53 protein-coding genes, 1 tRNA gene and 1 riboswitch (2 of these 55 only partly in view) are annotated in these 56091 nt (G+C 72.2%); of the genes, 25 read left to right on the top strand and 29 right to left on the bottom strand.

Annotated elements, in window-relative coordinates; translation table 11 throughout:
• Both ACK8GG_RS09195 and serS read right to left on the bottom strand, forming a co-directional pair.
• Positions 1-1165, bottom strand: partial view of an alpha-amylase gene (locus ACK8GG_RS09195; protein WP_440354902.1) — the 5' portion only. The gene continues 275 nt to the left of window position 1, outside the view; only the first 1165 of its 1440 coding nucleotides appear in the window; it begins with the start codon at positions 1163-1165; its stop codon lies off the left edge, out of view.
• Between the two features lie 222 nt (positions 1166-1387).
• Complete coding sequence (gene serS / locus ACK8GG_RS09190) at positions 1388-2677, bottom strand: serine--tRNA ligase (RefSeq protein WP_440354901.1); 1290 nt, start codon at positions 2675-2677, stop codon at positions 1388-1390.
• Between the two features lie 319 nt (positions 2678-2996).
• Between serS and ACK8GG_RS09185 the strand changes: the two genes are divergently transcribed.
• Complete coding sequence (locus ACK8GG_RS09185; protein WP_440356052.1) at positions 2997-4439, top strand: M28 family peptidase; 1443 nt, start codon at positions 2997-2999, stop codon at positions 4437-4439.
• A 146-nt stretch (positions 4440-4585) separates the two neighbouring features.
• Here ACK8GG_RS09185 and ACK8GG_RS09180 read toward each other — a convergent pair whose 3' ends face one another.
• The 3 genes from ACK8GG_RS09180 to ACK8GG_RS09170 all read right to left on the bottom strand — a co-directional run bounded on the left by ACK8GG_RS09180 (position 4586) and on the right by ACK8GG_RS09170 (position 8267).
• Positions 4586-5665: a DNA polymerase III subunit beta family protein gene (locus ACK8GG_RS09180; RefSeq protein ID WP_440356092.1), complete on the bottom strand. Its 1080-nt coding sequence runs from the start codon at positions 5663-5665 to the stop codon at positions 4586-4588.
• Positions 5666-5711: 46 nt separating this feature from the next.
• Positions 5712-6905 carry a saccharopine dehydrogenase family protein gene (locus ACK8GG_RS09175; RefSeq protein ID WP_440356051.1) on the bottom strand — a complete coding sequence of 398 codons (1194 nt, stop codon included), beginning with the start codon at positions 6903-6905 and terminating at the stop codon, positions 5712-5714.
• A 192-nt stretch (positions 6906-7097) separates the two neighbouring features.
• Positions 7098-8267: an alcohol dehydrogenase catalytic domain-containing protein gene (locus tag ACK8GG_RS09170; RefSeq protein ID WP_440350587.1), complete on the bottom strand. Its 1170-nt coding sequence runs from the start codon at positions 8265-8267 to the stop codon at positions 7098-7100.
• A gap of 160 nt (positions 8268-8427) precedes the next feature.
• On the opposite strand from ACK8GG_RS09170, the gene ACK8GG_RS09165 reads away from it, so the two are divergent.
• Positions 8428-10974, top strand: a complete 2547-nt coding sequence (locus ACK8GG_RS09165; protein WP_440356050.1) for a LuxR C-terminal-related transcriptional regulator — start codon at positions 8428-8430, stop codon at positions 10972-10974.
• A 30-nt stretch (positions 10975-11004) separates the two neighbouring features.
• Here ACK8GG_RS09165 and ACK8GG_RS09160 read toward each other — a convergent pair whose 3' ends face one another.
• Positions 11005-11679 carry a BON domain-containing protein gene (locus ACK8GG_RS09160; protein WP_440350585.1) on the bottom strand — a complete coding sequence of 225 codons (675 nt, stop codon included), beginning with the start codon at positions 11677-11679 and terminating at the stop codon, positions 11005-11007.
• 234 nt (positions 11680-11913) lie between these two features.
• Here ACK8GG_RS09160 and ACK8GG_RS09155 point away from each other — a divergent pair, with 234 nt between their 5' ends.
• From ACK8GG_RS09155 to ACK8GG_RS09140, 4 genes are read left to right on the top strand one after another with little or no spacing between them, the layout of a single operon-like run.
• Positions 11914-12303 (top strand): TOBE domain-containing protein, encoded by a 390-nt coding sequence (locus ACK8GG_RS09155; protein ID WP_440350584.1) that lies wholly within the window; start codon positions 11914-11916, stop codon positions 12301-12303.
• Positions 12300-13052 carry a molybdate ABC transporter substrate-binding protein gene (gene modA, locus ACK8GG_RS09150; RefSeq protein ID WP_440350583.1) on the top strand — a complete coding sequence of 251 codons (753 nt, stop codon included), beginning with the start codon at positions 12300-12302 and terminating at the stop codon, positions 13050-13052. The genes ACK8GG_RS09155 and modA overlap by 4 nt, the downstream gene beginning before the upstream one ends.
• 50 nt (positions 13053-13102) lie before the next feature.
• Positions 13103-13927 (top strand): ABC transporter permease, encoded by an 825-nt coding sequence (locus ACK8GG_RS09145; RefSeq protein ID WP_440350760.1) that lies wholly within the window; start codon positions 13103-13105, stop codon positions 13925-13927.
• Positions 13924-15180, top strand: coding sequence for an ABC transporter ATP-binding protein (locus ACK8GG_RS09140; RefSeq protein ID WP_440356049.1), 1257 nt, complete (start codon positions 13924-13926; stop codon positions 15178-15180). The genes ACK8GG_RS09145 and ACK8GG_RS09140 overlap by 4 nt, the downstream gene beginning before the upstream one ends.
• Here the strand turns inward: ACK8GG_RS09140 and ACK8GG_RS09135 are convergent.
• The gene (locus ACK8GG_RS09135; RefSeq protein ID WP_440350581.1) at positions 15161-15577 is read right to left on the bottom strand and encodes a hypothetical protein; all 417 of its coding nucleotides are present in this window, start codon (positions 15575-15577) and stop codon (positions 15161-15163) included. The genes ACK8GG_RS09140 and ACK8GG_RS09135 overlap by 20 nt on opposite strands.
• A 326-nt stretch (positions 15578-15903) precedes the next feature.
• On the opposite strand from ACK8GG_RS09135, the gene ACK8GG_RS09130 reads away from it, so the two are divergent.
• Positions 15904-16263: an STAS domain-containing protein gene (locus ACK8GG_RS09130; RefSeq protein ID WP_440350580.1), complete on the top strand. Its 360-nt coding sequence runs from the start codon at positions 15904-15906 to the stop codon at positions 16261-16263.
• Positions 16264-16323: 60 nt separating this feature from the next.
• Here the strand turns inward: ACK8GG_RS09130 and surE are convergent, their stop codons facing one another.
• On the bottom strand, positions 16324-17178 hold the full coding sequence (gene surE, locus ACK8GG_RS09125; RefSeq protein WP_440356048.1) for a 5'/3'-nucleotidase SurE: 855 nt from the start codon (positions 17176-17178) through the stop codon (positions 16324-16326).
• A complete protein-coding gene (locus ACK8GG_RS09120; RefSeq protein WP_440350578.1) occupies positions 17178-18137 on the bottom strand; it encodes a 1-phosphofructokinase family hexose kinase in 960 nt (319 codons plus the stop codon). Before ACK8GG_RS09120 ends, surE begins: the two co-directional genes overlap by 1 nt.
• Positions 18138-18269: 132 nt before the next feature.
• Between ACK8GG_RS09120 and ACK8GG_RS09115 the strand changes: the two genes are divergently transcribed.
• A complete protein-coding gene (locus ACK8GG_RS09115; RefSeq protein ID WP_440356047.1) occupies positions 18270-18731 on the top strand; it encodes an SRPBCC family protein in 462 nt (153 codons plus the stop codon).
• On the opposite strand, the gene ACK8GG_RS09110 is transcribed toward ACK8GG_RS09115, so the two are convergent.
• From ACK8GG_RS09110 to ACK8GG_RS09100, 3 genes are all read right to left on the bottom strand, one after another.
• Positions 18725-19783 (bottom strand): coiled-coil domain-containing protein, encoded by a 1059-nt coding sequence (locus ACK8GG_RS09110; protein ID WP_440356046.1) that lies wholly within the window; start codon positions 19781-19783, stop codon positions 18725-18727. The two genes, ACK8GG_RS09115 and ACK8GG_RS09110, sit on opposite strands and share 7 nt — an antisense overlap.
• 3 nt (positions 19784-19786) lie before the next feature.
• Positions 19787-19915: riboswitch (cyclic di-AMP (ydaO/yuaA leader) on the bottom strand.
• A 93-nt stretch (positions 19916-20008) separates the two neighbouring features.
• Positions 20009-20923 carry a cation diffusion facilitator family transporter gene (locus ACK8GG_RS09105; RefSeq protein WP_440356045.1) on the bottom strand — a complete coding sequence of 305 codons (915 nt, stop codon included), beginning with the start codon at positions 20921-20923 and terminating at the stop codon, positions 20009-20011.
• 142 nt (positions 20924-21065) lie between these two features.
• Entirely contained in the window at positions 21066-23183 is a 2118-nt protein-coding gene (locus tag ACK8GG_RS09100; RefSeq protein ID WP_440356044.1) for a HelD family protein, read from the bottom strand.
• Positions 23184-23462: 279 nt separating this feature from the next.
• Here ACK8GG_RS09100 and ACK8GG_RS09095 point away from each other — a divergent pair, with 279 nt between their 5' ends.
• Positions 23463-24107 (top strand): carbonic anhydrase, encoded by a 645-nt coding sequence (locus ACK8GG_RS09095; protein WP_440356043.1) that lies wholly within the window; start codon positions 23463-23465, stop codon positions 24105-24107.
• Between the two features lie 73 nt (positions 24108-24180).
• On the opposite strand, the gene ACK8GG_RS09090 is transcribed toward ACK8GG_RS09095, so the two are convergent.
• Positions 24181-24510 carry a hypothetical protein gene (locus ACK8GG_RS09090; protein ID WP_440350572.1) on the bottom strand — a complete coding sequence of 110 codons (330 nt, stop codon included), beginning with the start codon at positions 24508-24510 and terminating at the stop codon, positions 24181-24183.
• A 329-nt stretch (positions 24511-24839) separates the two neighbouring features.
• Here ACK8GG_RS09090 and ACK8GG_RS09085 point away from each other — a divergent pair, with 329 nt between their 5' ends.
• Positions 24840-25331: a DUF3145 domain-containing protein gene (locus ACK8GG_RS09085; RefSeq protein ID WP_440350571.1), complete on the top strand. Its 492-nt coding sequence runs from the start codon at positions 24840-24842 to the stop codon at positions 25329-25331.
• A gap of 94 nt (positions 25332-25425) precedes the next feature.
• Complete coding sequence (locus ACK8GG_RS09080) at positions 25426-27117, top strand: glycoside hydrolase family 3 protein (protein ID WP_440356091.1); 1692 nt, start codon at positions 25426-25428, stop codon at positions 27115-27117.
• 172 nt (positions 27118-27289) lie between these two features.
• Here ACK8GG_RS09080 and ACK8GG_RS09075 read toward each other — a convergent pair whose 3' ends face one another.
• The 6 genes from ACK8GG_RS09075 to ACK8GG_RS09050 all read right to left on the bottom strand — a co-directional run bounded on the left by ACK8GG_RS09075 (position 27290) and on the right by ACK8GG_RS09050 (position 33757).
• On the bottom strand, positions 27290-28705 hold the full coding sequence (locus ACK8GG_RS09075; protein ID WP_440350758.1) for an acyl-CoA carboxylase subunit beta: 1416 nt from the start codon (positions 28703-28705) through the stop codon (positions 27290-27292).
• A 31-nt stretch (positions 28706-28736) separates the two neighbouring features.
• Entirely contained in the window at positions 28737-29963 is a 1227-nt protein-coding gene (gene fabF / locus ACK8GG_RS09070) for a beta-ketoacyl-ACP synthase II (RefSeq protein ID WP_440350570.1), read from the bottom strand.
• A 1-nt stretch (position 29964) separates the two neighbouring features.
• Positions 29965-30204: an acyl carrier protein gene (locus ACK8GG_RS09065; protein ID WP_440350569.1), complete on the bottom strand. Its 240-nt coding sequence runs from the start codon at positions 30202-30204 to the stop codon at positions 29965-29967.
• Positions 30205-30292: 88 nt separating this feature from the next.
• Positions 30293-31237, bottom strand: coding sequence for a beta-ketoacyl-ACP synthase III (locus ACK8GG_RS09060; RefSeq protein WP_440356042.1), 945 nt, complete (start codon positions 31235-31237; stop codon positions 30293-30295).
• Positions 31234-32403, bottom strand: coding sequence for an acyltransferase domain-containing protein (locus ACK8GG_RS09055; RefSeq protein WP_440350567.1), 1170 nt, complete (start codon positions 32401-32403; stop codon positions 31234-31236). Before ACK8GG_RS09055 ends, ACK8GG_RS09060 begins: the two co-directional genes overlap by 4 nt.
• Positions 32404-32521: 118 nt before the next feature.
• The gene (locus ACK8GG_RS09050; RefSeq protein ID WP_440356041.1) at positions 32522-33757 is read right to left on the bottom strand and encodes a PucR family transcriptional regulator; all 1236 of its coding nucleotides are present in this window, start codon (positions 33755-33757) and stop codon (positions 32522-32524) included.
• Between the two features lie 242 nt (positions 33758-33999).
• Here ACK8GG_RS09050 and ACK8GG_RS09045 point away from each other — a divergent pair, with 242 nt between their 5' ends.
• Positions 34000-34290, top strand: coding sequence for a hypothetical protein (locus ACK8GG_RS09045; protein ID WP_440356040.1), 291 nt, complete (start codon positions 34000-34002; stop codon positions 34288-34290).
• 20 nt (positions 34291-34310) lie between these two features.
• Here the strand turns inward: ACK8GG_RS09045 and ACK8GG_RS09040 are convergent, their stop codons facing one another.
• From ACK8GG_RS09040 to ACK8GG_RS09025, 4 genes are all read right to left on the bottom strand, one after another.
• A complete protein-coding gene (locus tag ACK8GG_RS09040) occupies positions 34311-34949 on the bottom strand; it encodes a hypothetical protein (RefSeq protein ID WP_440356039.1) in 639 nt (212 codons plus the stop codon).
• 299 nt (positions 34950-35248) lie between these two features.
• Complete coding sequence (gltX, locus tag ACK8GG_RS09035) at positions 35249-36658, bottom strand: glutamate--tRNA ligase (RefSeq protein WP_440356038.1); 1410 nt, start codon at positions 36656-36658, stop codon at positions 35249-35251.
• A gap of 70 nt (positions 36659-36728) precedes the next feature.
• Positions 36729-38012, bottom strand: a complete 1284-nt coding sequence (locus ACK8GG_RS09030) for an MFS transporter (RefSeq protein WP_440356037.1) — start codon at positions 38010-38012, stop codon at positions 36729-36731.
• The gene (locus tag ACK8GG_RS09025) at positions 38009-39394 is read right to left on the bottom strand and encodes a GH1 family beta-glucosidase (protein WP_440350562.1); all 1386 of its coding nucleotides are present in this window, start codon (positions 39392-39394) and stop codon (positions 38009-38011) included. The genes ACK8GG_RS09030 and ACK8GG_RS09025 overlap by 4 nt, the downstream gene beginning before the upstream one ends.
• Before the next feature lie 132 nt (positions 39395-39526).
• Between ACK8GG_RS09025 and ACK8GG_RS09020 the strand changes: the two genes are divergently transcribed.
• A complete protein-coding gene (locus ACK8GG_RS09020) occupies positions 39527-39973 on the top strand; it encodes an SRPBCC family protein (RefSeq protein WP_440350756.1) in 447 nt (148 codons plus the stop codon).
• A 70-nt stretch (positions 39974-40043) separates the two neighbouring features.
• On the opposite strand, the gene aceE is transcribed toward ACK8GG_RS09020, so the two are convergent.
• Positions 40044-42788, bottom strand: coding sequence for a pyruvate dehydrogenase (acetyl-transferring), homodimeric type (gene aceE / locus ACK8GG_RS09015; protein WP_440350561.1), 2745 nt, complete (start codon positions 42786-42788; stop codon positions 40044-40046).
• Positions 42789-42953: 165 nt separating this feature from the next.
• Between aceE and ACK8GG_RS09010 the strand changes: the two genes are divergently transcribed.
• The 10 genes from ACK8GG_RS09010 (at position 42954) to ACK8GG_RS08965 (ending at position 49892) form a co-directional block, all read left to right on the top strand.
• Positions 42954-43316, top strand: a complete 363-nt coding sequence (locus ACK8GG_RS09010) for a hypothetical protein (protein ID WP_440356036.1) — start codon at positions 42954-42956, stop codon at positions 43314-43316.
• A 23-nt stretch (positions 43317-43339) separates the two neighbouring features.
• Positions 43340-43744 (top strand): YjbQ family protein, encoded by a 405-nt coding sequence (locus ACK8GG_RS09005; protein WP_440356035.1) that lies wholly within the window; start codon positions 43340-43342, stop codon positions 43742-43744.
• Between the two features lie 133 nt (positions 43745-43877).
• Positions 43878-46439, top strand: coding sequence for a transketolase C-terminal domain-containing protein (locus ACK8GG_RS09000; RefSeq protein ID WP_440356034.1), 2562 nt, complete (start codon positions 43878-43880; stop codon positions 46437-46439).
• Between the two features lie 113 nt (positions 46440-46552).
• Positions 46553-46987 carry a DUF3052 domain-containing protein gene (locus ACK8GG_RS08995; protein WP_440350557.1) on the top strand — a complete coding sequence of 145 codons (435 nt, stop codon included), beginning with the start codon at positions 46553-46555 and terminating at the stop codon, positions 46985-46987.
• An 81-nt stretch (positions 46988-47068) separates the two neighbouring features.
• Positions 47069-47533, top strand: coding sequence for a peroxiredoxin (locus ACK8GG_RS08990; protein ID WP_440354880.1), 465 nt, complete (start codon positions 47069-47071; stop codon positions 47531-47533).
• An 80-nt stretch (positions 47534-47613) separates the two neighbouring features.
• Positions 47614-47688 (top strand) — tRNA-Val (locus ACK8GG_RS08985).
• Between the two features lie 236 nt (positions 47689-47924).
• Complete coding sequence (locus ACK8GG_RS08980; RefSeq protein WP_440356033.1) at positions 47925-48095, top strand: S26 family signal peptidase; 171 nt, start codon at positions 47925-47927, stop codon at positions 48093-48095.
• A gap of 164 nt (positions 48096-48259) precedes the next feature.
• On the top strand, positions 48260-48688 hold the full coding sequence (locus ACK8GG_RS08975; protein WP_440356032.1) for a hypothetical protein: 429 nt from the start codon (positions 48260-48262) through the stop codon (positions 48686-48688).
• On the top strand, positions 48682-48915 hold the full coding sequence (locus ACK8GG_RS08970; protein ID WP_204944729.1) for a helix-turn-helix transcriptional regulator: 234 nt from the start codon (positions 48682-48684) through the stop codon (positions 48913-48915). The genes ACK8GG_RS08975 and ACK8GG_RS08970 overlap by 7 nt, the downstream gene beginning before the upstream one ends.
• Positions 48912-49892 carry an NAD(P)-dependent alcohol dehydrogenase gene (locus ACK8GG_RS08965; RefSeq protein WP_440356031.1) on the top strand — a complete coding sequence of 327 codons (981 nt, stop codon included), beginning with the start codon at positions 48912-48914 and terminating at the stop codon, positions 49890-49892. The genes ACK8GG_RS08970 and ACK8GG_RS08965 overlap by 4 nt, the downstream gene beginning before the upstream one ends.
• Positions 49893-50575: 683 nt before the next feature.
• On the opposite strand, the gene ACK8GG_RS08960 is transcribed toward ACK8GG_RS08965, so the two are convergent.
• Positions 50576-51136 carry an SMI1/KNR4 family protein gene (locus ACK8GG_RS08960; protein ID WP_440356030.1) on the bottom strand — a complete coding sequence of 187 codons (561 nt, stop codon included), beginning with the start codon at positions 51134-51136 and terminating at the stop codon, positions 50576-50578.
• Between the two features lie 99 nt (positions 51137-51235).
• Between ACK8GG_RS08960 and ACK8GG_RS08955 the strand changes: the two genes are divergently transcribed.
• Entirely contained in the window at positions 51236-52012 is a 777-nt protein-coding gene (locus ACK8GG_RS08955; RefSeq protein ID WP_440356029.1) for a class I SAM-dependent DNA methyltransferase, read from the top strand.
• Here ACK8GG_RS08955 and ACK8GG_RS08950 read toward each other — a convergent pair.
• Together ACK8GG_RS08950 and ACK8GG_RS08945 are read right to left on the bottom strand one after the other, a co-directional pair.
• Complete coding sequence (locus ACK8GG_RS08950; protein WP_440356028.1) at positions 51986-52504, bottom strand: VOC family protein; 519 nt, start codon at positions 52502-52504, stop codon at positions 51986-51988. The two genes, ACK8GG_RS08955 and ACK8GG_RS08950, sit on opposite strands and share 27 nt — an antisense overlap.
• Before the next feature lie 141 nt (positions 52505-52645).
• Positions 52646-53488, bottom strand: a complete 843-nt coding sequence (locus tag ACK8GG_RS08945) for a DUF1963 domain-containing protein (RefSeq protein WP_440356027.1) — start codon at positions 53486-53488, stop codon at positions 52646-52648.
• A 121-nt stretch (positions 53489-53609) separates the two neighbouring features.
• Between ACK8GG_RS08945 and ACK8GG_RS08940 the strand changes: the two genes are divergently transcribed.
• On the top strand, positions 53610-54704 hold the full coding sequence (locus ACK8GG_RS08940; RefSeq protein ID WP_440356026.1) for a hypothetical protein: 1095 nt from the start codon (positions 53610-53612) through the stop codon (positions 54702-54704).
• Here the strand turns inward: ACK8GG_RS08940 and ACK8GG_RS08935 are convergent, their stop codons facing one another.
• Positions 54705-55445 carry a hypothetical protein gene (locus ACK8GG_RS08935; RefSeq protein ID WP_440354869.1) on the bottom strand — a complete coding sequence of 247 codons (741 nt, stop codon included), beginning with the start codon at positions 55443-55445 and terminating at the stop codon, positions 54705-54707.
• Between the two features lie 173 nt (positions 55446-55618).
• Positions 55619-56091: the final stretch of an ABC-F family ATP-binding cassette domain-containing protein gene (locus ACK8GG_RS08930; protein WP_440356025.1), read on the bottom strand. Its footprint extends 1222 nt past the window's final position; only the last 473 of its 1695 coding nucleotides appear in the window; its start codon lies off the right edge, out of view; it ends in the stop codon at positions 55619-55621.

Below are 56091 nucleotides of genomic sequence, written 5' to 3'. Positions count from 1 at the left end.
ACGTTCCGGTGACGGCGTTGCGGAAGCCGACCATGTTGGCGATCACCTGCCAGCGGTGCTCGCAGCGCCAGCCGCCGGCGTAGCAGGTGCTGTTGCTGGTGCGGCCGTTCGCGTCCGAGGGCGGGCCCTGGTCGCGGCTGGTGTACTCGTAGCTGGACATCACGGTGGGTGAGCCGTACGGCCAGGCGAGCATGAAGGCGTTGGCCAGCGCGTAGATGCCGTTGTCGCGGTGGGTCAGCACGTGCCCGTCGCGCTGGGTGTCGTGGTTGTCGACGAAGACCGCGGCCGAGGTGCTGGGCAGATAGCCCCAGGCCGGGCCGAAGTTGTTCAGGTAGGCGAGCTTCTCGTTGCGGAAGACGCGGGCCAGGTCGTTGCCGTAGCGGAACTCGTGCACGTCGCCGTTGCCGGTGTACTCGGTCGGCAGGATGGGCTCCCCGGCGCCGTAGATCACCTCCTGCACGATGTACGCGGACCGGCTCAGCTTGGCCTTGATGGCGGCGATGTCGGCGGCCGGCATGTGTTTGCTCGCGTCGAGACGGAAGCCGTCCACCCCGAGGGAGAGCAGGTCGTTGAGGTAGCCGGCGATCCGGGTGCGGACGTACTCGCTGCCGGTTTTCAGGTCGGCGAGGTTGACCAGTTCACAGTTCTGCACCTCGTACCGGTCCCGGTAGTCGACGATGTCGTCACCGCCGTTGCGTCCACAGTGGTGAAAGTCCTGGTGCTGGTAGATGCCGGGATAGTCGTAGTGGCTGTAGGCCGAGCCGGCCCAACCGGTGCCGGGGTTCTCCTGCCCGGACATGTGGTTGATCACCGCATCGACGATCACCTTGACGCCGGCCGCGTGACAGGTGTCGATCATCGACTTGAACTGGGCGCGGGTGCCCTTGCGGGACTCGATCCGGTAGCTGACCGGCTGGTACGCCACCCACCACTGATTGCCGCGGACGTGCTCCTGCGGCGGGGAGACCTGGACGTAGCCGTAACCGCGGGGGCCGAGGAAGGTGGTGCACTCGCTTGCGACCGAGGGCCAGTTCCACTCGAAGAGGTTGGCGATCACGGTGCGGGCGCCGCCGGGGGCGGCGTTGGCGGCGGGTGTGGTGGCCGGGACGAGCAGGGCCACGATCAGGCTCGCCACGAGGGCGAGGCGTAGTCGGTGGTGACGCACGGGAGACTCCTGACGGCTGGCGGGGGAGCGGGGGGTGTGTGACGCGTCAGAGCCCAGCCGTCCGGGGTGTGCAAGCGCTTGCAAAACGGCTGAAAGTTGCCGAAACATTACCGACGTGTTTCAGCGACTGTCAATGGCTTCCCCCGCCCGCTGCCGCTGCCCAGCACGAAGCCGCCGACCGGTCCGAGGACCAGCCGGCGGCTGAAGTACGCGCTGAGGCTCCTACCGGCCGGGCGGGACGAGCCGGTCGGTGCCGATCTTGTCCTGGAGCACCTCGGGCACCAGCACCGAACCGTCGGCCTGCTGGTACTGCTCCAGGATCGCCGGGAAGAGGCGGCTGGTGGCCAGCGCCGAACCGTTGAGGGTGTGCACGAAGCGGGTCTGCTTGCTGCCCGGCTCCCGGTACCGGATGCTCGCCCGGCGCGCCTGGTAGTCACCGGCCCAGGAGACCGAGGAGACCTCCTTGTACTTGCCGGTGCTCGGCATGTACACCTCGATGTCCAGCGTCTTGCGCATCGAGGCGCTCGCGTCGCCGGCGGCCAGCAGGCTGCGCTGGAAGTGCAGCCCGAGCCCCTCGACCAGGCTCTCGGCGTGGCTGACCATCTCCTCCAGCGCCGCCTCGGCCTGCTCCGGCAGGGTGAACTGGAAGATCTCCACCTTGTTGAACTGGTGGCCGCGCACCGTGCCGCGCTCGTCGGAGTGCGTGCCGGCGCTCTCCCTGCGGTAGCAGGGGGTGTAGGCGAAGCGCTTCAGCGGCAGCTGGCGGGCGTCCATGATCTCGTCCTGGTACGCGCCCAGGATCGCCGTCTCCGAGGTGGGGAGCAGGAACTGCCCGCGCGGGGCGCTCTCCCGGTCCAGGTGGTAGACGTCGTCGTAGAACTTGGGGAACTGGCCGGCGGCGAAACCGGCCGAGTCCAGCAGCAGGTGCGGCGGGAGCAGGAAGTCGTAGCCGGCCTTGACGTGCTGCTCGACGAACCAGTTGACCAGCGCCCACTCCAGCCGGGCGCCCATGCCGGTGTACATCCAGAAGCCGGAGCCGCCGAGCTTGACGCCCCGGTCGTAGTCGACCAGGCCGAGCGCGCGGGAGAGCTCCACGTGGTCGCGGACCTTGTCGACCTGCGGCACGCTGCCGAAGGTGCGCACCACCCGGTTCGCTTCCTTGCCGCCGGGCACCACGTCGTCGCTGGGCAGGTTCGGCAGCTCGCTCATCGTGGCGCGCAGCCGGTCCTGCACCTGGCCCAGTTCGGCCTCCAGGTCCGCGAGCGGCTTGCGCTCGGGGTCGTCCTCGGCGCTCGGCGGTTCGACGCCGGCCCGCTTGGCCTCCGCGTACGCGCGGGCCTCGGCCTTGCGGCGCTGCCGTTCCGCGTCGATCTCGCCGATCAGGGTGCGGCGCTGCTGATCGAGCTCCTGGATCTCGTCCAGCGCGCGGGTGACCTCGGCCGGATCGAGCCTCTTGGCGAGTGCGACCGCTACCGCGTCGCGGTCCTTCCGGATCAACTCCATGTCGAGCATGACGCTCAGTACGCTCCCGTCCGGACGTGAGATAAGCCGACTCGATGCTACCGCCGCAGCAGCGGCCGACCCGGTCGGGTCGCACCCGTTCCCCCGTCGCCGGCCGTCAGCGCCACTGCGATCTGTCATCGGGAACCAGACGGCCGGGCAGGAAACGGACTTACCGCCTGCCGCAGGAGCGTTTGGGCCGCTCAAAGCCTTGATCACTTGCGGTGGCCCTGGAAGCATTCCCCCTGCCGTTCACTGCTCGTCCACATCGCGGAAACGAGTCGGGCGGCCTGTACAGGAGGCTATTGTGGACACCAATACCGTTTCCCCCGTGGAGACCTCGACCCCCTCGGACTCGGCGCTGAGCCGGCGCCGGATGCTCACGGTCGCCCTCGGTGGCGCCGCCGCGACCGTCGTTCTCCCCGCGCCCGCCTGGGCCGTCAACGACAAGCGTCCCGGCGCGCACGGCAAGCCGAAGCTCACCCCCGCCGACCGGAAGGTCGCCGGCAAGGTTTCCGCGGAGCGGGCCCTGAAGCACCTGAAGGTGCTCTCCGACGAGATCGGACCGCGCATCGGCGGCACCCGCTCCGAGCGGACCGCCGCCAACTACATCGCGCGGCAGTTGGAGAAGCTGGGCTACGACGTGGAGCTTCAGCCCTTCACCGTGGCCGACAAGTTCACCGGCCAGCTCTCCTCGCCGACCAAGCTGCCCCGCGACATCTGCTGGCAGGTCGGCGCGTCGGCCCACGCCGCGCTGGACACCACCGTCACCGGTGACGTCATCGACGTCGGCGCCGGCGCCGACGTCGACTACCCGGCCGATGCGGCCGGCAAGATCGTCCTGATCGACTACGTCGCGGGCCGTCGCGAGCAGCATGTCGCCACCGCGATCGCCCACGGCGCCGCCGCCGTCATCTTCCTCCCCGCCGACCGGGAGGAGCCGCGGCGCGCGCCGACGTTCAATCCGACCCTGCCGGGTTCGGCCGCCAACCCGGTCGCCATCCCGGTGCTCGGCGTGGCCCAGGTCCAGAAGCACCGGCTCCGGGCGCTGCTGGCCGCCGGTCGGTTCACCCTGACCGTCAGCACCGAGGCGCACCGCAACCTCACCTCGTACAACGTGATCGCGGAACTCCCCAAGAAGGGCAAGGGCAAGGGCAAGAAGGGCGACAAGCCCGCCGACCAGAGCCCGGTCGTCATGGTGACCGCCCACTACGACACCGTCATCGGCGCCCAGGGCGCCAACGACGACGGCTCCGGCACCGTGCTCTGCCTGGAGCTGGCCCGGGTGCTGCGGGACGTGCCGACCGACGCCACCTTCCGCTTCGCGCTCTGGGGCTCGGAGGAGCAGGGCCTGATCGGTTCCCGCTACTACGTGCGCAACCTGCCCCAGGAGGAGCGGGACCGGATCGTCGCCGTCTACCAGAACGACATGGTCGCCACCAGCTGGGACCCGGCCACCCGCTACTGGGTGCTCTCCTTCGACGGCGCGGCGAACGCGGCCACCGACGGGGTGACCGAGGCCGCCCGCCGTCTCGGGTACGAGCCGCGGATCTCCCCGGTGACCCAGCGCGGGTCCAGCGACCACCAGTCCTTCCAGGAGGTCGGCATCGCCAGCGCCAACTTCTCCTGGCGGGGCGAGGAGTCGCCGGCGATTCTGGAGCCGCCGTACCACACGCCGGAGGACACCATCGCCAAGAACATCAGCCTCGAGCGGCTGCAGGTGTCGCTGGAGCTGATCGGCTGCGCGGCGTACGCCACCGCCGGCAAGCGCTGATGCGCTAGCCGACGCTGCTCCACCACACGGCGCCCCGTGACCCGATCGGGTCACGGGGCGCCGTCGTACATCGGCTGTTAGACGCACGTGGGTAGAGGCACATCGGCCGGTGCAGGTACATCGGCCGGCGCAAGCAGGCCGGGCGGCTACGCCGGCAGCGGCTGATCCAGGCGGATCGGCATCAGCATCGAGAAGGCCCGCGTGTCGTCGGCGCGGCGGACCGCCAGCGGCCTGATCGGACCGTCCAGCTCCAGCATGAGCTGACCGTCGCCGCCGGCGGCGACCGCCTCCAGCAGGAACTCCGGATTCACCCCGACCGCGCTGCCGGCCCCGACCGTGCCGTTGTCGACGGCTGCCTCGGCCGGGCTGACGCCTACCGCACCCCGGTCGTCGACCGTGAGCGCCACCACCGGCGGCAGGCCCGCACCGTCGTCGCCGAGCGCCGCCCGGAGTCCGGCGGCGTCCACGGTGACGCGGTGCCGAGGGGTGGCCGGCAGGGCCTCGCGCAGCAGCCGGCGGTAGTCGGGGAACTCGGCGTCCGGGCAGTCGGCGGCGATCTCGGTGCCCGCGGCGCCCAGCGTCACCCGGCCGTCGGCCAGCAGCAGCGTGACCGTCTCCTCGCCCGCTTCGGCCAGCAGCGGTGCGATCCGGTCGACGAAACCGGTCGGCAGCAGGTGCCGGCCGCCCGGTCCGGTCACCCGGGCCGGGACCTCGGCGACGGCGAGCCGGTAGCGGTCGGTGGCGACCAGCCGGATCGCGTCCGGTTCGACGTCGACCAGCACACCGTTGATCATCGGAAGGTCCGGGTCGGCGCCGACGGCGAAGCGGACCGCCGCCAACGCGGCGGCGAACTCGTCTCGGGCAATGGTCAACCGGATCGTGGACATGTGCGGCTCCTCATTGGTGAGCAGGGACCGGAGCCAAGAGATCTCCTGCTTCGCGTCGGCCAGACCCTCCTCCAGTCGCCGCAGGTGCGCGGCGAGCAGGTCGGCGACCGTGCCGTTGTCGCCCCAGTGCCGTACGGCAGTGGCGATCTCCGGCAGCGGCATGCCGACCCGGCGCAGTCCGGCGACCAGCCGCGCCGGAGCGAGCTGATCGTGGGCGTACCAGCGGTAGCCGGTGTGCGGGTCGACCGCGACCGGCGCCAGGACCCCGGCGCCGTCGTAGAAGCGCAGGGCGCTGACCGTGAGCCCACTTGCCCGGGCCAGTTCCCCGATGCTGAGCATCTCCCTCTCCATGGGCATCACCCTGAGGTCTGCACCAGGTCGAGGGTCAAGCGGCCGGCTCGGCGACCCGGAAACGAATGCCCGCAGCGCTCAACCGGTCGATCAGCGCGTCCCCCATCGCCACCGCCGTGGTGACCTGGCCCGCGGTCGCCGGCAGCTCGTCGCTCGCCAGGCAGAGCGCCGATTCGGCGAGCATCTTGGCGGTCTCGGTGTAACCGGGATCCCCGCCGGAGACCTCGGTGAGCACCTGCCGCCCGCCGGCCGAGCCGAGGAAACGGACCTGGAACCACGACTTCTCCCGCTGCTGTTCCGACGGTCCGGCCCCGGAGGTGAGCCGGCCGCTGAGCCACCGCCGGGTCGGGCCGACCTGCGCCAGTGCGGCCAGCGCACCGAGACCGGCACCCGCACCCACCACCGTGGCAAGCCGTTTCACCGCCGCGTAGTGCCCGTAGCGGAAGTCCGGACCGTACCGGTCGCTCAGCAGCGCCGAGGCGCGAACGATCTGCGGGTCGACAGTGGGCAGCGGTACCCGCCACACCCCGAGCTGCGGCACCCGGGCCGGGCCCTGCGCCACGACCCGCACCCGACGCCCGGCCGGGTCCGGCTCGGCCGCCCGCCGGGCCCGCGCCGCCTCGCGCGCCTCGCGCTGCCGGGAGATCGCCGTCAGCGCCGAGTGGTACGTCCCCGCCGAGAACCTGCCACCGGCCCGCACGAAGCCGTCGACGCTGATCGGCACGTCGCCCGGCAGGTGCCGCAGGGTGTAGAGGACCCCGAGGTCGTAGGGGACCGAGTCGAAACCGCAGGCGTGGATCAGCCGGGCGCCGCTTTCGATCGCCTCCTCGTTGTGGCGTACGTAGCTGCGGTCGACGAACTCGGCCTCACCGGTCAGGTCGAGGTAGTCGGTGCCGGCGGCCGCGCAGGCGGCCACCAGCGGCCCGCCGTACGTCAGGTACGGGCCGACGGTGGTGACGACGATCCGGGCCGAGGAGGCGACCTCCCGCAGCGAGGCGGGATCGGTGACGTCGGCACTGAGCAACGGCAGCTCGGCCAGAGCGGGCCGGTCGGGGTGGGCTGCGGCGAGCCGTTCGCGCAGCGCGGTGAGCTTGTCCCGGTTGCGGCCGGCCAGTGCCCAGCGCAGGCCGGCCGGGGCGTGCCCGGCCAGATATTGCGCGGTCAGCGCACCGGTGAACCCGGTCGCGCCGAACAGGACGATGTCATAGCGACGTTCTGCGGCAGCCATCGCTGCAGTCTCGCAGTTTCCGCGGCGACCCGCCCACCGAGCCGCCCGGGCCGGCAACGCCGGTGGGTAGTCAGATAGTCAGGTACATCAGGGCCGTAGTACGGACACCGCCGGTGTTGTACACACTTCCTCGACTATTACTTCCAGCGCGCGAAACGCCGGGCCGTCCGACAGCGCGGGCGCGCATCCGTGTCACGGCGTGAAGACCGCGCGTACGCACTGGTCGGCCCGGTCGCGGAATAGCTCGTACCCCTTCGGGGCCTCCTCCAGCGGCATCCGGTGCGTCGCCAGCCGCTCGGCGCGGATCTCGTCGCGGGCCATCCGCTCCAGCAGCATCGGCACGTACCGCTGGCCGTGCTGCTGCGCGCTGCGCACAGTCAGGCTCTTGTGCATCACCGCGTCGAGCGGGAAACGCTCCACCGGCCTGGTGAACAACCCCAGCACGAAGACGTTGCCGCCCTTGCGGCAGGCGAGCACCGCCTGCTCCACTGGGCTCGGCCGCTCCGTGGAGAAGCGGATCTGCTTCTTGGCCCGGTCGTAGAGCAGCTGCGGACCGGAATTGTGCGGCTGCATCCCCACCGCCTCGATGCAGACGTCAGGTCCCCGCCCGCCGGTGCGTTCCCGCAGCTCACCGTGGACGTCGGTCTCGTGATAGTCGATGGTCTCCGCGCCGGCCCACTCGGTGGCCAGGTCCAGTCGGTACTGATAGCGGTCGATCACGATCACCCGTTCCGCGCCGAGCAGGCTCGCCGCCCGGGCCGCCGCCAGCCCCACCGCGCCGGCACCCCAGACCGCCACCACATCGCCGGCGCCCACCTGACTGCGCTCGGCGCCCATCCAGCCCGTCGAGACGGCATCGGCGGCGAAGAGCGCGCGGTCGTCGCTCACCCCCTCGGGTACGCCGAAGGCGTTCTGGTCGGCGAAGGGCACCCGTACGTACTCGGCGTGACTGCCCGCGAAGCCCCCCATCGCCTCGGGGAAGCCCAGGCAGCCGGAGGCGGCGCCACCCCAGGTGTCCTCGGCGGCCAGCGCGCCGGAGTTGCCGTTGTCGCAGCAGGCGGGGAGGTCGTGCTCGCAGAACCAGCACCGCCCGCAGGAGACGAAGGGGCAGGCCACGACCCGGTCACCGACGCGATGCCGGCGCACCTCCGGGCCGACCTCCACCACCTCGCCGACGAACTCGTGGCCGATTATCTCGCCGGCGTGCGCGAGTGGGATCTGCCCGGCCACCAGCGGCAGGTCAGAGCCGCAGGTGGCGCTCTGGCGCACCTTGACGATGATGTCCTGTTCGTTGCGCACCGTCGGATCGGGGACGGTGCCGACGCCGACCCGTCCCGGGCCGTTCCAGCACAACGCCTTCATCGCACGCCTCCGTCCGGATTGAGCACCTCGCCGGTCTCGGCGACCGCCGCCAGCCTGCGCGAGGGCAGGGTGAGAACGGCTCACACGGAAGGGGTGAACCCGTACCGGCCGGGTAACCGGCGCGGCGACGAGTGCCTTGAGGTGGCCAAGGGGAGGCCGGATGCCCGACACCCTGCTGCGGGAGCAGCTCCTCGACGTGCTGGACCGGGGCGCGCAGGGACCACTGACGCTGCTTCTCGCGCCGGCCGGCTGGGGGAAGTCGGCACTGCTCACCAGCTGGATCCGCGAGCGCCGAGGCGCGGACCCGCCGCCGTACCTCGTGCTCGGACCGCACGACGACGCCGGGCGCCTCTGGTCGCTGCTGCGCGCCGCCCTCGACCTCCCCGTCGAGCCGGGCGCCGTGCCCGCGGATGGAGCCGACGGCGGTGCGGCCGAGATCGCGGCGGCGCTCGCCGCACGGTCGCGGCCGGTGACCCTCGTCCTGGACGACCTGCACCAGCTCGCCGATCCGCATGCCGCCGCCGGACTCGACCACCTGCTGCGGCACGGCGGCGGGGGACTGCGGCTGATCGTCGCGACCCGCGCCGAGCCGCCGCTGGGCCTGGCCCGGCTGCGGGTGGCCGGTGCCCTCACCGAGCTGGGCAGCGCCCACCTCGCCTTCACCGAGCAGGAGACCGCGACGCTCTTCGCCGACCACGGCGTGACCCTCACCGACCGGCAGCTGCACCGGCTGCGGGATCGTGCCGAAGGCTGGCCGGCGCCGCTGCGGCTCGCCGCGCTCACCCTCGCCGGACACCCCGATCCGGACGGCTTCGTCGCCGGCTTCGGTGGCGAGCAGCCCGAGATCGCGGCGTACCTGCGCGAGGAGATTCTCGCCGGGCTCGCCGGGCCGGTACGCGAAGCGCTGCCGCTGCTCACCCTCACCGCACCGATCACCGCCGAGCTGCTCGACGAGCTGACCGGCGGCGACGGCGAGACGCTGCTCGCCGAAGTGTCGCGGCACACCGGTCTCGTCCGGCCACATCCGGCGCCGTCGCCCCACTGGCGCTGCCACCGGCTCCTGGCCGACCTGCTCCGCGGCGAGCTGCGGCGCACCGGGACGGCCCGGCTGCGCGAACTGCACGGCCGTACGGCCGGCTGGCACCTGCGCCACGGCCGGTACGCCGAGGCGCTGCGGCACGCCCTGGCTGCGGGTCAGTGGTCCCGGGCGGGAAGCCTGCTGACCGGGCACTGGGCGCACCTGCTGCCGTACCAGCCTGCCCCCGGTGCCGTGGTTCCGGTGGCGTCGGGGGCGCCGGCGGACGCGGCGGTCACGCTGGCCCTGGCGGCGGAACGGCTCGCCGCCGGGGACCTCGCCGCCGGGACCGCGTACCTGGCCCAGGTGGCCCGTGGGCCGGCCGCCGCGGCGCTGCGCGGCCCTCTCGCGGCGCTCGACCTGGCCGCGGCCCAGCTCGCCGGCGACCTGCAACGGACCGACCGGGCGGCCGCCCGGCTGCCGGCCCAGCCGCCGGCCGCCACACCCTCGGCCACCACACCCACCGCCACCGCCACCGCGCCCGACATGGTCGCGGTCGCGGTTGCAGCGGCGGCGCGGGGCCTGGTCCGGCTCGCCCATGGCGACCTGCCGGCGGCCGGCGTCGAACTCGACGCCGGGCTCGTCGCCGCCGAGGCCGCCGAGCTGCCCCGGCTGCGTCTGGTCTGCGCCGCCCGCGGTGCGGTCCTGCACGCCGCCGCGGGTGAGCTGGCCGCCGCCGAGCGGGCAGCGGCGGTGGCCCTGGCGCTCCTGCACGAACAGGTCGGGGACCCGGCCGACGCCGCACACGCGTACCTTGCCCGCGCGCTGACCGCCTGGCACCGTGACCGGCCGGCGGAGGCCGAGGCCAACCTCGACCGGGCCGGGGAGCTGCCGCCGGCGACGGCCGTGCTCGCGGCGGAGGTGCGGGCCCGGCTGGCCTTCGCCGCCGGAGACCCCGACGGCGCCGTCCGGACGCTGCGCCGGGCCCGGGAGGCAGCCGGCCGCCTCCCGGCGCTACGGGAGCGGCTGTGTGTCGCCGAGGCCGACCTGCGCCGCCGCCGGTCGGACCTGGCCGGGGTCCGGGCGCTGCTGCGCCCCTCGGCGGCAACGGAGCCCACGGGCATGGCGGCGGTGGTGCTGGCCCGCGCCGAAGCCGGCCACGGCGACCTCGACACCGCACGTCGTCTGCTGCCCGCCTGGGACGGTCCGGGCGCGGGCCCGCTCAACCTGGCGGCACGGCTGGAAGCCGGCCTGGTGCAGGCGCTGATCGCCCACCGCGGCGCCGACGCGCGCGGCGCGGCCCGTGCCCTCGAACGCGTGCTGGCGCTCGCCGCGCCCCAGCAGCACCGGCAGATCTTCGGCGCGGACGAGCCCCAGTTGCGGGAGCTGCTCACCGCGCACCTCGACTCCGGAACCGCGTACTGGTCGTTCCTGGACGAGTTGCCGGCCCGGCGCGGCGGCGCGCCCGCGCAGGCCGAGGCCCCCGGCGTCCGGCCCGCCGAGCCGCTCACCGAACGGGAACTGATGATCCTGCGTTACCTGCAGAGCATCCTGTCCAACGTCGAGATCGCCAACGAGGTATCCCTGTCGGTCAACACCGTCAAGACCCACGTGCGCAACATCTACCGCAAACTCCAGGTGACGCGGCGCCGCGAGGCCGTACGGCGGGCCCGGGAACTGCGGTTGATCTGAGGGTGGTGCGAGCGGGAGTCCGACCCCTGCCTAGAGGACGACGGTGAGCTGGTTGCGGACCTCGGCGATGCCGGGGGAGGCCCAGGCCACCCGTTCGGCCTCCTCACGCTGCGCCCAGGAGCGCACCAGGCCGTCGAGCACGATGGTGTCCCCTTCGACCTCCACCGAGACCTGCTCGGCGCCATCGGCGAGACTGCGCGACAGCGCTCCCGCCAGCTGCTGTTCGAGCTGGTCCTGCTCGCTGCCGATCGGGCGGACCAGGATCCCGTTGCTGACCCCGCGTACGCCGGCCAGCTTGCGCAGGGACCGCTCCGCGGCCCGGCGCTGGTACTCCCACTCGACCTGTCCGCGTACGGTGATCCAGCCGTTGGCGACGGTGACGTCCAGGTGCTCGACCGGGACGAAGGCGTCCCACTCCAGCGTCCGGGTCGCGGCGGTGGCGATCTCGGCGTCGGTACGGTGTGCGGCGGTGGGCAGCCGCACCTCCATCTCGTTGGCGACGGCCCGGACCCGGTGGACACGGTGCGCGGCCCGTTCGGCGGCCCATTTCTTCGCGTAGCTGTCGACCGACCCGGTCAGCACCACCACCCCCTCGGAGACGGTGACACCCACCTCGGTCGGGGTCACATTCGGTTCCCAGGTCAGCTCGTCGAGCACGTCCTGCTGGATGTGCTGGTCGGCTCGGGAAACCGCCGTCGACGCCATTGGACATCACTCCCTCTCCAGTCGTAGAGCTCTCGACCACCACTGTGACCGCCATCCGGGTGAGCCCCCATCGCCCGCATCGGGTGAGCCGCCGCCGTCGCGACTTCCCTGACGTGCCGCTTTCAGTCCCCGGGGACGCAGCAGTTCCCCGGCAACTGCGCGGATCCTTGCGGTCTGGCAGTTGCGAGTCGAAGTGGTTGTCCGGCGTCGCAGCTGCCACGTAATCTGCCCGGCATGGCTGGTTTTCGCATCGGGGAGGCCGCGGAGCTGCTCGGCGTCAGCGCCGACACCGTACGGCGGTGGGTGGACGCCGGCCGGCTGCCGGCCACCCGCGACGGGCACGGCCACCGGACGATCGACGGGGTCGACCTCGCCGGATTCGCCCGGTCGCTGGCCGACGAACCCGACCCCGGCAGCGGCCGCTCCTCGGCGCGCAACCGGTTGCGCGGCATCGTGACGGCGGTGCGCCGCGACACCGTGATGGCCCAGGTGGACATCCAGGCGGGCCCGTTCCGGCTGGTCGCGCTGACCAGCCGGGAGGCCGTCGACGAGCTCGGTCTGACCGTCGGCTCGGTCGCGGTGGCGGTGGTGAAGTCCACCACGGTGATGGTGGAGCTGCCGTGAGCCGTCGCCCGGTCGCCGCCGTGCTGGCCGGCTGCCTGCTGCTGGCCATCGCCGCCTGCGGCGCCGACCGGCGCGATCCGGCCACGGCCGGCACGGTGACGGTCCTGGCGGCCGTCTCGCTGACCGAGGTCTTCACCGCGCTGGGGGAGGGTTTCGAGCAGAGCCACCCCGGCAGGCGGGTCCGGCTCTCCTTCGCCGGCAGCGCGCAGCTGGCCGGCCAGATCGCCGCCGGCGCTCCCGCCGACGTCTTCGCCGCCGCCGGACCCGAGTCGATGCAGCGGGTCGCCGGCGGCCGGGACGCGGTTGTCTTCGCCCGCAACCAGCTGGTGATCGCCGTGCCGCCCGGCAATCCGCGCGGGCTGCGTACCCTCGCCGACCTGGCCGTCCCGGACCTCAAGGTGGCGATCTGCGCCGCCCAGGTGCCCTGCGGCATCGCGGCGGAGAAGGCGCTGGCGAGCGCGGGCGTGGACCTCACCCCGGTCACCCTGGACCAGAACGTGCGCGCCGCCCTGACCAAGGTGCGCCTCGGCGAGGTCGACGCCGCGCTGGTCTACCGCACCGACGTACGGGTGGCCGCCGGCGAGGTCGAGGCCGTGGAGTTCGCCGAGAGCGCCGCCGCCGGCAACGACTACCCGATCGTGGTGCTGCCCGGTGCCGCGGACCCGGCCGCCGCCGCCGAATTCGTCGCCTACGTCCGCTCCGCGGCGGGTCGGGAACGGCTGCGCGAGGCCGGATTCCAACTGCCGTGACCCCCGCCGTCGAGAGCAACCCGGCCGCCGGGGACATCCCCGCCGACGGTATGCCCGCCGCAGCGAGCGCAGCCGCCGGGCGCGACACCGGCGACGCGTTCCGCGCGCCGCTGGTGCTGCTCCTGCCGGCCCTGCTCGGCCTGGCGTTCCTGGTGCTGCCGCCGGCCGCGCTGCTGCTGCGTACGCCGTGGGCGCAGCTGCCCCGCCGGCTGACCGCCCCCGGCGTGCTCGACGCGCTCTGGCTCTCGCTGGTCACCGCGACCCTGGCGACCCTGCTCTGCCTGCTCCTCGGGGTTCCGCTGGCCTGGCTGCTCTCGCGCACCCGGTTCCCCGGCCGGCGGCTGGTGCGCGCGCTGGTGACGGTGCCGCTGGTGCTGCCACCGGTCGTCGGCGGCGTCGCCCTGCTGCTGGTCTTCGGCCGGCACGGGCTGCTCGGCGGATGGCTAGACGCCCGGTTCGGCCTCACCCTGCCCTTCACCACCAGCGCCGTGGTGCTGGCCGAGGCGTTCGTGGCGATGCCCTTCCTGGTGATCAGCGTCAGCGGCGCGCTGCGCGCGGCCGACCGCGGGCTGGAGGAGGCGGCGGCGACGCTCGGCGCCGGGCGCTGGACGACCTTCCGGCGGGTGACCCTGCCGCTGGTGGGCCCGGGTGTGGCGGCCGGCGCGGTGCTCTGCTGGGCGCGTGCGCTCGGCGAGTTCGGGGCGACGATCACCTTCGCCGGGAACTTCCCGGGCCGTACCCAGACCATGCCGCTCGCCGTCTACCTGGCGATGGAGACCGATCCGCAGGCGGCGATCGTGCTCAGCGTGCTGCTGCTGGCGGTGTCGGTCACCATCCTGGCCGTGCTCCGGGAGAAGTGGATGACAAGCCCGTGACCGCGTCCCTCGACGCCCGGCTGGTCGTCCGGCGGCCGGGTTTCGCCCTGAAACTCGCGCTGGCCGTCGCGGCCGGCGAGGTGGTGGCGCTACTGGGTCCCAACGGCGCCGGCAAGAGCACCGCCCTGCGCGCGGTCGCGGGGCTGCAACAGCTGCACGACGGGCATCTGCGGGTGGCCGGGCGGACCTGGGAGGAGCCGGTCCGCGGGATCCGGCTGCCGGCCGAGAAGCGCCGCGCCGGGCTGGTCTTCCAGGACTACCGGCTCTTTCCGCACCTGTCGGTCCGGGAGAACGTCGCGTTCGGCCCGCGCAGCCGGGGCCGCTCCCGCCGGGAGGCGCGCGCGATCGCCGACGGACTGCTGGAACGGGTGGGGCTGACCGGGCTGGCCGCCCGCCGGCCGGGGCAGCTCTCCGGCGGCCAGGCCCAGCGGGTCGCGCTGGCCCGGGCGCTGGCGGTCGCGCCGCAGGTGCTGCTCCTGGACGAGCCGCTGGCCGCGCTCGACGCCGGCACCCGCGCCGAGGTCCGCACCGGGCTGCGGGACCACCTGGCGGGGCAGGCGGCGGCGACCCTGCTGGTCACCCATGATCCGCTCGACGCCATGGTGCTCGCCGACCGGCTGGTCGTGATCGAACGGGGCCGGGTCACCCAGCAGGGAAGCCCGGCCGAGATCGCCGTACGGCCCCGGACCGCGTACGTGGCCCGGTTGATGGGGCTGAACCTGCTGCGTGGCCGGGTAACAGACGGGCGGCTGTGGTTGCCCGGGGGAGGCGGAATCGCCCTGCCCGGTACGCCAGAGTCCGGCAGCGCGTCGTCCGGCGGGGCAGTGCCCGGCGACGTGTCATCCGGTGGCGGGGTGCCGGCGGCCTGCGGCGGGGAGGTCCTGGTTGCCTTCCGGCCTGCGGCGGTACGCCTGCGTATCGGCGACGCACCGGCCGGCAGATCGTCCGGTGGCGCCGCCGGGTCCGGCACGTCTGCCCTCGACGGTTCGCGCTCCGGCTGGTCCGCGGTGGTCGAGGGGGTCGAGTCGCACGGCGACTACCTGCGGGTACGCCTCGGCGGGCCGATACCGGCGCTGGCCGACGTGCTCCCCGCGGAGGCCGCCGGGCTCGACCTGCGCTCCGGGCGGCGGCTGCACGCCGCGCTCGACGCGGGGCAGTTGCGGGTCTATCCGGCCGACGAGCCCGACACCGCTACGGTGACGGGCCCGCCGGCCGATGCCGTACGCGAGGGCCTCACGGCTCCAGCGAGCTGACCGGCCGGTCCGGGGTGTCGACATCGACGAAGTCGATCTCCTCCGGGCGGCGGGTGTCCTCGGACCGCAGCGCGGTGCGGGCCGCGGCGGCCGCCGCCCAGCCGAGCGCCGCGCCGAGCAGGCCGATGCCGATCAGCATCCCCCAGTTCGGTCCGGACTTGCGTCCGGCCAGCGCGTCGAAGGCGAGCGACGCGCGGCGCCGGGCCTCCTCGGTCACCGACTCCACCGCGTCGACGGCGCCGCCGGCGAGATCGCCGGTGCTGCGCTGGGCGGAGCGGGCGCTGCCCTTCAGGCTCTCGCCGGCCGACTCGACCGTGGAGAGCAGGTGGTGCCACGCCTGGTCGGCCACGCGTTCGGGCCGGCTGCGCCGGTCCAGTAGCTTCGGGGTTGCGAACATCGGTGCTACCTCCTCGCCGGGCGAATGCCGCGGTCAACGGGTCGGGTGCGGAAACGCTTCTCCTTCGACGTGCCCCGATGCCAGACCGGCCAAACCGCGACCGCGTCGCCCGTGCCGCGGGCGGCTGCGCCGGCCCAGCGGCGAGATTGGCCCGGGGTTGACGGGCGGACGTATGATGCGCACTGTCCGGCGGTGACCGGTTTTTCTGGCCCCCACGTGCCGGCAACCCTGATCAGGGTGGCGCTTCGGGCTGATTTAGGAATACCCTCGGTCGCGGCCCGCGTACTGATGAAGCGCCCGAAACGTGGGCGAGTGGAGGTGCTCGCGTGAGCCTGTCGATCGTGAAGACGGCGCTGCCGGACGGGGTGGTGCAGATCGCGCCCCGCGGCGAGATCGACGTCGACACCGCGTACGAGGTGCGCGAAGCCGTCGTCGAGGTGCTCAACCAGGGCCGTCCGTCCCGGATCGAGCTCAACATGCGACTCGTGACCTTCATCGACTCGGTCGGTATCAGCGCCCTGGTCGCCGGTTTCCAGACGGCCGAGGTCAGCGGTGTCAAGCTTGTCGTCACCCAGCCGAGCCGGTTCGTGCACCGGCAGCTCTGGGTCACCGGGCTGCTCGGTCTCTTCGGCGCTCCCGAGCCGTACTACGCCGGATCGGACGCGCAGGCTCCCAGCGGCGCCTGAGCGCAGCTCCCGGGTTCCCAGCGGCGAGTCCCGGGCTCCCAGCGGCGCCTGAGCACAGGTTCAGCTCGCGCCCTCGGAGCGCTCCTGCCAGCCGCGCAGCCCTTCCAGATCGTCGTCTGTCTCGGTGAGCGCCCGCAGCGTCGTCACCGTCGCGTACCCCTGCGCCAGATGCGCCAGGTCGGTGCCGGGCTGCGCGACCTCGCCGGGCTCCTCCAAGGCGGTGCGGACGAAGCCGGTGCCCGCCTCGGCGACGGTCATCTGCACCTGTCCGAAGCAGGCCAGCTCGCTGCGGCGTACACCGCGCAGCCGGTGCCGCGCCACGTCCGGGGAGTTGACGTTGAGAATCGTCTCCACCGGCCCCGCCATCAGGTCGGGGAGCAGGTCGAGCGCGAGGGTGGCGGCGGTGACCCAGTTGCGCCGGTGATCCTTCTGCCGGTCCTCGGCGGTCACCTTACGCACCGCGGCCCCGCCACTGGCGGCGCTGGCGGTGATGGCGGAGAGGACGTCGAGCGAGACTGCCATTCCGTGGGCGCCGTTCGCCGCGGCGGTGAACGCGGCGCCGGCGGTGCCGGAGTGCAGCATCGCCCGGCCGGCGTTGGCGCCGCGGTTGACGCCCGAGAGGACCACCTGGGGCGGGTCGCCGAAGGCGCCGTGCATGCCGAGCAGCGCGATGAAGGCGGGTGAGGCGTCGACGGCGAAGCAGGCGGCGTCCGGCACACCGTCGAGCGGCCACTCGGTGACGATGACCTTGCCGCCGTGCTCCACGGCGTTCATCGCCGCGCTGCTACCGCTCGACTCGCTCTTCGGCGCGGCCACCACCACGTCCAGCCCGCGGTCCGTCGCGACCCGGGCCAGCCAGTGCAGTCCCGGCGCGCCGATGCCGTCGTCGTTGGTGATCAGAACCCTGGTGCGCATCAGGTGCTCACCCGCTTCCGGGGTGCGGCGGGGTCACTGAGGCCTGTCGGGACGAGTTCGACCCGTTCGGCGACCCCGCTGATCGAGTCGCGCCGACCGGTGCCGAGGCCGTGGCGTGTCACGTTCATCGCGCCGGCCGCGGCACCGGTGCGTACGGCGGTGCGGATGTCGCCGCCGCGGGCGATGACCGCCGCCACCCCCGCGGTCATCGAGTCCCCGGCGCCGCGCGGGTCGGCCGCCTCCAGCCGCGGCATGCGGACCTCCAGCACCTCGCCGTCGATCAACGCCAGGGCGGGTTCGCGGGCCCGGCTGACCACCACGGCGGCCGCGCCTTCGCTGTGCAGGGCGAGCAGCGCCCGGACGAGTTCGTCGTGGCTGTCGTCGGCGGCGCGGTTGGTGTCGAGCAGCTCCTCGTGGCTGATCTTGAGGAAGTAGAGGCCGCTGGAGAGGACGGCGTTGAGGTGCCGCCCGGAGAGGTCGGCGATCACCCGGCCGCCGTTGGCCCCGAGGTCGGCGGCGAAGCGGCGGTAGATCTCCGGTGGCACCAGGGAGTCGTCGTCCGGGCCGCTGAGGATGCTGACCGGGGCGCGCAGCCCTTCACTGAGGGCGAGGTTGTAGAGCTCGTCGATCTCGTGCCGGTTCAGCGGTTCGCCCGGCACGTCGGCGATCTCGGTGCGGGTGCCGCTGCGCCGGTCGTGGACGTACCCGCCGTTGCTGCTGCTGCGCCTGATCAGGCGCAGGTCCACCCCCTCGGCGGCCATCAGCGGCGCGAGCACCTGCCCGACCTCACCGCCCACGCTGGCGCAGAGCACCACGTCGACGCCGAGGGAGACGATCATCCGGGCCTGCCAGACGCCCTGGCCGCCGGGGTGCAGGTGCAGCTCGGTGTTGCCGTCGGGCTTGTCGATGGTGACCGTCAGACGGGGTGTGGGCGCGAAGACCATCACATGTCCGCTCATGCTGCCCTTTCGCCTCGGCTGCGGGCGGCTGGAGTTCCCGCAGCGGGCGAGGTCATGCGGGCCCGTGGGCGGCATTGCGGTACCGCTGCGGGTACGACACGATCGGCACACGCCGATGCCTGGGGAGGCGACGTGCCACGACAGGACAGTTTCAGCTACACCGTGCAGGCCCGGTCCGAGCCGCGAGTGGCGCTGCGGTGGCTCGCTGATCTGACCTGCCAGGGCGAGCTGCACCCGCTGATCGTGCGGGTGCGGCAGGAGCCGCCCCGCCCGGGCGCGCTGGCGAGCTGGACGGTCACCGACCGGCTGGCCTGGGGCCCGTTCCGGTTCCCGGCCAGTTACGCCGTCGACACCCTGGAGATGTCCGCGCGGTCCCTGGTCATGCGGGCCCGGCAGTGGCCGGCGACGACCGTGCTGAACCGGACCACGATCGAGGCGGAGGCCGACGGTCTGGTCCGCATCGACGTGGAGATCACGCTTTCCGCTCCGGCGCCGCTGTTCCGGTACGCCTTCCGGCAGGCCCGTGCGGCGCACCTGGTGCTCGCCGCCCGGCTGGGCCCGGCCCTGCCGGCCGGGCCCGCCGAAGGTCAGTAGACGGAGAGGTGCACGTGGTTGGTGTGGTCGCTGGAGGGGTCGCCGTTGCCGCCGCTGTAGCCCATCCAGCCGCTGCTGGGTAGCCAGATCTGGCGGTACCAGATCACGTAGAGCACACCGAGCCGGTCGGCGTTGCCGATGAAGTAGGACGAGAGATTGTCGCCGTAGGTCTTGTCGGCGCCACCGGCGACGCCGCCGAACCCGTTGCGCTGGGCGGCGAAGTCACAGGCCCGGCCCTGGGGGTGCTCGCCGGAGCCTTCGTTGCGGTAGCAGGAGACGTACCGGGTGAATCCGGCGTCCTCGGCCTGCCGCAAGGCGTGGAGCGTGCGCGGGGTGATGCATCCGGAGGTGGTCGGGTCGTTCAGGCTGCACGACTCGCTGGGCCAGGAGCCGTCGGGGTTGCGCGGCGCGGGCTGGGCCGATGCGCTCGACGCGCCGGGGCCGGCGTAGGTGGCCGACTGCGTGGCGGCGGTGCGGGCCTCGGCGAGCGCGGCCTCGGCCTGGTCCTTGCGCTTCGCCATCACCGTCACCTGCTTGCGCTGTTCGGTGATCTCGCCGTCGATCTCGGCGCGGGCTCGGCTCTGCCGGTCCTGGGTCTCCCGCAGCTCCTGCAGGTGCCGGTCCTCGTTGGCGGCGAGGATGTCGAGCATGCCGGCGCGCTTGAGGAAGCCGTCGGGCGAGCCGCTGTCGAGCAGGAGGGAGGCGGTGGTGGCGCGGCCGGTGCGGTACGCGGCGGCCGCGATCTCGCGGACGTTGCCGGTGCGCTCGGCGAGCTCGGCCTCGATCTCCTTGAGCTGCTTGTCGAGCTGCTTCTGGCGTTTGACGGATTTGGCCAGGGCGTTCTTGGCGTCGATGTAGCCCTTGCTGGCGGTTTCGAGTTTTTCCCGCAGGGCCGGGGTGCCGCCCTCGTCGCCGGGGTCTGCCCAGGCCGCACGCTGGCCGGCGAATCCGTTGACGAGACCGAGCAGCAGGGTCACGGCGAGCAGGACGGCGAGGCGGGCGCGGCCTTTTCGTGGTGCGGGGGCGTGGTGCGGGGTCGTGGTGTGGGGCATGTGGAGTCCTTCCGTCAGCCGCCGACCGGGTTAGCTGACGGGTTCGGGACGGAAGATCCCTACCGCTGTCGCGGATGCACCCCAGGTACGTGGTTCCCCGGCTCGCGTGTGGCGATTAGGCGGCGGCCGCCGCAGGCGCCGGTGGGGCGCCGCCCGGCGGTGGCCTCGGGTGACACTACCGTCAGCGACGCGGAAACGCAGCTCGGGAGGGTCCGCCGGCGGGCGTCACCACCGCAGTTGCTCGCAGGTGCCGGGCATCGACCGCGGCTCGACCTGCAGCGTCGCGTGTTCGATCTGGAAGTCGTCGTGCAGGGCGGCTCGCGCCGCGGCGAGCACGGCGGCCAGCTCGACCTCGCGCGCCACCGTCAGGTGGGCCGAGACCACCTCCATGCCGGAGGTGAGGGTCCAGACGTGCAGGTCGTGGATTCCGCAGACCCCCGGCACCGCCCGCAGCCGGTCGCTGACCGCCGCCACCGGCAGGTGCCGTGGGGCGGCCTGCACCAGAATCCGCAGTGCGGACCGCCCGAGGCGCCAGGTCCGCGGCAGGATGAAGACGCCGATCGCGACCGCGGCGAGTGGGTCGACCCACCACCAGCCGGTGACGGAGATCAGCACCGCGGCGACGATCACGCCGATCGAGCCGAGCAGATCGGCGAGGACCTCCAGGTACGCCCCGCGCATGTTGATGCTCTCCCGGGCGCCGGAGCGCAGCAGCGCGAAGGCGATGAGGTTGGCCACCAGTCCGGCCACGGCGACGGCGAGCATCGGCCCGGTGAGCACCGTGGGCGGATCGCTGAAGCGGCGGACCGCCTCGATGAGCACGTAGCAGGCGACGCCGGAGAGCAGGACGGCGTTGGCGAGCGCGGCGAGCACCTCGAGCCGGTAGAGGCCGAAGGTGCGCTGCGGGTCGTGCGACCCGCGGCGGGCGGCGCTGATCGCCGCGAGCGCCATGGCGATGCCGAGCACGTCGGTGAACATGTGCCCGGCGTCGGAGAGCAGCGCGAGCGAGCCGCTGACGAGCGCGGTGACGGTCTCGGCCACCATCAGCCCGGCGAGGACTGCGAGCGCGGCCCAGAGCCTGCCCCGGTGCCGGGCTCCGGCATGCATCACCTGCGCGTGATGGTCGTGACCTGCGCCCACGCCAATACCCTCCGTCACCGGCCGATGCCCGCTCCAAGGTATGTTCACATCGCAATGTATGCAACAGTCTCGACGGCGGGATCAGCCGATCGGGTCGGCGCAGGCGGCCCGATCGAGCGGGGCGTACGGAACGCGGTGGGTCTCAGCCGGTCGCGTCGAGCACGGTCAGCCGCTGAGTGGCCCGGGAGAGCGCCACGTAGAGCGTCCGGACACCGGCGGCGGAACCGCCCCGGATGCCGTCCGGATCCACCAGCACCACGCCGTCGTACTCCATGCCCTTGGCCTGGAGACTGTCGACCACCTGCAGGCGGGGATCGGCGACGTCGGCGAGAAGAGCCTCCATCTCGGCGCGGCGGGCGACCGGCGTGATCACGCCGACGGTCCCCTCGACCTCGGCCAGCATCGTCGCCACCGCCGCGCAGACGGCGTCGGGCAGCGCCGCGGCCGGCACCACGCGCCGCACCGGAGGCACCCCGGTCGTGCGCACCGCGCGCGGCAGCAGCAGCTCCGGGTCCAGCTCGCGGATCACCTCGGCGGCCACCTCGAAGATCTCCGCCGGGTTGCGGTAGTTGGTGGAGAGGGTGAACTCCCGCCGGGGCCGGCGGCCCAGTGCCTGGTCGCGGGCCTGCACCAGCTCGGCCTGGTCGCCGGTCCACGCCGACTGGGCCGGATCACCCACGATCGTCCAGGACGCCAGCCGTCCGCGCCGGCCCAGCATCCGCCACTGCATCGGCGAGACGTCCTGCGACTCGTCGACCACCACGTGCGCGTAGTCGCGGTAATCGGCCGGCCGTTCCCGGCCCGCCTCCCGTGCCACCCGCTGCCGGTCGGCGTAGGTGCTCAGCTCCCGTACGCCCCCGGCGAGCTGGTACGGGTCCCGCGAGTGCCGCTTGGGCTGCATCGGCTTGCCCAGCAGCGCGTCCAGCTCGTCCAGCAGCGCCACGTCGGCGATGGTCGGCCCCTCGGCGCCCACGGTGGCGAACGCGGCGGCGAGCAGGTCGATCTCGCGGCGATCGAGTACGTCGCGGGCGTAGCGGCGCAGCCGCTGCGGGTCGGCCAGCCAGCGCAGCACGTGCAGCGGGTGCAGCCGGGGCCACCACGCCTTCAGGAACTCGCGGAAGTCGCCGCGGTCGGCGAGCTCCCCCTCGAAGGTGCGCCGGTCGTGCCGCCCCGCCGGGTTCAGCGACCGCAGCTGTGCCCAGAGCGCGTCGAAGATCAGGTCGAAGCCGGCCCGGCGCGCCTCGTTGCGCCGCGCGCCCCGCGCCAGCGCCCGCTCACGGATGGTGTCCAGCTCGCCGCGGGTCAGCCGCAGCAGCTCGCCGCGGTAGAGCAGCCGCAGTTCGGTGGGGGAGCCGGGTACGGCGTCGCGTACGGCCTGCTGCAGCACCCGCCGCATCCGCAGCGACCCCTTGATCGCCGCCACCTGTGACGAGTCGGAACGGGTGGCCGTGACGTCGAGGAAGAGCGACCCGAGTGAGTGCAGCACGGCGGCCTCCTCGCCCAGCGAGGGCAGGACCGAGCCGATGTACTGCACGAAGACCGAGGAGGGGCCGACGACGAGCACGCCGCCGCCGGCGAACCGGGCCCGGTCGGCGTAGAGCAGGTACGCCGCCCGGTGCAGCGCGACGGCCGTCTTGCCGGTGCCGGGACCGCCGGAGACGATCGTGACGCCGCCCGCGTCGGAGCGGATCGCGGCGTCCTGCTCCTGCTGGATGGTGGCGACGATGTCGCGCATGCCGTGCCCGGTGGCGCGGGAGAGGGTGGCGAGCAGCGCGCCGTCACCGACCACCTGAAGCTCCGGTCCGGCCAGCTCCGGGTCGAGCAGGTCGTCCTCGATGCCGGTCACCCGCTCACCGCTGGACTGGATCATCCGCCGCCGGACCACGCCACGCGGCTGCGCCGGGGTCGCCTGGTAGAAGGCCGCCGCCGCCGGCGCCCGCCAGTCGATCACCAAGGGCTCGGAGTTGCGGCCCCGTACGCCGAGCCGCCCCACGTGCAGCACCGACCGGTCCCGCAGGTCCAGCCGGCCGAAGACCAGCCCTTCGTGTTCGGCGTCCAGGGTGTGCCGCCGCTGGGCGGCGTGGAAGACCATCGCGTCCCGCTCCACCAGCGCGCCGAAGGTGCCGACCCGGGACATGCGGTAGCCGTCCCGCTCGGCTCGCAGCGCGGATCGGCGCAGCTCGGCCAGCCGGGTGTAGACCCGGTCGAGATGGCCCTGCTCGACGGCGATCTCCTGCTGCAACGTGCTCTGGTCGGTCAACGGGGGCGCTCCTAGCTCTGCTGACGGCGGCCGGACGCGCCCCGCGGCAGGTCGGCCGCGAGCGGGTCGGACCTGAGCGAGGGTACGGGCATGCCGTCGGGCCGGCCGCAACCGCTGGTCAGATGTGACCCGCGCGCCGCCGGCCGGTGCCGACAGGGGGTCCTCAACGGTACGTCCCGGGTCGGCGGCTTACCCCAGCCGGGCCGACGACGAACCGCCGTGGTGAAAAGGCTCGCATTGTCCTTCCTTCCTGCCGGATCCGTGCCGCAAGCTGTCCCAATGACTTCTCAGCCGAAGCTCGCCGCCGGCGAAGACGCGCCGCGCGCCGGGGACCTCGGGGACCGTCCCGGCCGGGCACTGGCCGAACTGCTCGCCGGCAACCGGCGATTCGTCGACGGCCGACCGCTGCACGGGCACGACGTGAGCGCCGCCGCGACCGTCGCCTCCGGCGATCAGCAGCCGCACGCGGTCGTCGTCGGCTGCATCGACTCCCGGGTCCCGCTGGAGGCGATCTTCGATCAGACCTTCGGGTCGATGTGCGTGGTCCGCTCCGGCGCGCACGTGCTCGACCAGGCGGTCGTCGGTTCGGTGGAGTTCGCCGTGGCGGCGCTGAAGGTGCCGCTGGTCGTGGTGCTCGGCCACGAACGCTGTGGCGCGGTGACCTCCACGGTGCAGGCGCTGCGCAGCGGGCAGCGGCCGGGCGGGGCGCTGGGGTACCTGGTCGACCAGATCACCCCGGCGGTCGAGGAGGTGGGCGCCGACGACCCGCGGGCGGTGGCGCTGGCGACCCGGCGGCACGTCGGGCGGACGGTGGCGACCCTGCGTGAGCAGCAGCTGCTGGCCGCGGCCGGGAACAAGGGCGACCTCGCCGTGGTCGGCGCGATCTACGACCTCGCCACCGGTGTGGTGACCCTGCTGCCCTGATCCGGGGCGACGCCACAGCAACGACCGCCCACGGCGCTGCCGGGGCGGTCGTTGCTGTTGCTGCGGAAGGGGCTCAGCCCTCGAAGATGCCGGCCTCGACCAGGCGCTTCTCGGTGGTGTCCCAGCCGTCGCCCGGGAACTGGGCGGCGAGGCCGGTGATCTCAGCCCGGATCTTGGTGGCGTGGCCGGCACCGGCCAGCGTCCGGATCTCCTCGACGAAGGCGTCGGAGTCGGTACGCAGGTGCACGGTCTTGCCGTTGGTCAGGTTCCGCACGTAGGCGTGCTTGCCGCCGTTGAGCGGAATGAGGTACTTGAACTCGCCGAGCACGCTCAGGGCACCACCCTGGCCGGCCTGGCCGGCCCGGACGGACGCGCGCGCGGTCTTAGAGGTGTTGCTCGCCACGGAGGTACTCCTTGCAAGACGTACGGAGGACGGGAACGTCCGGGGGGGTCTCGGCAGTTCCGGCAGTTCAGTTCGACTGCTCGCCACCGAAGATGGGCTGCGGCAGAAGCCGCCTACTCAACTTTACACCACCGTCTCGTCCGGGTTGCCCACCCAGGTCACCGGCGCGAACAGCGCCGCCCCAGATCGTCGCACGGCGATTTCTGCGTTTCGCTGGCGTACCTTGCGCCACTGCTGCATCATTTGTGACAAGCACTGCTCGGCAACGAGACTGCCACGGATGACGAGGTCGTAGGGGAAGACGCACCTCGCCAACCGGGAGGTCAACCGTGCCAACGCGTGGCGTCGTATACGTCCACTCCACCCCGCTCGCCGTGTGCACGCACGTCGAGTGGGCGATCGCGCGCGTCCTTGCCGCGCCGGTCAACCTGCAGTGGACCGCCCAGCCCGTCGATCCCAGCGCCCGCCGGGCCGAATGCGGCTGGTCCGGGCGGCCGGGGACGGGCGCCGAGCTGGCCGCTGCCCTCCGGCAGTGGCCCATGCTGCGTTTCGAGGTCACCGAGGAGCCCAGCGCCGGCGTCGACGGCGAACGGTTCATGCACGTACCCGGTCGGGGACTCTTCCGCGCCACCGTCGGCGCGGGCGGCGACATCCAGCTCGGCGAGGACCGGTTGCGCACGATCATGTATGGCGCCCGGGGGCCGGAAGCGCTGGCCCACGCCCTGGACAAGGCCCTCGGCACCGCCTGGGACGACGAGCTCGAGCCGTACCGCCACGCCGGTGACGGCGCGCCGGTGACTCTGCTCACCCAGGTCGGCTAGGCCGGACCGAAGGCCGGAAAACCGGCAGGACGGATTTGCCGCTGTCGAGCGCGGCTGGTGGGATGGTCGGGTGCCCTCCGCGTCCCGTCGCACTCTGCTCGCCGCCGCGCTCGCCGTACCGGTAACGGCCGGCTGCGGCGCACCGTCGAAAGAACCGGAACCGGCCGGACCGGTCGCCCCACCGACGCCGAGCGCGGACCCGGCGGCGCCGGACGATCCCGCCGCCCGCGCCGCCGCGCTGGTCGCCACGCTGGCCGACGAGGACCTGGCCGGGCAGGTACTGATGCCGTTCGCCTACGGCGACTCCGCGACCGAGGTGTCGGCCGGCTCGGCGGCGCGCAACCGGGAACTCGCCGGGGTCGACACCCCGGCGCAGATGGTGGAGAAGTACCGCCTGGGCGGCCTGATCCTGGTCGGCTTCTCCGCCGACGACCCGACCGCGGCGAACCAGGTCACCACCAACGTCGACAACCCGCAGCAGGTCCGGGGCCTCACCGACGGCCTGCACACGGCCGCCGGGAAGCTGCCCGCCGGCGCGGCGCCGCTGCTGATCGGCATCGATCAGGAGTACGGCGTGGTCACCCGGATCACCAAGGGTGTCACCCTCCTGCCCGGCGCGCTCGCCGCCGGCGCGGCCGGGAAGGCGGAGCTGACCGAGAACGCGTGGCGGGCGGCCGGCGCCGAACTGGCGGCGATGGGGGTCAACCTCGACTTCGCGCCGGTGGCCGACGTGCTGGTCGGTCGCAGTGCGGTGATCGGCTCGCGTTCGTTCGGCGGCGATCCGCAGCTCGTCGGCACACAGGTCTCCGCCGCGGTGCGCGGACTGCAGGCAGCCGGGGTCGCCGCGACGTTGAAGCACTTCCCGGGCCACGGCCACACCTCCGCCGACAGCCACCACGAGCTGCCCACCCTGACCCAGAAGCGCACGGTGCTGGCGTCCGAGGCGTGGGGGCCCTTCCGGGCCGGCGTCGCCGCCGGGGCCGAGCTGGTGATGTCCGCCCACCTCGACGTGCGCGCCGTCGACCCCGGTGTCGCGGCGACCTTCTCCCGCAAGCTGCTCACCGATGTGCTCCGCGGCGAGCTGGGCTTCACCGGTGTCGTGGTGACCGACGGGATGAACATGGCGCCGGCGCAGAAGTACCCGGCCGGGGAAGCCGCCGTCCGCGCCCTCAACGCCGGCAACGACCTGATCCTGATGCCGCCGAACGTCACGCAGGCGTACGACGGGGTGCTGGCGGCCCTGCGCGACGGCTCGCTGCCCCGCGAACGTCTGGTGGCGGCGGCGGCCCGCATCCTGACTCTCAAGTTCCGCCTGGCGGCCACCCCGGCCCCGCCGCTGACGGTGCTCGGCGACGACGCGCACCGGGCCGCCGCCCGGGCGCTGGCCCTCGCGGCGGTGACGGTGCTGCGCGGCTCCTGCGCCGGGCTCGCCGTCGACGGCGGCGTGCGGGTCACCACCTCCGCCGGGCGGGACCGCACACGGGAGCTGCTCACCGGGGAGCTGGCGGCGGCCGGCGTTCCGGTCGTGACGCGTGGCGGCACGGTGGTGCACCTGGTCGGCTACGGCGACGGCACGGCGGACCTGAACGCCGAGGCGGACGTGACCGTGGCGATGGACACCCCGCACCTGCTGGCCCGCGCCGCCTCTCCGGTGCTGCTGGCCACCTACTCGTCCAGCCCGGCCTCGATGACCGCCCTGGCGCAGGTGCTCGCCGGCCGGGAAGAGGCGAAGGGCCGGCTGCCGGTCGAGGTCGCCGGACTGCCCGCGACCACCTGCAAGCCCTGACCTGCGCCCTGCCGGTGCACCGGCGGAGCGCGATCGGCGACCCCCCTCGGACCGTCACCGGCCTAGCCGCCGGCCCCGACCGGGGTAGCCGGACCGCGATCGGGGTCGCCGCACTCGGATGCCGAAACGCCCGCCCGGTCGGAACCGGGCGGGCGTCTGCCGACGTACGCCGTCAGAGCGGGATGTTGCCGTGCGTGCCGCGACCGGCGGGAGCGGCGGCGAGCGCCTCGGCGATGCGCGCCCGGGTCTCGGCCGGGGTGATGACGGCGTCGACCACGCCGATCTCCAGGGCCCGGTTGACGCCACCGGCGATCCGGATCTGCTCCTCGATCAGCTGTGCGCGCAGCACTTCGCGCTGCTCGGCCGGGGCGGCGGCCAGCTTCTTGCGGTGCAGGATGTTCACCGCGGCGCTGGCCCCCATGACCGCCACCTCCGCCTGTGGCCAGGCGAAGACCGCGGTCGCGCCGAGCGAGCGGGAGTTCATAGCGATGTACGCCCCGCCGTACGCCTTGCGGGTCACCAGCGTCACCCGCGGCACCACCGCCTCGGAGAAGGCGTGCAGCAGCTTCGCGCCGCGGCGCACCACCCCGTCCCACTCCTGGCCCAGCCCCGGCAGGTAGCCGGGGACGTCGACCAGCACGATCAGCGGCACGCCGAGCGAGTCGCACATCCGCACGAAGCGGGCGGCCTTCTCGGCGCTGGAGGCGTCCAGGCAGCCGCCCAGGCGCAGCGGGTTGTTGGCGATGACGCCGACCGTACGGCCGGCGAAGCGTCCCAGGGTGGTGACGACGTTGCGGGCCCACTTGGCGTGCAGCTCCACGCCGGGGGCGTCCAGCAGCGCGTTGACGACCGGCTTGACGTCGTAGGCGCGGTTGACCTGCTCCGGCATCTGGCCGGCGAGGTCGTGCGCCTCGTCGGCGACGGCCACGTCGGCCGGGCTGAAACGCCCCTGCCGGCCCAGCAGCGAGGCGAGCTCGCGGGCCCGGGCCAGCGCCGACTCCTCGTCCGGGGTGGTCACGTGCACCACGCCTGAGCGGCGTCCGTGCGGTTCCGGGCCGCCCAGGCGCGCCATGTCGACCTGTTCGCCGGTGACGCTGCGCACCACCTCCGGGCCGGTGACGAAGATGCGCCCGGCCTCGCTCATGATCACGATGTCGGTCAGCGCCGGGCCGTACGCGGCGCCGCCGGCCGCCGGGCCGAGCACCACCGAGATCTGGGGTACCCGGCCGGAGGCCCGGACCATCGCGGCGAAGATCAGGCCGACCGCGTCGAGGGCGACGACGCCCTCGGCCAGCCGTGCGCCGCCGGAGTGCCACAGGCCCAGCACCGGCACCCGCTCGCGTACGGCGGTGTCGATGGCGTCCACGACGTGGCGGCAGCCCTCGGTGCCCATCGCGCCCCCCATCCGGGTGGCGTCGGTGACGTAGGCGACGACGGGGGTGCCGTCGACCTCGCCGCGGGCCCAGAGCACCCCGGAGGTGTCCGGGGTGATGGCCAGGCGCAGGGTTCCGGCGTCGAAGAGGGCCCGGAGCCGGACCTGGGGATCCCGGTGATCGACGACGGATGTGTCCGCGCCGGCTGCGGCGATCGTGCTCACTGTGCCTCCAAGGCGTATGTCTCTAGGCTCGGGTGAAGACGAGAGCCACGTTGTGACCGCCGAAGCCGAACGAGTTGTTCAGGGCGGCCGGGATGTCCAGTTGCCGGGGCTTGTGCGCCGCAACGTCCATGTCGAGCCCGTCGTCGGGGTCGTCGAGGTTGATCGTCGGCGGTACCACGCTGTCGCGGATCGCCAGGATGGTGGCGATCGACTCCAGCGCGCCGGCGGCGCCGAGCAGGTGGCCGGTCATCGATTTGGTAGCGGTCAGCACCGGGTGGGAGCCGACCGCCGCGTGCAGCGCCGCGATCTCGGCCATGTCGCCGACCGGGGTCGAGGTGGCGTGGGCGTTGACGTGGACGATGTCTTCGCGGCTGACGTCCGCGTCGGCCAGCGCCAGCCGGATCGCCCGGATGGCGCCCTCACCCTCGGGGTGCGGCTGCACGATGTCGTAGGCGTCGGAGCTGATCCCGGCGCCGGCGAGGCGGGCGTAGACGTGTGCGCCGCGGGCTGCGGCGTGGTCGGCCCGCTCCAGCACCAGCGCGCCGGCGCCCTCGCCGAGGACGAAGCCGTCGCGGCCCTTGTCCCAGGGCCGGGAGGCCCGTTGCGGGTCGTCGTTGCGGGTGGACATCGCACGCATGGCGGCGAAGCCGGCGATCGGCAGGCCGTGGATGACGGCTTCGGCGCCGCCGGCGACCACCACGTCGGCGCGGCCGGCGCGGATGATGTCCATTCCGAGGGCGATCGCCTCCGCGCCGGTGGCGCAGGCGCTGGCGACCGAGTGCACCCCGGCCTTGGCGCCCAGGTCCAGGCCGACGAAGGCCGCCGGGCCGTTCGGCATCAGCATCGGCACGGTGTGCGGCGACACCCGCCGGGGGCCGGAGGCCTCCAGGATGTCGTCCTGCGCCAGCAGGGTCAGCGCGCCGCCGATGCCGGTGCCGATGCTGACCGCGACGCGTTCGGCGTCGGGGGCGGACTCGGCGAAGCCGGCGTCGGACCAGGCCTGCCGCGCGGCGATCATCGCGATCGCCTCGGAGCGGTCGAGGCGGCGCAGCTTGACCCGCTCGAGCACCTCGCTGGGGTCGACCGCCAGCGCGGCGGCGATACGGACGGGAAGCTCGGCCGCCCACTCCGAGGTGAGCGGACCCACTCCGGAGCGGCCGGCCAGCATGGCGTCCCAGGTTGACGCGACGTCCCCGCCGAGCGGGGTCGTCGCGCCGAGCCCGGTGACGACGACGTCATGTCGGTTCATGTCAGGACTGCGCCGCGATGTAGCTGACGGCGTCGCCGACGGTCTTGAGGTTCTGCACCTCGTTGTCGGGGATCTTCACGCCGAACTTCTCCTCGGCTGCCACCACGACCTCCACCATGGAGAGCGAGTCGACGTCGAGGTCGTCGGTGAAGGACTTCTCCTCGGCGACGTCGGCGGTGTTGATGCCGGCGACCTCCTCGAGAATCTCGGCGAGGCCTGCGGTGATTTCGTCACGGGTCATTGCTGTTGTTCCTTCCCTGGTGTGGTGTGCACTCCGGCGGTGGGGCCGTCGGAGGGCGCCGTCGGCGCTGTCGCGCCGCGCGGGGGTATCACGGGCAGCGGACGACCTGACCGGCGTAGGTCAGGCCGCCGCCGAAACCGAAGAGTAGAACGGGGGCGCCCACGGGCACCTCCCGGCGTTCCACCAGTTTCGACAGCGCCAGCGGGATGCTGGCGGCCGAGGTGTTGCCGGACTCGACGATGTCCTTGGCGATCACCGCGTCGGGGCTCAGCCCGATCCGCCGGGCGAGTCCGTCGATGATGCGGGCGTTGGCCTGGTGCGGCACGAAGGCGGCGAGCTCCTCCGGGGCGACGCCGGCCCGGGCGCACGCCTCGCGCGCCATCGGCGCCAGCGCGGTGGTGGCCCAGCGGAACACCGCCTGCCCCTCCTGCTGCACGTACGGGCGCCAGCCTTCGATGGTGACGACGTCGCTCTTCTCCGGCACCGAACCCCAGAGCACCGGGCCGATGCCCGGCTCGTCGGCGGCGCTGACCACGGCTGCCCCGGCGCCGTCGCCGAAGATGATGCAGGTGGAGCGGTCGGTCCAGTCGGTGAACTCGGAGAGCTTCTCGGCGCCGATGACCAGGGCGTTGCGTGCCGAGCCGGCACGGATGGCGTGGTCGACGCTCGCCAGGGCGTAGGAGAAGCCGGAGCAGGCGGTGTTGATGTCGTACGCGCCGGGCGCGGTGATGCCGAGGCCGGCCGCGACCCGGCAGGCGACGTTGGGCGTCCGGTCAACCGAGGTGCAGGTGGCCACGACCACGAGGTCGATGTCGGCCGCGGTCAGGCCGGAGTTCGCCAGCGCCTTGCCGGCCGCGGCGGTCGCCATGTCGGCGACGGTCTCGGTGTCGGCGATCCGCCGGGTGACCACCCCGACCCGTTCCCGGATCCACTGGTCGTTGGTCTCCACCAGCTCGGCGAGTTCGTCGTTGGTGACGATGCGCGAGGGCTGGTGGTGTCCCATTGCGACGATCCGGCTGCCGGTGGTGCTCATGCGTGTCCTCCGATGCGGGCCAGCGGCTGCCCGGGCGCGACCGGGTCGTCCCGGTCGGCGAGCCACTCGGTCAGCGAACCACCCTGGTGTGCGGTGACCTCGACGGGACCCTGGCGGGTCGCGACGTGGCCGATGACCTGACCGGTGCGGACGAGGTCGCCCTCGGTGAGGGTGTCGCCGGGCTGGAAGGTGCCGGCCGCGGGCGAGACCGCCACCCGGAACTGCATCGTCGGCTCGTGGCCGGGAGGCATGCCGTGCCGGGCGATCAGGTCGCGGGCGGCGGGCAGGTCGTCCGGGGTGTTCAGGGTGACGATCTCGGGGGCGCCGGCGCCCTTGAGCTCCCGCTTGACCAGGCCGGCGAGGGTGCCGGCCGGCGGGAGTTCGATCACGCCGGTGACGCCGAGGTCGGCCAGGCTGCGCATGCAGAGGTCCCAGCGCACCGGGGCGGTGACCTGCCGGACGAGGCGCTGGATCACCTCGCGGCCGTGGCTGACGGCGGCGCCGTCGAGGTTGGAGAGCAGGATCCGGTGCGGATCGGCCGGGGTGATCCCGGCGGCGACCTCGGCCAGGACGGTCTCGGCGGGCGCCATGTACGGAGTGTGGAACGCCCCGGCGACCTGCAGCGTGATCACCCGGGTCCGGGCCGGCGGCTGGGCGGCGAGTTTCGCCAGCCCGTCCTGGGCGCCGGCGGCGACGATCTGGCCGGCGCCGTTGCGGTTGGCCGGGTGCAGCCCGTGCGATTCGAGGGCGGCGAGGACCTCCTCGGCGTCGCCGCCGAGGAGTGCGGCCATGCCGGTCGGTTCGAGCGCGCAGGCGGCGGCCATCTCCCGGCCACGTACGCCGGCGAGGGTGATCGCGGACTCGGCGGGCACCACCCCGGCGAGCGCGGCGGCGGCGAGCTCGCCGACACTGTGCCCGGCGGTCAGCGCGACGTCGTGCATCGGCAGGTGCTCGGCGGCGAGCAGGGCGGCGGCGACCAGCAGCGGCTGGGTCCGGGCGGTGTCCTTGATTTCGTCCGCGTCGGCCTTGGTGCCGAGATGCACCAGGTCGACGCCGGCCGGAACGGACCACCAGCGCAGGCGGGCCTGGGCGCCGGGGAGGTCGAGCCAGGGGGTGAGGAAGCCGGGTTTCTGGGAACCCTGGCCGGGAGAGAGTACGGCGAGCACGGTTAAGACTCTCCTGCATGCGGACTGGTGGCGCGGTTGTCGCTCGGTACCAAACCGTACTAGATCCTTTGTAGGGTTCCTCCAAACATTACGGTCTGCGATCGACGCGATACACCGTTTAGTGGGCTTTGCTGCCGAATGCCGGATTGGGTGCCAGTGGTGCTGCCGGGTCCAGTCGGCCCACCGCCAGCGCTACCCGCAGGGTGAAGGCGTCCCGGGGCGCCAGCGGCGAGAACCCGGTCAGGTCGGCGACGCGCCGCAGCCGGTACCGCACGGTGTTGGGGTGCACGAAGAGCACCCGCGCCGCGTTCTCCAGCACCCCGCCGCCGGAGAGGAACTCGTCCAGGGTCCCCAGCAGCTCACCGCCGGCGCGGATCAGCGTGGCGTAGACGTCCTGCCGCAGCCGGCGCCGGGCCTGGGCGTCACCGGCGAGGGCGCGTTCGGGGAGCAGATCGTCGGCGGCGACCGGACGGGGCGCCGCGGGCCAGGCGGGGGCGGCCCGGAATCCGGCCAGCGCCGCGCGGGCCGAGTCGGTCGCCTCGTCCAGGCTCGGCACCGCCGGCCCCACCACCACCGGGCCGGCGCCGAAGGCCTCCAGCAGCGCGGTGGTGACCTCGACCGGGTCGGCGGCGCCGCCGACGACCACCACCAGCCGGTCCCCGTGCACCCCGCCGATGGTCTCCACGTCGATGCGGCGGCCGAGCCGGTGGATGCCACGCAGCACCGCGGCGACCTCGCCGCCGGGGGAGCGGCCCACCAGCACCGCGACCGGGGTGGCGTCGGTCCAGCCCAGTGCGGCGCCCCGGGAGGCGAGCACGTCCGGGGAGTCCCCGCGCAGCAGCGCGTCCACGAGCAGGGCCTGCAGCCGGACGTCCCACGAGCCCCGCGACTCGGCGGCGCGGGCGTACGTCCGGGCGGCGGCGAAGGCGATCTCGCGGGAGAATCGCAGCACCTGCTCGCGCAGCACCTGCTCCTGCCCCTCGGCCGCCAGCAGCGGCACGTGCTCCTCGACGACGTCGACCGTCACCTTGATCAACGCTACCGTCTGCGGGAGGCTGATCGCGCGCATCAGCGCGGTCGGCGCGGTGGCGAAGACGTCGTCGGAGAGCTGCGCGCCGTCCAGGGCGTCGTTGCCGCGCTCGCCGTTGTCGCGGATCCACTGCACCAGCGACCGCGCGCCGGCCTGGGCGATCAGCATGACCCAGGAGCGCTGCTCGGCCGGCATGTCCCGGAACCACGGCAGGGTCTCGTCCATCCGCGCCATGCTGGCGGTGGCGAGACTGCCGACGGCGCGCTCCATGCGGTGCAGCGTCGCCGTGAACTGTTCCTGGTCGGCCTGGGTCGTCACCGCCATAGCCTGTCACGGCCCCGGGGCCGTCCGGAATCTCCCTGCGGCCGGGCACCTTAGCGCAGCCAGTTTTCGTCGATGTTCCCGCAGGCCGCGCGAGCGGTGTGGCCCATGCAACCTGAACGGACCATCGATCTGATCATCTTCGCCCGCTACCGTGTGGGCCCAGACGTGAACTTCTGTCATCTGTTCCCGTCGCAGACGCCCGTACCGGTGTGGGCCGCAGGTGGCGTGGGGAGGGAATTGTGGTGGGGCACAGCGAGGCCGAGTACTGCTGCGAGCCGGACGAGGTCTGTCTCGGCGACGCCCACCACCCTCCGCGTACCGACGGTGGCGCGGCGCGCAACCCGGAGACCGGCGCGGCCGTCAGCGCGACGGAGAACGCCGACGAGCCGGTCGACGCAGATGCGGACCTGGACGAGGAGGGCGCCCTGCCCCGGCTGCAGTTGATCGCCTGGGAATCCGCGCACCGGCACGGCCCGGTCCGCCCACGCCAGCGTCGCCGCCGCCGGGAACGGCCACCGCACCGTTGGTGCTGACCGCCGGTTGACCAGAAACGTCAGCGGGTCCGTCGGCGCACGTAGAGCGCCAGTCCGGCGATGCTGCCGGTGATCACCGTGATGAGGCCGACGTTGAGCAGCAGCGCCGGACGGAGCACGTCGAAGGCCTCGCCGAACTCCGAGCCCGGGTTGATCGCCTCCTCGGGGATCAGGCGCTCGCCGCCGCCGATGCCGCCGGAGAGCGGATCGATCTGCTCCGGCAACGGCGCGCCCGCGCTGCGCAGGCTCTCCGACATGCTCAGCCGCCCCAGGAACCAGCCTTCACTGGTCTTGCGCTTGCTCGGCTGCTCCTTCGGGCGGTAGACGCGCGGACCGCCCTCGGCCAGCGGGTAGAGGTCAAAGGTCTGCTTCGGTTCGCCGTCCTGGAAGACGACCACCGTGTACTTGGGACCGAGCGTCTCCTCTTTCGGCGCGGCGGTCTTGTGCGCGTTGCCGAGCCAGCTCACCTGATCGAGCACCGAGGCCAGATGGGCCGGGCGCTCCTCGGCCGTCAGCCGCAGCGCCTCGTCGAGCCCCTCACCCTCGATGGTGATCGCGGTGATCTCGGGAGCGGCCGCTGCCGGGGCTGCGCTCGGCAGCGCCATGGCGAACGCGAGAGTTGCCACTGCCAGTGCCCGGCGCCAGAACCTGTGAGCCATCGCTGACCTCCTCGCCCCGTCGGGGATGGTCGTGATGCAGGCCGAGCGCTGACCTCCGGGGACGGGCCGTCGCTCCCGCCGGGGGCGGGACAGGCTGGGCTCCGGAGGATTCGCCGAACGTCACCCGCCTGCACCTGACCGGGGACGCCAATGAACGGATCGCGATCGCCGACCGGCCGCGAGGCGGGGCGAATGATCGATGATCGGATCCTAGCGGCGTCCCCGGGCGTGCGGGAGGGCGGATCCCATGTCGTAGGCAATCTGCGACCTGGTTGTTGCAATGCCGCCCCGCGATGCGGTCAGGGCAGGCGCAGGCGGGCGGCGCGCAGCCGGGTCAGGGTCCGCTCGCGGCCCAGCACCTCCATCGACTCGAACAGCGGCAGCCCCACCGTCCGGCCGGTGACGGCGACCCGTACCGGGGCCTGGGCCTTGCCCAGCTTGAGCCCGCGTTCGGTGCCGACCTGCTCCAGCGCCGCCTTCAGCGACTCGGCGTCCCACTGCGGCAGTGCCTCGAAGGCGACGACCGCGGCGTCGAGGAGCTCGGCGGCGCCCGGCTTCATCGCCTTGGCCCACGCGCCCTCGTCGATCAGCGGGTCGGCCAGGAAGAGGAAGTCGACGTTCGGCACGATCTCGCTCAGCACCGCGATGCGGGTCTGGGCCAGCTCCGCGACCGCGTTGAAGGCGGCCTCGTCGAACTCCTCCGGCTGCCACGGCGGCGGCGGGATCGTCGCGGTGCCGGTCAGCCACGGCCGGCACTCCTCGATGAACTGCTCCACCGGCAGCGCGCGGATGTACTCGCCGTTGAAGGCGCGCAGCTTCTTCTCGTCGAAGAAGGCGGGGGAGAGGTTGACCTCCTCCAGCCGGAACTCCGACTCGATCACCGACCAGGGCACGATCTCCCGGTCGCCCGAGGGCGCCCAGCCCAGCAGCATCAGGTAGTTGCGCATCGCGTCGGGAAGGTAACCCTCGTCCCGGTACGCCTCCAGCGCCACCTTGTCGCGGCGCTTGGAGAGCTTCTGCCGCTTCTCGTTGACCACCACCGGCACGTGCGCCCAGATCGGCGGGTTGGCGCCGAGCGCCTCCCAGAGCAGCTGCTGCTTGGGGGTGTTCGGCAGGTGCTCCTCGGCGCGGATGACGTGCGTGATCCCCATCGTCAGGTCGTCGACGACGTTGGCGAGCAGGAAGACCGGCGAGCCGTCGCCGCGGGCGATGACGAAGTCCTCGATGAGCTTGTTCTCGAAGGTCGGCTCGCCGCGGATCAGGTCGACCACCACGGTCTCGCCCTCGTCCGGCGTACGGAAGCGCAGTGCCCGCCCCTCGCCCGGGCCGAGGCCGCGGTCGCGGCAGAAGCCGTCGTAGCCCTGGTACTGCGAGCCGGTACGCGCCTGCACCTGATCCCGGGTGCAGTCGCAGTAGTAGGCGCGGCCGCCGGCGTAGAGGCGCTCGGCGGCGGCGCGGTGCTCGCCGGCGTTGGCGGACTGGAAGTGCGGTCCCTCGTAGCTGCCGCGGGCGATGCCGATCCACTCCAGGGCGGTGAGGATGCCCTCGGTCCACTCGGGCTTGTTGCGGGCGGCGTCGGTGTCCTCGATGCGGAGCACGAAGACGCCCTCGTGCTGCTTGGCGTAGATCCAGTTCTGCAGCGCCGAGCGGGCACCGCCGACGTGGAACATACCGGTCGGAGAAGGGGCGAAGCGTACGCGTACCGTCACGTGCCAAGCCTAGAGCGCCGCGCCGCCGGTTTCCCACGGACCCCGGCGCGGGCCGGGCAGGACCCGGGGACTAGGGCACCGTACGGATCTTGAGTACGAGGACGCTGCCGAGCAGGGTGAGCGCGGCGGTGACGGCGTAAAGGGTCGGATAACCGCCCAGGTACACCACGATCGGCGCCGAGATGGCCGGGCCGAGCACCTGCGGGGCGGAGTTGGCGATGTTGATCACGCCGAGGTCCTTCGCCCGGTCGCCGGCCCGGGGCAGCACCTGGGTGATCAGGGCGGCGTCGACGGCGAGGTAGACCCCGTAGCCGGCGCCGAGCAGCAGCGCGGCGACGAGCGCCACCGGCCAGAGCGGCCAGATCGCCAGCAGCAGCGCCGCCACGGCCATGATCACCCCGGAGATGATCACGAAGATCCGGCGGCGCCCGGAGCGGTCCGAGGCGCGCCCGCCGAGTACGGCCGTGGCCATCATCCCCACCGTGTAGAGCAGGATCAGCACCAGCAGCCCGCCCTCGGGGTCGCGGTGGCGCACCCGGTCGGTGAGGAAGTAGAGCAGGTAGAGCGTGCCGAGCGCGTTGCCGGTCTGCACCAGGAACCGGGTCAGCCAGGCCCAGGCGAAATCCGGGTACGCCCGCGGGCTGATCCACATCGAGGCGACCAGCGCCCGTGCCCGCAGCGGCGGCCGGTGCGTACGCGGCAGCGCGTCGTCGGGGGTGAGCAGGGCGAAGGGCAGCACCAGCACCAGCAGGGCCGTGGCGACGGCCAGGTAGCCCGCCCGGACTCCGGTGACCAGCGTGGTGACCAGCACCGCGCCGACGACCAGGCCGAGCGCCTGGGGGATGCCGATCCAGCCGGAGACCCTGCCCCGCTGCGTGACCGGCACCCGGTCCGGCACGGCGGCGGTGAGGGTCGCCAGCATCGCGTTGAGGCAGAACTGGGCGGCGACCCAGGCCAGGGCCACTCCGGCGATGGTCCGCTGCCCGGCCAGCAGGGCCAGCGAACCGGCCCCCAGGAGCGCGGCGGCGGCCGTCCAGAGGTGCCGGCGTCCGAAGAAGCGCCGGCCCAGCCGGGGCGTGCTCCGGTCGCTCAGCGCCCCGGCCAGTGGGTTGGCGATCACCGCGGCGAGCGCGCCGAGCCCGGTCACCAGGGCCAGCAGGTTCTCCTTGCCGACCGGGCTGATGGCCGAGATCTGCTGGGGCAGCAGGATCTGGATCGGGGTGAAGAACGCCATCCAGAGCCCGAGGTTGGCGCTGAAGAGCAGGGCGATCCAGCCCCGGCGTACCGGCGCGACCGGCTCGGCCAGCGCGGCAGGGGGACGCGGTGCCGCGTGGGCGGGGCCGGTGGTGGTCACGCCGGTGGTCCGGCCGAGCGGGTGCTGCCCTGCCGGGCGATCAGGTCGCGGTACCAGGCGTACGAGGATTTCGGGGTGCGGACCTGGGTGTCGAAGTCGACGTGCACCAGCCCGAAGCGCTTGCCGAAGCCCTCGGCCCACTCCCAGTTGTCCAGCAGCGACCAGACGAAGTAGCCCCGCACGTCCACGCCGTCATCGATCGCCGCGCGCACCGCCCGCAGGTGCCCTTCGAGGTAGTCGATCCGCTCCGGATCGTGGCACCGGCCGTCGGCGTCGAGAACGTCGTCCCAGGCGCAGCCGCTCTCGGTGATCTCGATCGGCGGCAGGTCGGCGCCGTGGCGTTCCCGCAGCCCGGTGAGGAGTTCGTGCAGGCCGTCGGGGGCGACCGGCCAGTCGAAGGCGGTCCGGGGATAGCCGTCGAGGGGGACCAGGTCGAACGGCAGCGGCGCGTCCGCCTCGGCGGGTGCGCGTACGCCGGTGGGGTTGTAGTAGTTGACGCCGAGCACGTCGATCGGCGCGGCGATCGTGGCCAGGTCGCCGTCGCGCACCAGCGGTTGATCGCCGTAGCGCAGCGCGGTGAGGTCGACCGGAAGCGCGGCCGGGTAGCCGCGGCCGAGCACCGGGTCGGTGAAGAGCCGGTTCTGCACCGCGTCGAAGGCCTGCCCGGCGGCCCGGTCGGGGTCGGTGGCGCCGGCGAGGCGTACGGGGGAGTAGTTGTTGGTGATGGCCACCGGCGCGCTGCTGCGGGCCCGCAGCGCGGCGACGGCGAGGCCGTGCCCGAGCAGCTGGTGGTGGGCCACCGGCAGGGCGTCGAAGAGGCGGGCCTCGCCGGGGGCGTGAACGCCGAGCGCGTGCCCGTACGTCAGGTGCACCACCGGCTCGTTGAGGGTGATCCAGAGCGCGACGCGGTCGCCGAGGCGGGCGGCGGTGAGGTCGGCGTACTCGGCGAAGCGGGCGGCGGTGTCCCGGGCGTGCCAGCCGCCGCGGTCCTGCAGCGCCTGCGGCAGGTCCCAGTGGAAGAGGGTGACCACCGGGTCGATGCCGCGGTCCAGCAACAGGTCCACCAGCCGGTCGTAGAAGGCGAGGCCGGCGGGGTTGACCGGGCCGGATCCGGCCGGCTGCACCCGGGGCCAGGCGACCGAGAAGCGGTACGCCCCCACGCCGAGCCCGCTCAGCAGCCCGATGTCATCGAGGTGCCGGTGGTAGTGGTCGCAGGCGACGTCGCCGCTGCTGCCGTCGGCGATGCGTCCCGGGGTGCGGCTGAAGGTGTCCCAGATGGAAGCTCCGCGGCCGTCCTCACCGACGGCGCCCTCGATCTGGTAGGCGGAGGTCGACACGCCGAAGCGGAATCCGGCGGGCAGGTCGAGCGGGCTCGGGTCCATGCGTCCTCCTGAGGCCGGGGCGCTTCTGCGGACTGTAGACCCGAACGGCGTGTCGCCGGAAGCCTTACACCTTTGGTCCTATTTTGTACATATGGTTCCCAAATGAGTGTTGTCCTCAGTGGAGGCGGACCGATGATCCTGGTGGAACGCAGTGCGTGGGTGGCCGCGCCGATGGACGTGGTGTGGAACGTGGTGCAGCGCGCCGAGCAGCTGCCCGAATGGCTGGCCGGAGTCCGGCAGGCGGAGGTGCTCTCCGGCGAGGGCTTCGGCCGCCGCCAGCTCGTACAGGGCCGAGGCGCCGCCCTCGAGGCCGAGGTGATCGCCTATCAGGAGCCGATGCTGATCGGCTGGCGCGAGCGGGCCAAGGGCGCCGGCGCCCGCGCCGAGGCCCGGACCGAGATCTACGTGCAGCTCGCCCCGGGTGAGGCCGGCGAGGGCGGCACCGTGGTCCGGCTGATCGTCGTACGCTGGCCCGCCGGCCCGGTCAAGGCGGCGCTGCTGCGCCTGGGCATGCGCCGCGTCGGCGCAGACCTGGAGGAGTCACTGGAACGCCTGACCAGCCTCGCCGCCGTCGGCTGACCCTGGCGTGAAAGCGGGCGGGCCCGGCGCGAATCCATCGCGCCGGGCCCGGTACCGCAGTCGGGGCGGATCAGGTGTCCCCGCCGGTCTCACCGACCGGCGCGGCGCGCACGTCGTCGATGGCGTACTTCTTGGCGGCCTGCGCGGGCACGTCGCGCGGCACGTCGCCACGGAGCGCGAGCTGGCGCAGCGTCGCCACCGTGATCGACTCGGCGTCCACGTGGAAGTGGCGCCGCAGCGCGTGCCGGGTGTCGGAGAGCCCGAAACCGTCGGTGCCGAGCGATGTGTAGTCGCCCGGTACCCAGCGCGCCACGAGGTCCGGCACGGCCCGCATCCAGTCGCTGACAGCGATCTTCGGACCCTGGGCGTCGGCGAGCTGCTGCTGCACGAAGGGCACCTTCGCCTCGCTGCTGGGGTGCAGCAGGTTGTGCTCCTCGCACTGCATCGCGTCGCGGCGCAGCTCCGTCCAGGAGGTCACCGACCAGACGTCGGCGGCCACCCCCCACTCCTCGGCCAGCAGCCGCTGCGCCTTGAGCGCCCACTGCATGCCGGTGCCCGAGGCGAGCAGGTTCGCCCGCGGGGCCTTGCCGTCGACCGAGGGCGCCGGGGCGTACCGGTAGATGCCCTTGAGCAGCCCCTGAACGTCGAGCCCGTCCGGCTGCACCGGCTGGTGCACCGGCTCGTTGTAGACGGTGAGGTAGTAGAAGATGTTCTCCTGCTTCTCGCCGTACATGCGGTGCAGGCCGTTCTCCATGATGTGCGCGATCTCGAACGCGAACGCCGGGTCGTAGGTGACCACCGCCGGGTTCGTCGCCGCCAGCAGGAGCGAGTGCCCGTCCTCGTGCTGGAGCCCTTCGCCGTTGAGCGTCGTGCGCCCCGCGGTCGCGCCGAGCAGGAACCCGCGCGTCATCTGGTCGGCCGCGGCCCAGAGCGCGTCGCCGGTGCGCTGGAACCCGAACATCGAGTAGAAGATGTACATCGGGATCATCGGTTCGGCGTGCGTGGCGTACGCGGTGCCGGCGGCGATGAACGACGCCACCGATCCGGCCTCGTTGATGCCCTCGTGCAGCAGCTGCCCCTTGGTGGACTCCTTGTAGGACAGGAAGAGCTCCCGGTCCACCGCGGTGTAGCGCTGCCCGTGCGGCGAGTAGATCTTGGACGTCGGGAAGAGCGAGTCCAGACCGAAGGTCCGCGCCTCGTCCGGGATGATCGGCACCCAGCGCTTGCCGGTCTCCTTGTCCTTCATCAGGTCCTTGAGCAGGCGGACGAAGGCCATCGTGGTGGCGACCTTCTGCTTGCCCGAGCCCTTCTTCAGGTCCCCGAACTTCTCCGACGGCGGGATCGCCAGCGGAATGGTGGTGGTCCGCCGCGACGGCAGGTAACCGCCGAGCTGCTCCCGCCGCTCCCGCAGGTACTTGATCTCGTCGGACTTCTCGCCCGGGTGGTAGTACGGCGGCAGGTAGGGGTTCTCCTCCAGCGCCGAGTCCGGGATGTCGAGGTAGAGGCGGTCGCGGAAGGTCTTGAGGTCCTCCAGCGTCAGCTTCTTCATCTGGTGGGTGGCGTTACGCCCCTCGAAGTGCGAGCCCAGCGTCCAGCCCTTGATGGTCTTGGCCAGGATCACCGTCGGCTGCCCGGTGTGGTTGATCGCGGCCTGGTAGGCGCCGTAGAGCTTGCGGTAGTCGTGGCCGCCGCGCTTGAGGTTCCAGATCTCGTCGTCGCTCATCGGCTCGACGAGCCGGCGGGTACGCGGGTCGCGGCCGAAGAAGTGCTCGCGGACGAACGACCCGGACTCGGCCTTGTACGTCTGGAAGTCACCGTCGGGGGTGGTGTTCATCAGGTTCACCAGCGCACCGTCGGCGTCGGCGGCCAGCAGCGGGTCCCACTCGCGGCCCCAGACAACCTTGATGACGTTCCAGCCGGCGCCCCGGAAGAATGCCTCCAGCTCCTGGATCACCTTGCCGTTGCCGCGGACCGGGCCGTCGAGGCGCTGCAGGTTGCAGTTGACCACGAAGGTCAGGTTGTCCAGCTCCTCGCGGGCGGCAACGCCGATCGCGCCGAGCGACTCCGGCTCGTCCATCTCGCCGTCACCCAGGAACGCCCAGACGTGCTGCTGGGAGGTGTCCTTGATGCCGCGGTGCTGCAGGTAGCGGTTGAACCGCGCCTGGTAGATGGCGTTCATCGGGCCGAGCCCCATGGAGACGGTGGGGAACTCCCAGAAGTCCGGCATCAACCGCGGGTGCGGGTACGACGGCAGTCCGCCACCCGGGTGCGACAGCTCCTGCCGGAACCCGTCGAGCTGATCGGTGCTCAGCCGCCCCTCGAGGTACGCGCGGGCGTAGATGCCGGGCGAGCCGTGGCCCTGGAAGAAGATCTGGTCTCCGCCACCGGGGTGGTTCTTTCCCCGGAAGAAGTGGTTGAACCCCACCTCGTAGAGCGAGGCGGAGCTGGCGTAGGTGGAGATGTGCCCGCCCACGCCGATCTCCGGACGCTGCGCGCGGTGCACCAGCATCGCGGCGTTCCAGCGGACGTATGCCCGGATCCGGCGCTCGACGTGCTCGTCGCCGGGGAACCAGGGTTCCCGCTCGGGCGGGATCGTGTTGATGTAGTCGGTGGTGGTCAGGGGTGGCACCCCGACCTGGCGTTCGCGTGCGCGTTCCAGCAGGCGCAGCATGACGTACCGGGCGCGTTTGGCACCCCGCTCGTCGACAACGCCATCAAGCGACTCGACCCACTCGCTGGTCTCTTCCGGGTCGATGTCCGGGAGCTGGCTCGGCAGCCCGTCGCTGATCACCGGGCGCTTGCGTTCCGTAGCCACAGGCGGTCCCTCGGTAGTGTGTGGAATTGGTCTCTCCCGCCATCCTGCCCTCTTCCGTGGGCCGTCGTCACCTCTAGTGGAAGGAAGGGGGATGATCAACACACGTACTGACCAGTAACTTTTTCGGTTTTCCGGGATCTTGACGAGGATTCCTATCCTGACCCGATGACGTCTCGCCATCGGGTCCACCTCTGGTCACTGGTAGTGACGGGAACCCTCTCGATGCTCCTGCTCGCATGGCTCGGCCACCCGGGCCTGGCGCTCCTCACCGGCCTGGCCGCCGTCTCGCTGGCCTTCTTCGCGTGGCGGGTCGGCGCGTCCGCGGCCCCAGTGGACCAGCCTGCCCCAGCAGCCCGCCTCGTCCCGGCAGCCCGGCAGGCCCCACGCGCCCGGAAAGGTGCCCGCCGGCGCCGTGGTGACTCCGGATCCGGATCGGACTCCGGTGGCGGCGGCTTCTGGGGCGGCTGGGGCGACTCCGACGGCGGTGGTGGCAGTGACGGCGGCGGAGGAGGTGGGGGCGGCGACTGACGCGCTGCGGCAGACTGTCTGGCATGCGCAGTGAGGTCATCACCGTCCGGACCGGCTCCCGCCCCGTCGTCCGCGACATCACCCGCGAGGCCGAGCACTTCATCTCCGGCGAGAACGACGGACTGCTGCACGTCTTCGTCCCGCACGCCACCGCCGGACTGGCCATCATCGAGACCGGCGCGGGCAGCGACGACGACCTGCTGACCGCACTGGACGCGCTGCTGCCCACCGACGAGCGCTGGCAGCACCGCCACGGCTCACCGGGACACGGCCGCGACCACGTCCTGCCGGCCTTCGTGCCCCCGTACGCGACGCTGCCGGTCATCGGCGGCCGGCTGATGCTCGGCGTCTGGCAGTCCCTCTGCCTGGTCGACCCCAACGGCGACAACCCCGACCGGCAGGTCCGCTTCTCCTTCCTGCCCGCCTGACACCCTCCCGCCGGTCGGCTCCCTCGGCTCCCTCCGGCGGAACACCGCCGGCACCGGGGCTCGGCAAGGCCGGGAGCGTTGCGAAACGTGTCCGAGTGGTCGCGATGGCCGGTTGTCGGTAATGCTGGCTGTCGTGACCACGCCGCAGGATCTCGACGCGCATTTCCGGCAGGCCGTCGCCGAACTGGCCGGCGCCGACCCCTCGCCGGCCCCTGCCGACGTGCCGCGGGCTGCGCCCGACCAGCGCGACGCGGAGACCCAGGGCGACGCGGAGACCCCCGACGGTGCTGAGGTCCGGGAGAGTGCCGCGGTCGAGGGTGGCGCCGAATCCGAGGAGAGCGCCGGCAGTGCCGCCAGTGCCGCCAGTGCCACTGACGTCGGCGAGGCGTCCACCGGGGACCCCGGAACGCAGGTCGCCGACGACGGCGCGTACGGCGCGCTCCGGCCGCTGCGCGACCCCGCCGGGCCGGTGCGGGACGGCACCGCCCTCACCGGCGCGCTGGCGCGGGAACTCGTCGACGCCCAGATCGTCAGCCGCCACCTCGACCTCGCCGCGCGCTGGCTGCACAGCTTCGGCGAGGGTTACGACACGGTCGGCTCCGCCGGGCACGAAGGCAACGCGGCGGTGGCGGCGGCGCTGCGCCCCACCGACCCGGTGCTGCTGCACCACCGTTCCCAGGCCTTCTACTGCCGCCGGGCCATGGAGGTCGCCGCCGTCGCGCCGGAGGCGGGCACCCCCGACGACCCGGCCCTGCCCGCGCTGCACGCCGCCCGCGACCTGCTGCGGACGGTCGTCGGCTCCGCCCAGGCCCTGCCCGCCGGGGCCCGGCAGAAGGTCTTCACCGACCCGGCGCTGGCCGTGCTCCCCACCGGGACCTCCCTCGCCGGGCACCTGCCCCGGGCCGTCGGGGTCGCCTTCGCCGTGGAACGGCTGCGCCGCCAGAGCGCCGCCGCCCGGCGCGGGGCGGCCGCGCCCGTCTCGCCCTGGCCGGCCGACGCGATCGTCGCCTGCTCATTCGGCGACACCGGCCTGAACCACGCCGCCACGACCGCCGCGCTCAACACCGCCGGCTGGTGCGACCAGAACGGCGTACGGCTGCCGTTGCTCCTGGTCTGTGAGGACAACGGGCTCGGGCCGGGCCTGCGCTCGCCGCAGGGCTGGGCGGCGGCGGTGCTGCGCTCCCGGCCGGGCCTGCGCTACTTCGACGCCGACGGCACCGACCTCGCCGCCACCTACGACGCCGCGACCGAGGCCGCCGGGTGGGTGCGCCGTGAGCGCCACCCCGCCGTGCTGCACCTGCGCACCGTACGGCTGATGGGGCACGACGGCGCCGACAACGAGGCCGGCTACCGGCTCGCCGACGAGATCCGGGCCGACCGGGAACGCGACCCGCTCCTGGCCGCCTTCCGGCTCCTCGTCGAGGCGGGGCTGGCCACCGCCGAGGAGCTTGCCGACCGGTACGACGCGCTGGGCTGGCGGTTCCGGGAAATCGCCGAGGAGGTCATCGGCGAGCCGAAGCCGATCGAGATCGCCGAGATCGTCGGCCCGCAGGCGCCCCGGCGCCCGGTGCGGGTCTCCCGTGCGGTCACCGAGGCCGCCACCCGGGCCGCGGGGCCCGGAGCGGCAGCCCGGCTGAGCGCCTTCGACGGCGAACTGCCGGAGAAGCGCGGGACGTTGACCCTGGCGCAGAGCATCAACGCCACGCTCGCCGACGCCCTGCTCGACCACCCCGCCATGACGGTCTTCGGCGCGGACGTCGCCGCCACGGGCGGGGCGCACGGGGTCACCCGCGGCCTGCGGGACCGGTTCGGTGGGGGCAGGGTCTTCGACACGGTGGGCGACCAGACGTCGCTGCTGGGCCTGGCGCTCGGCGCTGGGGCGGCCGGGTTGCTCCCGGTGCCGGAGATCGGCAATCTGGCGCAACTCGGCGCGGGGGTGGAGCTGCTGCGCGACGCGGTCACCACCCGGCAGCTCTCCGCCGGCGGGGTACGCAGCCCGCTGGTGCTGCGGATGCCGGGGCTGGCCCACCCCGACTCGGCCGACGGCACGCCCGTGGAGAACTCGGTGGCGGCACTGCGTGACATTCCCGGCCTGGTGATCGCGGTGCCGGCGCGGGCCGAGGACGCCACCGGGATGCTGCGGTCATGCCTGGCGGCGGCCGCCGTCGACGGCAGCGTCTGCGTCTTCCTGGAGCCGGTGGCGGCCTACGGCACCCGGGACCTGCACGCCGACGGCGACGACAGCTGGTGCGCCCGGTATCCGGCGCCGGGGGAGTGGGGCACGGCACACGTGCCGATCGGGCGGGCCCGCAGCTACGGTTTCGGCTCGGCCGAGGACCTGACCATCGTGACGTTCGGCAACGGTGTGCGGATGTCGCTGCGGGTGGCGCAGCAGCTGGCCGGCGAGGGCGTCGGCACCCGGGTGGTGGACCTGCGCTGGCTGGCGCCGCTGCCGGTGGCGGATCTGATCCGCGAAGCGGCGGTGACCGGACGGGTGCTCGTCGTCGACGAGACCCGCCGCTCCGGCGGGGTCGGCGAGGGGGTACTCGCCGCCCTGGTAGACGCCGGATATGTGGGGGCTGCGCGTAGAGTAGCCGCAGTTGATGGTTTTGTGCCGTTAGGTCCGGCTGCCCGCGCAATGCTGATCTCCGAGGAGACCATTACCCAGGGTGCCCGTACTCTGCTGGCACGGTAAATTCCGTTTCACGCGGTGTGCCACTTGCGTGTAGCGGCACAACTGTGTGGACTTCTGCCAGACGGTGTCCGCCGGACATCGGATGCAGGGATGAGACGAGGAGGCACGCGACAGTGAGCGCGACCGCTGGCCAGGCCGACGGCGTACGGAGTCTGGCGGATCGGTTCGGGATCGAGCCGGGCATGGTCGTCATGGAGATGGGGTACGACGATGACGTCGACCAGGACCTCCGTGACTCCCTGGCCGACCGCTGTGGAGAACTGGTCGACGAAGACACCGACGAGGTGGTCGACGCGGTGTTGCTCTGGTATCGGGAGGACGACGGAGACCTCTTCGAAATCCTGGTCGACGCCCTGAGCCCACTTGCCGACAACGGCATGGTGTGGCTGCTGAGCCCGAAGTCGGGCCGCGACGGCCACGTCGAGCCGAGCGAGGTCAGCGAAGCCGCCACCAGCGCCGGCCTGCAGCAGACCTCCACCATCAACGCCGGCAAGGACTGGAACGGCGCGCGGCTGGTCATGCGCCGCGGGGCCAAGACCAAGAAGTAGACACCCGCGCCCCTGCCGCCCGACTGGTCGGCGGTGGCTGATCAAATGGTCTTCAGTCACCGCGACCATCAAGGAGTTCGTATGCCGATCGACGTTGGTGCCGAAGCCCCGGACTTCGTGCTCAAGGACCAGAACAACCAGGAGGTCCGCCTGGCGGACTTCCGCGGCAGCAAGACCGTGCTGCTGGTGTTCTACCCGTTCGCCTTCACCGGCATCTGCCAGGGTGAGCTGTGCGAGGTGCGGGACAACCTCAACGAGTACGTCAACGACGACGTCCAGGTGCTCACCGTCAGCGTCGACTCCGTCTTCGCCCACAAGATCTGGGCCGAGCAGGAGGGCTTCACCTTCCCGCTGCTGGCCGACTTCTGGCCGCACGGCGCCGTCGCCCAGGCGTACGGCGTCTTCAACGAGGACAAGGGCATGGCCAACCGCGGCACCTTCGTCATCGACAAGGCCGGCGTCGTCCGCTTCGCCGAGATGAACATGCCGGGCGAGGCCCGCAGCCAGGAAGGGTGGCGCAAGGCGCTGGCCGACGCCGCCGCCTGATCCATCCCCTGGTACGTCCTTCGGGCGGACCGCGGCGGCAAGGTAAGCTTGCCGCCGCCGGTCCGCCACAGGCGGCATCCGGGCGCGTAGCTCAGTGGGAGAGCACTCGCCTTACAAGCGAGGGGTCGCAGGTTCGAAACCTGCCGCGCCCACCACCCTTCAGCAGCGAAAGACCGCCCCAGGCAGATGCACTTTCCGGGGCGGCGCCAGCAATAGCGGTCACTGGAGCCGTCCGTCGAGTTTCCCAAGTGCCTGCCGCATGACATCAAGGTTGGCGTCGCTACTCAAACGCGTCGTCGCGGTGGGCGGCGACCATCGCCTGCTGCGGTACCTCGGGCAAGGTGACGGTCGACGGTAAGCCCCTGGCCGAGCCGCATGCGGCGCAGGACGCGTGGCTCGACGAGCCACCGAACCCGAACTACTGCGGGCCGCGCCGTTCGCCGCGGTTACCGTGCCGGCCGACTCCGTATTCGTGATGGGCGATAGCCGCGCCCGGTCGAACGACTCCCGGGGTGCCGGGCCGGTGCCGGTGTCGTCGGTCTTCGCCGCAATGGTCGACTGACCAGGGCGCACCTGACACTTGCCACGGACGCACCGAGGTGGCCGACGCCAAGCGCTCGGACGGCCGGCAGGTCACTCCCAGACTCGATGTAAAGAATTATGGACACCACGTCAAACATTCGTTACGTTCATGGTGTCAAAAATCTTGTACACCGAGGAGCGGGCATGGCGCACAGAGAGAAGCGCGCGTGGATCATGTTGGTCGTCGCCGTGGTGGCGTACGCCGTCTACGTGGCCACTGTGGTGGGCCGCGCGGGTGGGCGGCCGTTGACGGAGGTTCCCTACGCGGCGGCGTTGCTGTGGACCGTCGGCGCGTCGATCGTTGCGAACATCGTGGCCGAGACCGCGGTCGGTGTCGTGAGCCCCAAAGCGTCGCGCGCCGCGGACGTGCGTGACCGGCAGATTGGCCAACTCGGCGACCACGTCGGTCAGTCGTTCCTGGTCATCGGGGCGGTCACGGCGATGCTCATGGCGATTGCCGGGTGGGACCGGTTCTGGATCGCCAACGTGATCTACCTGGGCTTCACGCTCTCGGCGGTCCTGGGCTCGGTCGCGAAGATTGCCATGTACCGCGGGAGGCTCCCGCAATGGTGAAGCCGACCCGCGTGACGAACTGCATCCGCGCACTGCGCTTCGCGCACGGCGAGATGACCCAGGCCGAACTGGCCGAACGCGTCGGCGTGACCCGGCAGACCGTCATCGCCATCGAGCAGGGCCGGTACTCGCCCTCCCTCGAGGTGGCCTTCCTCATCGCCAACGTCTTCGGCGTACGGCTCGACGAGGTATTCCAGTACCCCAACTCTGGCGAGGAGACATCATGAAGGCGATCGTTCAGGACGTGTACGGCCCGGCGGACGTGTTGGAACTGCGTGACATCGACCGGCCCTCGGTCGGTGACGACGAGGTGCTCGTACGGGTGCGTGCCGCAGGCGTGGACCCGGGCGTCTGGCACGTCATGACCGGCCGGCCGTACCTGTTGCGAGCCGTCGGGTTCGGACTGCGCAGGCCCAAGGTGCCGGTACGCGGCCGGGACCTGGCCGGGGTTGTGGAGGCCGTCGGTGCGCGGGTTACCCGGCTGCGGCCGGGGGATGAGGTGTACGGGACCTGCGAGAGCGGGTCCTTCGCCGAGTACGCGACCGCCCGGCAGGATCGGCTGGCGATCAAGCCGGCGAACCTCTCCTTCGAGCAGGCCGCAGTCACGCCCATCTCCGGGATGACCGCGCTGCAGGGCCTGCGCGACTGCGCTGGCCTGCGGCCAGGGCAACGAGTCATGGTCATCGGCGCGGCGGGCGGCGTGGGCAGCTTTGCCGTGCAGATCGCCAAGGCGTTCGGCGCTACGGTCACCGGCGTGTGCAGCACCGCGAAGGTCGACCTCGTCGGTTCCCTCGGCGCCGCCGACGTCATCGACTACACCCACAGCCGGATCGACGTCAACGGGACACGGTACGACGTCATCATCGACACGGCGGGCAACCGTCCGGTATCCCTGCTGCGGCGCGCCCTGACGCCACGCGGAACCCTGGTCCTGGTCGGCGGCGAGAATGGTGGCGGCCGGCTACTGGGCGGCTACGACCGACAGATGCTGCGCGCACCGCTCATGTCCATCTTCACCAGTCAGCGCCTGCGCAACCTGATGGCCAAGGAGCACGCCGCCGACCTCGAGGAACTAGGACAGCTCATCGACTCCGGCGCCGTCACCCCCGTCATCGACCGCGCCTACCCCCTCGCCGACGCCGCCGACGCGATCCGCCACCTCGCTCAAGGCCACGCCGCCGGAAAGACCGTCGTCACCGTATAGGTACTCGATCCCGTACCTCGGCACCCGGTCGACAACCCGCCCACAGCGACGCGATATCCGCGGGGACACTGCGACACCCGACCACACATCCAACGACACCCGCACCACCGACGTCCCAACGTCCGCTCATCGGCAGAGGCGGATGACTGGCACACAAGCGTTGCGGACCGTGGGGCGCCACCCGTCCCGTATGCCGGGCTGCACGGTGATGGCCTGGGGGCTGCCATCGGCGGCGACGGTGCTCGTGAGAGGACAGGTCAGCACGCCGTCCTGGTTGCCTGGGTCAAGGCGTCGACGAGTACCGCGATGCGTCGGGCGCAGTCGTGCGAAAGGCCGTCGCCGGCTGGCCTGGCTGCCATCCCTCATCCAGGGCCTTGCGGATCACTGCCGCGACCTGTGATGGAAGAACAGGGATGGCCGGACCACCGAACCAATTGCTTGGGTGGTCCTGGGGCATGCTGACCAGCAACACGCCGGCCTTGCAGCCGGCTTGCTCAACGGCGACGGCGAGTGGTGATTCACCGAGTGCCTGGGCGTAGGTGGGTCGTCCGCGCACTCGCCACCTGTAGTTTGAAGCGGTCGGCCTGGGACGGCACCGCGACACGGCCGACTGGCTTGCCTGAGTGGAGCGCCTCCGCCTCCAGGATTCGTCCTGCCAAGGGAGCAGACGCCGAGCCAAACGGTCACAGCGCTGCGCGGTGTCTGGCCTCCGGCCAGGGCGGCATCTCGTCGGTGTCCTCGCCTGCCTCCGCCTTCACCCACCAGCCCGTGTCGTTGACGTAGTGCTCGAACCAGTCTTCGAGGCTGGGTGAGTCGATCCACCAGGCCGCATCTGGATCTCCCGGGTTGGGATCGAAGAGGAGAACCCTTCCCTGCTCGCTGCGGCAGTCGACGCAGGCGTACATGCCGCAACCCCAGTTCAGGATCGGCAGTACGCCCTCCGGCCAGGCCCATTCGGTGCCGGCCTGGGTGGTGCGTGCCTCGAGATAGGAGTCGATCGCCTGCTCGGAGGTCGGTCCGTTGACAAGGCTGAACAACTGGTAGTCGGGGCCGAAGCCGCCGTTCGCGAAGTCCCGGTAGACCGCGGCGAGCAGGGCGTGCAGCCTGAATCCCAGCCGCTCTTCCGCGGTGTCGATCGCGGCTTGGGGGAGCGGGGCGGGCAGGCCGCCGTCGAGAGGGATGTCCGGCTCGTCCTGGCCAGCTCGTCGAGCGATACGGGCGAGGAGGCCGCTGTAGTCGGTCACGGAAAGCATGATGCCCCGCGCGGAAACGAGCCTGCCGGTCCGGGGCGCTCCTTGATAATCGCTGGCGTCGATGCCGGGGTGCGGGGCAGGCTCGGGTCCATGACGAGCAGTGATCTGTGGGACGAGGAGACAGCGCAGCGGTACGACGAGTCGTCGGCGGAGATGTTCGCGCCGGAGGTACTCGACCCGGCCGTGGATTTCCTGGCCCGGCTGGCGGACGGTGGCCCGGCGTTGGAGTTCGCGATCGGTACGGGCCGGGTGGCGGTCCCGCTCGCGGCCCGGGGTGTGCCGGTGACGGGGATCGAGCTGTCGGCGCCGATGGCCGCCCAGTTGCGCCGCAAGGTCCCGGCGGAGCAGATGCCGGTGGTGATCGGCGACATGGCCACGACCCGGGTCGACGGCGAGTTCTCGCTGGTCTACCTCGTCTGGAACACCATCGGCAACCTGCGTACGCAGGACGAACAGGTGGAGTGTTTCCGCAACGCTGCCCGGCACCTCGCGCCGGGTGGTCGTTTCGTCATCGACGTGCTGGTGCCGCCCATCCGGCGCTTCCCGCCGGGGCAGGTGGCCGTGCCGTTCGACATCTCCGACCGGCACGTCGGCTTCGACACCCTGGACATGGTCACGCAGCAGGCCACGTCACATCACTACAGCCGTCTGGAGGACGGAAGCGTCCGGTACGGCCAGAGCAACTTCCGCTACGTCTGGCCCGCCGAGTGCGACCTGATGGCCCGGCTGGCCGGACTGACCCTGGAGCGGCGGGTGGCGGACTGGACCGGCGCCCCGTTCACCTCGGAGAGCGAACGTCACGTGTCGGTCTGGCGCAAAGACCCCGACGCCCTCGAGGACTCAATCGGCAGGGGTATGCGGCACTGACGGGGTGAGCTGTGCATCCTCGGCCAGGCGGCGGTGGAGTTCCGCCTCGGAGATGTCCTCAAGGTGGGTGAGGAAGACCCACACATGTCCATGTGGGTCGGAGAGGATCGCGGTGCGATCGCCGTGGAACGTGTCGGCCGGCGCCTTGATGATCGTTGCGCCTGCCGACTCGGCCCGTTCGGCGAGAGCGTCGACGTCGGGTACGAAGACGTGCAGCGTGGTGGTGGTGCCACCGAGCGCGTGGGGCTCAAGCCAGCCACTGCCATCGGTCTCCGACACGCTGGTGTCTCCCAGCATCAGTGTCGAAGGACCGATCGCGATCTCGGCGTGCAGGACACCGCCTGTGGGTGCGTCGAGGCGGAACAGCACCCGGGCGCCGAACGCTCGTACGTAGAAATCGATGGCCTTGGCGCCGTTGTCGACGGCTATGTGCGGGATGACCGCGTAGCGGTACCGGTCGGGAATCGATGTGCCATTGACAAGTGAAGTCATGGCTCTCCTCGTGTTTTGCCGCGCTGCCCGCATCTCGGGCCATGCCGGCACGGTAGGACTTCAAGTTGAGTTGAAGTCAAGAACGGCAACTGTGGCCGGCCCTCGTCGGCCGGCCCGAAGAGACGGGCCGACCGACGTTGATCAGAAACCGCCGTCGTGGTGGACGTACACGCGGTCGAAGCGCAGGTCGGCCAGATCCTGTCGCGGAATCACCCAGGTGATCAGGTCGGTGTACTGGCCGTTGACCATGTCAGGGGTGGCATCCGCCGTGGCCAGCACAACCCAGTCCTCGTCCTTGGGCGGATCCCTGCGGATGTCCTCGTGCAGTCCGGGCAGGCGCTGGCCCCCGCAGCAGACGTCACCGTCCGGACCGGCGGCTTCAACGGCGTCCTCGATGGGATGGTGGTTGAAAACCGTGGGAAGTCCGCCCAACTGCACCGCTCTTTCGTCGAGCGCGTACTCCGACGTGGCTTCCCACGCCGCGGCCAGATCCTTGCCGCGCGGGTGTTCCGGTGTGTCCCCGTCGTCCGCGGCGGTGGGCAGGTGCAGGGAGACGACTGTCTGACGCATGCTCTCCACCGGCCACGAGATGTCCTCGTCATCATCGCGGTAGGGACGCTCCGCGAGGGCTTTCCCTGCGGGGAGATACAGAACCGTGCCTTCGAATGTGCAGCACTCGTCGGCGTTCTCGTCGGCGAAGAGCAGCAGATGGCCGTCGGAGGGCAGGGGCAGGTCGGTGGCCTCGGCGGGCAGGGCTGCGCAATCGATCGTGGCGACAAGGGTGAACGGCGGATGGGGCACGTCGCCCGGAAGCCACGGGTTGCCACCCCACCGGCCCGCCTCCGGTCCGTCCCCGCCGGGGAGCAGCACCGTGAACGGACGCAGGCGGCTCATCCAGCGTTCGACTTCTGCGGGCGCGATGCCCTGCTCGGCCGCCGTGGCGCGGAACCGATCAATACGCATTTGCATGTCTGCGTGTGTCACGCGGGGCAGTGTAGGGGCGAGCGCCGACACCGGTGCTCGCGCGGAATCGGGTTCGATGGTCCTGGCGCGGGCTTGCCCGATCCTGCTCACCCGGACCCGCCGTCGGTGACACAGTGCAGGGATGAGCAGGCGGCGCGCCGACCCGGCCGTACCCGGTGCGGGTCCTCGACCAGGTCTGACCCGTAACGTCGCCGGATCGTCGTCGGCGGAGTGGTTCGTGGTCATCACCATCGCCACGATCCTGGTGACCCGGGCCTGGCTGGCGCTGACCGGCTATCCGCAGATCGGCGGCGGGAACCTGCACATCGCGCACGCGCTCTGGGGCGGGGCGGCGATGATGCTGGCGCTGTTGACGGGGTGGGCCTTCATCGGGTTCGGGGCGCGGCTGGTGACGGTGGTGCTCGGTGGCGTCGGGTTCGGTCTCTTCCTCGACGAGGTCGGCAAGTTCGTCACCAGGGACAACGACTACTTCTACGGCCCCAGCGCAGAGATCATGTTCGTGCTCGTGGTCTTGATCATCGTAGGGCTGCGGGCGGTGCGGGAGTTCCGGCCGCTCTCGCCGATCGAGCTGGTGACCTCGGCGTCGCTGATCGCGACCGAAGGGCTCGCCCGCGGGCTGGCGCCCTACCGGCGGGAGTTGGCAACGGAGATGCTCAACGAGGCTGGGAGGCGGGGCATCGACGCCGCGTCGATCGCTGCCGTCCGTACGCTGCTCGACGCCGCGCCCACCGCCTCGGAGCGACTGCACCAGGCGCAGCGGCGGGTGCGCGCCGTGGCGGCGCGGCTCTTCGGCAGCCCCACGTGGGTGCCCGTCCTCGGTTGGATGCTGGTGGCCACCGCGGTCCTCGGAGTGGCCGCGGGCAGCCTTCAGGCGATCTTCGGCGAGCGGTACTACGACGACGCGGGCACCGAACGGATCGCCGGGGTCAGCGTCGCCTCGCTGTCGGAGTTCGCCATCGCCGCGGTGGTGCTGGTCGTCGCGCTGCCGGCCATGCTCGTGCGCCGTCGTACCGGCTCCCTTCAGGCGCTGCGGGCGTTGCGGCTGGTGGCGTTGGTCTCGACCATGCTGACCGCGTTCATCGAGTTCGCCACCGAAGGCTTCGGCGCATTGATCAACCTGGCGGTGGGCGTCTTCGTGCTCGTGGTGCTGTCGTTCCAGGTCTCCCAGGCCGAGACGGGTCACGAGGGTGCCGTTACCGGCCCAGCGTCGGAGTGATCAGCTGCGGGCCCACCGTTGCGCCTTGGGAAGCAGGAGGAGCCGCAGGGATTCCTGAAGTTCGGCGGAGTCCTCGTGCTCGCGGAGCGCGGCCGGCGCGTGCCGCATGAACCAGAGCGTCAACGCAGCGCACCAGGTGTCGCTGTCCGGCCGGCTGTCCCAGGGGAGCTCATCGTTCAGCAGTTCGTATATCCACTCGTCCACGGCAGTGACCAGTCGCTGCCGCGTCACCATGTCACCCATCAGGTCCGCCCAGATTGTCAGCCACGGGGTGAGCTTCCCGCTGATCTCGGCGAGGAACACCAGGGCCTCATGGGCGGGGACCCTGGCGTCAGGATCGACCAGAACGTGCAGCCACCAGACGTCCAGGAATTCGCGTAGAGCAGTGCGTTGCGCGTCAGGCCACTCCTGCCAGTGGGCCCTGGTGAACTGCTGTGCCAGGCTCTCCATCCCGATCATGGGTTCGACCTTGCCGGCAACGAGGCTCTGGGTCAGTTGGGGAAGGATCCGGCGCATCATGGGTGCCGGGTAGCTCCAGTCGGAGGCCCAGTAGGCGCGGCGAAGCAAATCCTCGTCCAGCGGAACGTCCGCTGTCTTGAGTAACGCCAGTTCCTCCGCGCTGCCCCAGTGGCACTCGCAGTTGGAGTCGTCGGGATGAGCGGTCATGCCCTGGAAAGTCGCAGCCACGGTCGACAGCGCTTCGTACAGGCGGCGGCCCAGATTGCTCAGGTCAGGCGTCACGGCCGGTCCCATCGAGACTCCGGAGGCGCGCACCTGCCGAAGAGAGGGATCTTGCCATGCCTCGGCCAGGTGCGAAAGGGGATGAATCCCTTGCCGATCCGGCCACTGCGGCCGGGAACGTTCCCGTCCCCGCCGCGGTCCCCGGCAGGCCGCTCGGACCTGCCGGGGAGTGGTCACTGTCGAGGATCGGCGGTGAGCGGCAGGGCGGGCCAGGCCGCGAGGTCGTGGAGCAGCTGGCGGTCGTGGGTGGCGACGACGACCGCCGCCGGGGTCGTCAGCAGGGCGGCGGTGAGGTCGTCGACCAGCGCCGCCGACAGGTGGTTGGTCGGTTCGTCGAGGATCAGCAGGTCGGGGCGTTCGGCCAGCCGCAGCGCCAGGTTGAGCCGGCGCTGCTGCCCCTGCGACATCCGCCCCACCGGCGTACGGCGTGCTTCCCGGTCGAGCAGATTGGTCGCGGTCAGCGGCAGGGCTTTTTCGCCGTGCAGCCGCCCGCTGGAGTGCAGCCGGCCGAGGTGCTGTTCGTACAGGTCGTGGGCGAGCACCCCCGGCGGCCAGTCCGGCACCTCCTGCCCGAGGTACGCCACGCGCGCCCGGGACAGGTGACGGACCTGCCCGGTCGACGGCGTGAGCTCCCCGGCCAGCACCG

The organism is Melissospora conviva, assembly GCF_049523535.1.
GTDB classification, from domain to species: domain Bacteria; phylum Actinomycetota; class Actinomycetes; order Mycobacteriales; family Micromonosporaceae; genus Melissospora; species Melissospora conviva.
This window is presented reverse-complemented; position numbering and strand designations above follow the sequence as displayed.

What these genes read in the sequence shown, in the direction of transcription:
- serS (WP_440354901.1), bottom strand. Translation starts at nt 2,677, where the DNA reads ATGCTCGACATGGAGTTGATCCGGAAGGACCGCGACGCGGTAGCGGTC.
- ACK8GG_RS09180 (WP_440356092.1), bottom strand. Translation starts at nt 5,665, where the DNA reads ATGCTCAGCATCGGGGAACTGGCCCGGGCAAGTGGGCTCACGGTCAGC.
- ACK8GG_RS09175 (WP_440356051.1), bottom strand. Translation starts at nt 6,905, where the DNA reads ATGGCTGCCGCAGAACGTCGCTATGACATCGTCCTGTTCGGCGCGACC.
- ACK8GG_RS09170 (WP_440350587.1), bottom strand. Translation starts at nt 8,267, where the DNA reads ATGAAGGCGTTGTGCTGGAACGGCCCGGGACGGGTCGGCGTCGGCACC.
- ACK8GG_RS09165 (WP_440356050.1), top strand. Translation starts at nt 8,428, where the DNA reads ATGCCCGACACCCTGCTGCGGGAGCAGCTCCTCGACGTGCTGGACCGG.
- ACK8GG_RS09160 (WP_440350585.1), bottom strand. Translation starts at nt 11,679, where the DNA reads ATGGCGTCGACGGCGGTTTCCCGAGCCGACCAGCACATCCAGCAGGAC.
- ACK8GG_RS09155 (WP_440350584.1), top strand. Translation starts at nt 11,914, where the DNA reads ATGGCTGGTTTTCGCATCGGGGAGGCCGCGGAGCTGCTCGGCGTCAGC.
- ACK8GG_RS09145 (WP_440350760.1), top strand. Translation starts at nt 13,103, where the DNA reads ATGCCCGCCGCAGCGAGCGCAGCCGCCGGGCGCGACACCGGCGACGCG.
- ACK8GG_RS09135 (WP_440350581.1), bottom strand. Translation starts at nt 15,577, where the DNA reads ATGTTCGCAACCCCGAAGCTACTGGACCGGCGCAGCCGGCCCGAACGC.
- surE (WP_440356048.1), bottom strand. Translation starts at nt 17,178, where the DNA reads ATGCGCACCAGGGTTCTGATCACCAACGACGACGGCATCGGCGCGCCG.
- ACK8GG_RS09120 (WP_440350578.1), bottom strand. Translation starts at nt 18,137, where the DNA reads ATGAGCGGACATGTGATGGTCTTCGCGCCCACACCCCGTCTGACGGTC.
- ACK8GG_RS09110 (WP_440356046.1), bottom strand. Translation starts at nt 19,783, where the DNA reads ATGCCCCACACCACGACCCCGCACCACGCCCCCGCACCACGAAAAGGC.
- ACK8GG_RS09095 (WP_440356043.1), top strand. Translation starts at nt 23,463, where the DNA reads ATGACTTCTCAGCCGAAGCTCGCCGCCGGCGAAGACGCGCCGCGCGCC.
- fabF (WP_440350570.1), bottom strand. Translation starts at nt 29,963, where the DNA reads ATGAACCGACATGACGTCGTCGTCACCGGGCTCGGCGCGACGACCCCG.
- ACK8GG_RS09065 (WP_440350569.1), bottom strand. Translation starts at nt 30,204, where the DNA reads ATGACCCGTGACGAAATCACCGCAGGCCTCGCCGAGATTCTCGAGGAG.
- ACK8GG_RS09060 (WP_440356042.1), bottom strand. Translation starts at nt 31,237, where the DNA reads ATGAGCACCACCGGCAGCCGGATCGTCGCAATGGGACACCACCAGCCC.
- ACK8GG_RS09050 (WP_440356041.1), bottom strand. Translation starts at nt 33,757, where the DNA reads ATGGCGGTGACGACCCAGGCCGACCAGGAACAGTTCACGGCGACGCTG.
- ACK8GG_RS09040 (WP_440356039.1), bottom strand. Translation starts at nt 34,949, where the DNA reads ATGGCTCACAGGTTCTGGCGCCGGGCACTGGCAGTGGCAACTCTCGCG.
- ACK8GG_RS09025 (WP_440350562.1), bottom strand. Translation starts at nt 39,394, where the DNA reads ATGGACCCGAGCCCGCTCGACCTGCCCGCCGGATTCCGCTTCGGCGTG.
- ACK8GG_RS09020 (WP_440350756.1), top strand. Translation starts at nt 39,527, where the DNA reads ATGATCCTGGTGGAACGCAGTGCGTGGGTGGCCGCGCCGATGGACGTG.
- ACK8GG_RS09010 (WP_440356036.1), top strand. Translation starts at nt 42,954, where the DNA reads ATGACGTCTCGCCATCGGGTCCACCTCTGGTCACTGGTAGTGACGGGA.
- ACK8GG_RS09005 (WP_440356035.1), top strand. Translation starts at nt 43,340, where the DNA reads ATGCGCAGTGAGGTCATCACCGTCCGGACCGGCTCCCGCCCCGTCGTC.
- ACK8GG_RS08990 (WP_440354880.1), top strand. Translation starts at nt 47,069, where the DNA reads ATGCCGATCGACGTTGGTGCCGAAGCCCCGGACTTCGTGCTCAAGGAC.
- ACK8GG_RS08975 (WP_440356032.1), top strand. Translation starts at nt 48,260, where the DNA reads ATGGCGCACAGAGAGAAGCGCGCGTGGATCATGTTGGTCGTCGCCGTG.
- ACK8GG_RS08970 (WP_204944729.1), top strand. Translation starts at nt 48,682, where the DNA reads ATGGTGAAGCCGACCCGCGTGACGAACTGCATCCGCGCACTGCGCTTC.
- ACK8GG_RS08965 (WP_440356031.1), top strand. Translation starts at nt 48,912, where the DNA reads ATGAAGGCGATCGTTCAGGACGTGTACGGCCCGGCGGACGTGTTGGAA.
- ACK8GG_RS08955 (WP_440356029.1), top strand. Translation starts at nt 51,236, where the DNA reads ATGACGAGCAGTGATCTGTGGGACGAGGAGACAGCGCAGCGGTACGAC.
- ACK8GG_RS08950 (WP_440356028.1), bottom strand. Translation starts at nt 52,504, where the DNA reads ATGACTTCACTTGTCAATGGCACATCGATTCCCGACCGGTACCGCTAC.
- ACK8GG_RS08940 (WP_440356026.1), top strand. Translation starts at nt 53,610, where the DNA reads ATGAGCAGGCGGCGCGCCGACCCGGCCGTACCCGGTGCGGGTCCTCGA.